General features: G+C 72.6%; 39 protein-coding genes (1 of these 39 only partly in view). 21 read left to right on the top strand and 18 right to left on the bottom strand.

Going from position 1 to position 57,671, the window contains the following annotated elements:
- The first annotated feature begins 134 nt into the window (after nucleotides 1-134).
- Both OG500_RS05090 and OG500_RS05085 read left to right on the top strand, forming a co-directional pair.
- A complete protein-coding gene (locus tag OG500_RS05090; RefSeq protein ID WP_329577042.1) occupies nucleotides 135-1,886 on the top strand; it encodes a hydrogenase maturation protein in 1,752 nt (583 codons plus the stop codon).
- Nucleotides 1,883-2,050, top strand: a complete 168-nt coding sequence (locus tag OG500_RS05085; protein WP_329577040.1) for a hypothetical protein — start codon at nucleotides 1,883-1,885, stop codon at nucleotides 2,048-2,050. Before OG500_RS05090 ends, OG500_RS05085 begins: the two co-directional genes overlap by 4 nt.
- A 4-nt stretch (nucleotides 2,051-2,054) precedes the next feature.
- Here the strand turns inward: OG500_RS05085 and OG500_RS05080 are convergent, their stop codons facing one another.
- Nucleotides 2,055-2,633 carry an MgtC/SapB family protein gene (locus OG500_RS05080; RefSeq protein WP_329577037.1) on the bottom strand — a complete coding sequence of 193 codons (579 nt, stop codon included), beginning with the start codon at nucleotides 2,631-2,633 and terminating at the stop codon, nucleotides 2,055-2,057.
- A 343-nt stretch (nucleotides 2,634-2,976) separates the two neighbouring features.
- Between OG500_RS05080 and OG500_RS05075 the strand changes: the two genes are divergently transcribed.
- Nucleotides 2,977-3,180 carry a cold-shock protein gene (locus OG500_RS05075; protein WP_327065148.1) on the top strand — a complete coding sequence of 68 codons (204 nt, stop codon included), beginning with the start codon at nucleotides 2,977-2,979 and terminating at the stop codon, nucleotides 3,178-3,180.
- A 73-nt stretch (nucleotides 3,181-3,253) separates the two neighbouring features.
- Here the strand turns inward: OG500_RS05075 and OG500_RS05070 are convergent, their stop codons facing one another.
- A complete protein-coding gene (locus OG500_RS05070) occupies nucleotides 3,254-5,464 on the bottom strand; it encodes an ArnT family glycosyltransferase (RefSeq protein ID WP_329577033.1) in 2,211 nt (736 codons plus the stop codon).
- Between the two features lie 460 nt (nucleotides 5,465-5,924).
- Between OG500_RS05070 and OG500_RS05065 the strand changes: the two genes are divergently transcribed.
- The 8 genes from OG500_RS05065 (at nucleotide 5,925) to OG500_RS05030 (ending at nucleotide 24,309) form a co-directional block, all read left to right on the top strand.
- Nucleotides 5,925-10,742 (top strand): DUF6603 domain-containing protein, encoded by a 4,818-nt coding sequence (locus tag OG500_RS05065; RefSeq protein ID WP_329577030.1) that lies wholly within the window; start codon nucleotides 5,925-5,927, stop codon nucleotides 10,740-10,742.
- Nucleotides 10,743-10,747: 5 nt separating this feature from the next.
- Nucleotides 10,748-13,450, top strand: a complete 2,703-nt coding sequence (locus tag OG500_RS05060) for a CBM96 family carbohydrate-binding protein (protein WP_329577027.1) — start codon at nucleotides 10,748-10,750, stop codon at nucleotides 13,448-13,450.
- Nucleotides 13,450-17,112, top strand: a complete 3,663-nt coding sequence (locus OG500_RS05055; protein WP_329577024.1) for a hypothetical protein — start codon at nucleotides 13,450-13,452, stop codon at nucleotides 17,110-17,112. Before OG500_RS05060 ends, OG500_RS05055 begins: the two co-directional genes overlap by 1 nt.
- On the top strand, nucleotides 17,109-17,603 hold the full coding sequence (locus tag OG500_RS05050; RefSeq protein ID WP_329577021.1) for a hypothetical protein: 495 nt from the start codon (nucleotides 17,109-17,111) through the stop codon (nucleotides 17,601-17,603). Before OG500_RS05055 ends, OG500_RS05050 begins: the two co-directional genes overlap by 4 nt.
- Nucleotides 17,600-19,255 carry a hypothetical protein gene (locus OG500_RS05045; protein ID WP_329577018.1) on the top strand — a complete coding sequence of 552 codons (1,656 nt, stop codon included), beginning with the start codon at nucleotides 17,600-17,602 and terminating at the stop codon, nucleotides 19,253-19,255. Before OG500_RS05050 ends, OG500_RS05045 begins: the two co-directional genes overlap by 4 nt.
- 68 nt (nucleotides 19,256-19,323) lie before the next feature.
- The gene (locus OG500_RS05040; RefSeq protein ID WP_329577012.1) at nucleotides 19,324-20,949 is read left to right on the top strand and encodes a hypothetical protein; all 1,626 of its coding nucleotides are present in this window, start codon (nucleotides 19,324-19,326) and stop codon (nucleotides 20,947-20,949) included.
- A 34-nt stretch (nucleotides 20,950-20,983) separates the two neighbouring features.
- Nucleotides 20,984-22,705 (top strand): hypothetical protein, encoded by a 1,722-nt coding sequence (locus tag OG500_RS05035; protein ID WP_329577009.1) that lies wholly within the window; start codon nucleotides 20,984-20,986, stop codon nucleotides 22,703-22,705.
- Between the two features lie 65 nt (nucleotides 22,706-22,770).
- Nucleotides 22,771-24,309, top strand: coding sequence for a hypothetical protein (locus OG500_RS05030; protein WP_329577006.1), 1,539 nt, complete (start codon nucleotides 22,771-22,773; stop codon nucleotides 24,307-24,309).
- A 52-nt stretch (nucleotides 24,310-24,361) separates the two neighbouring features.
- Here OG500_RS05030 and OG500_RS05025 read toward each other — a convergent pair whose 3' ends face one another.
- Nucleotides 24,362-25,372 carry an alcohol dehydrogenase gene (locus tag OG500_RS05025; RefSeq protein ID WP_329577003.1) on the bottom strand — a complete coding sequence of 337 codons (1,011 nt, stop codon included), beginning with the start codon at nucleotides 25,370-25,372 and terminating at the stop codon, nucleotides 24,362-24,364.
- A 113-nt stretch (nucleotides 25,373-25,485) separates the two neighbouring features.
- Complete coding sequence (locus tag OG500_RS05020; protein ID WP_329577000.1) at nucleotides 25,486-29,565, bottom strand: trypsin-like peptidase domain-containing protein; 4,080 nt, start codon at nucleotides 29,563-29,565, stop codon at nucleotides 25,486-25,488.
- Between the two features lie 138 nt (nucleotides 29,566-29,703).
- Between OG500_RS05020 and OG500_RS05015 the strand changes: the two genes are divergently transcribed.
- The gene (locus tag OG500_RS05015; protein ID WP_327065136.1) at nucleotides 29,704-30,408 is read left to right on the top strand and encodes an NAD(P)H-binding protein; all 705 of its coding nucleotides are present in this window, start codon (nucleotides 29,704-29,706) and stop codon (nucleotides 30,406-30,408) included.
- Nucleotides 30,409-30,518: 110 nt separating this feature from the next.
- Nucleotides 30,519-30,887: a hypothetical protein gene (locus OG500_RS05010; RefSeq protein WP_327065135.1), complete on the top strand. Its 369-nt coding sequence runs from the start codon at nucleotides 30,519-30,521 to the stop codon at nucleotides 30,885-30,887.
- A gap of 24 nt (nucleotides 30,888-30,911) precedes the next feature.
- Here OG500_RS05010 and OG500_RS05005 read toward each other — a convergent pair whose 3' ends face one another.
- The gene (locus OG500_RS05005; RefSeq protein WP_327065134.1) at nucleotides 30,912-31,712 is read right to left on the bottom strand and encodes an aminotransferase class IV; all 801 of its coding nucleotides are present in this window, start codon (nucleotides 31,710-31,712) and stop codon (nucleotides 30,912-30,914) included.
- A 104-nt stretch (nucleotides 31,713-31,816) separates the two neighbouring features.
- On the opposite strand from OG500_RS05005, the gene OG500_RS05000 reads away from it, so the two are divergent.
- From OG500_RS05000 to OG500_RS04990, 3 genes are read left to right on the top strand one after another with little or no spacing between them, the layout of a single operon-like run.
- The gene (locus OG500_RS05000; RefSeq protein WP_329576996.1) at nucleotides 31,817-32,887 is read left to right on the top strand and encodes an ABC transporter substrate-binding protein; all 1,071 of its coding nucleotides are present in this window, start codon (nucleotides 31,817-31,819) and stop codon (nucleotides 32,885-32,887) included.
- A complete protein-coding gene (locus tag OG500_RS04995; RefSeq protein ID WP_329576994.1) occupies nucleotides 32,884-33,948 on the top strand; it encodes a FecCD family ABC transporter permease in 1,065 nt (354 codons plus the stop codon). Before OG500_RS05000 ends, OG500_RS04995 begins: the two co-directional genes overlap by 4 nt.
- A complete protein-coding gene (locus OG500_RS04990; RefSeq protein WP_329576991.1) occupies nucleotides 33,945-34,736 on the top strand; it encodes an ABC transporter ATP-binding protein in 792 nt (263 codons plus the stop codon). Before OG500_RS04995 ends, OG500_RS04990 begins: the two co-directional genes overlap by 4 nt.
- A gap of 18 nt (nucleotides 34,737-34,754) precedes the next feature.
- Here OG500_RS04990 and OG500_RS04985 read toward each other — a convergent pair whose 3' ends face one another.
- Nucleotides 34,755-36,362 carry a CocE/NonD family hydrolase gene (locus OG500_RS04985; RefSeq protein ID WP_329576988.1) on the bottom strand — a complete coding sequence of 536 codons (1,608 nt, stop codon included), beginning with the start codon at nucleotides 36,360-36,362 and terminating at the stop codon, nucleotides 34,755-34,757.
- Between the two features lie 159 nt (nucleotides 36,363-36,521).
- On the opposite strand from OG500_RS04985, the gene OG500_RS04980 reads away from it, so the two are divergent.
- Nucleotides 36,522-37,259: a TetR/AcrR family transcriptional regulator gene (locus OG500_RS04980; RefSeq protein WP_329576985.1), complete on the top strand. Its 738-nt coding sequence runs from the start codon at nucleotides 36,522-36,524 to the stop codon at nucleotides 37,257-37,259.
- A 58-nt stretch (nucleotides 37,260-37,317) separates the two neighbouring features.
- Here the strand turns inward: OG500_RS04980 and OG500_RS04975 are convergent, their stop codons facing one another.
- From OG500_RS04975 to OG500_RS04950, 6 genes are all read right to left on the bottom strand, one after another.
- Entirely contained in the window at nucleotides 37,318-38,262 is a 945-nt protein-coding gene (locus OG500_RS04975; protein WP_327065128.1) for an isocyanide synthase family protein, read from the bottom strand.
- 73 nt (nucleotides 38,263-38,335) lie between these two features.
- On the bottom strand, nucleotides 38,336-39,649 hold the full coding sequence (locus OG500_RS04970) for a cytochrome P450 family protein (protein ID WP_329576982.1): 1,314 nt from the start codon (nucleotides 39,647-39,649) through the stop codon (nucleotides 38,336-38,338).
- Nucleotides 39,650-39,681: 32 nt separating this feature from the next.
- A complete protein-coding gene (asnB, locus tag OG500_RS04965; RefSeq protein WP_329576979.1) occupies nucleotides 39,682-41,514 on the bottom strand; it encodes an asparagine synthase (glutamine-hydrolyzing) in 1,833 nt (610 codons plus the stop codon).
- Nucleotides 41,515-41,650: 136 nt separating this feature from the next.
- A complete protein-coding gene (locus OG500_RS04960) occupies nucleotides 41,651-43,909 on the bottom strand; it encodes a heavy metal translocating P-type ATPase (RefSeq protein WP_329576976.1) in 2,259 nt (752 codons plus the stop codon).
- On the bottom strand, nucleotides 43,906-44,148 hold the full coding sequence (locus OG500_RS04955) for a hypothetical protein (RefSeq protein WP_329576972.1): 243 nt from the start codon (nucleotides 44,146-44,148) through the stop codon (nucleotides 43,906-43,908). Before OG500_RS04955 ends, OG500_RS04960 begins: the two co-directional genes overlap by 4 nt.
- A gap of 100 nt (nucleotides 44,149-44,248) precedes the next feature.
- Entirely contained in the window at nucleotides 44,249-44,902 is a 654-nt protein-coding gene (locus OG500_RS04950; RefSeq protein ID WP_329576969.1) for a sigma-70 family RNA polymerase sigma factor, read from the bottom strand.
- A 79-nt stretch (nucleotides 44,903-44,981) separates the two neighbouring features.
- Between OG500_RS04950 and OG500_RS04945 the strand changes: the two genes are divergently transcribed.
- Nucleotides 44,982-45,230 (top strand): anti-sigma factor family protein, encoded by a 249-nt coding sequence (locus OG500_RS04945; RefSeq protein WP_327065122.1) that lies wholly within the window; start codon nucleotides 44,982-44,984, stop codon nucleotides 45,228-45,230.
- A gap of 376 nt (nucleotides 45,231-45,606) precedes the next feature.
- Here the strand turns inward: OG500_RS04945 and OG500_RS04940 are convergent, their stop codons facing one another.
- The 3 genes from OG500_RS04940 to OG500_RS04930 all read right to left on the bottom strand — a co-directional run bounded on the left by OG500_RS04940 (nucleotide 45,607) and on the right by OG500_RS04930 (nucleotide 49,584).
- Entirely contained in the window at nucleotides 45,607-46,410 is an 804-nt protein-coding gene (locus tag OG500_RS04940) for a PE-PGRS family protein (protein ID WP_329576965.1), read from the bottom strand.
- A gap of 78 nt (nucleotides 46,411-46,488) precedes the next feature.
- Nucleotides 46,489-47,826: an ABC transporter ATP-binding protein gene (locus OG500_RS04935; RefSeq protein ID WP_329576962.1), complete on the bottom strand. Its 1,338-nt coding sequence runs from the start codon at nucleotides 47,824-47,826 to the stop codon at nucleotides 46,489-46,491.
- A 21-nt stretch (nucleotides 47,827-47,847) separates the two neighbouring features.
- Nucleotides 47,848-49,584 (bottom strand): ABC transporter permease, encoded by a 1,737-nt coding sequence (locus tag OG500_RS04930; protein WP_329576959.1) that lies wholly within the window; start codon nucleotides 49,582-49,584, stop codon nucleotides 47,848-47,850.
- A 267-nt stretch (nucleotides 49,585-49,851) separates the two neighbouring features.
- Here OG500_RS04930 and OG500_RS04925 point away from each other — a divergent pair, with 267 nt between their 5' ends.
- Nucleotides 49,852-50,043, top strand: coding sequence for an antitoxin (locus OG500_RS04925; protein ID WP_327065118.1), 192 nt, complete (start codon nucleotides 49,852-49,854; stop codon nucleotides 50,041-50,043).
- A 367-nt stretch (nucleotides 50,044-50,410) separates the two neighbouring features.
- Here OG500_RS04925 and OG500_RS04920 read toward each other — a convergent pair whose 3' ends face one another.
- The gene (locus tag OG500_RS04920; RefSeq protein ID WP_329576956.1) at nucleotides 50,411-52,588 is read right to left on the bottom strand and encodes a SpoIIE family protein phosphatase; all 2,178 of its coding nucleotides are present in this window, start codon (nucleotides 52,586-52,588) and stop codon (nucleotides 50,411-50,413) included.
- 292 nt (nucleotides 52,589-52,880) lie between these two features.
- On the opposite strand from OG500_RS04920, the gene OG500_RS04915 reads away from it, so the two are divergent.
- Nucleotides 52,881-55,511, top strand: a complete 2,631-nt coding sequence (locus OG500_RS04915; RefSeq protein ID WP_327065115.1) for a SpoIIE family protein phosphatase — start codon at nucleotides 52,881-52,883, stop codon at nucleotides 55,509-55,511.
- A 191-nt stretch (nucleotides 55,512-55,702) separates the two neighbouring features.
- Here OG500_RS04915 and OG500_RS04910 read toward each other — a convergent pair whose 3' ends face one another.
- Together OG500_RS04910 and OG500_RS04905 are read right to left on the bottom strand one after the other, a co-directional pair.
- The gene (locus OG500_RS04910; protein ID WP_442789107.1) at nucleotides 55,703-56,098 is read right to left on the bottom strand and encodes a transglycosylase SLT domain-containing protein; all 396 of its coding nucleotides are present in this window, start codon (nucleotides 56,096-56,098) and stop codon (nucleotides 55,703-55,705) included.
- Nucleotides 56,099-56,469: 371 nt separating this feature from the next.
- On the bottom strand, nucleotides 56,470-57,336 hold the full coding sequence (locus OG500_RS04905) for an alpha/beta hydrolase family protein (RefSeq protein ID WP_329576952.1): 867 nt from the start codon (nucleotides 57,334-57,336) through the stop codon (nucleotides 56,470-56,472).
- Between the two features lie 57 nt (nucleotides 57,337-57,393).
- Here OG500_RS04905 and OG500_RS04900 point away from each other — a divergent pair, with 57 nt between their 5' ends.
- Nucleotides 57,394-57,671, top strand: partial view of a GNAT family N-acetyltransferase gene (locus OG500_RS04900; protein ID WP_329576949.1) — the 5' portion only. The gene runs 127 nt beyond the window's last position; 278 of the gene's 405 nt are visible here — the first part of the coding sequence; the start codon lies at nucleotides 57,394-57,396; the stop codon falls past the right edge of the window.

The following is a 57,671-nucleotide window of genomic DNA, read 5'->3' as shown; positions in this document are numbered from 1 at the left end:
GCGGGCCCGGGTGGCGTCGGCCGGTCGGGTGACGTTCCGGCGGGTTTGCGGCGGGGGCCGTGCCGTGGTGCGGGAAGCTCGCAGCTGGCCGGGCCACCTCCCTCGAACCGGGCCCGGTGGGCTCGGAGGCCATCATGCGGATCCTGCTCGTCGCGAGCGCGTTCAACAGCCTCACCCAGCGGGTCTTCGTCGAACTGCGCGATCGCGGGCACCGTCCGGCCGTCCATCTGATGGTGGGCGACGACCCGCTGCGCGAGGCCGTGCGGGAGTACCGGCCCGAGCTGATCGTGGCCCCGATGCTCAAGACCGCCGTTCCGCGGGACGTCTGGACCGCGCACACCTGCCTGATCGTGCACCCCGGGCCGCTCGGTGACCGGGGGCCGTCCGCGCTGGACTGGGCGATCCACGAGGGCGCCGAGCGCTGGGGGGTGACCGTGCTCCAGGCGGACGAGCTGATGGATGCCGGCGACGTCTGGGCGCACGCCGAGTGCGAGCTGCCGCCGGTGGGCAAGAGCGACCTGTACCGGGGCGAGATCGCGGACGCGGCGCTGCGCGCGGTGCTGCTCGCCGTGCGGCGCTTCGCCTCGGGGACGTACCTCCCGCGGCCCCAGCGCGGTCCCGGCTGGGCCGTCCCCGACCACACCCGGCCCTACCTGGATCAGCGGCTGCGGCGGATCGACTGGGCGGGCGATCCGACGGCGACCGTGCTGCGCAAGCTGCGCGCCGCCGACTCCCAGCCCGGCGTGCTGGACGAGCTGCTGGGTGCCGAGTGGTATCTGCACGGCGGTCATCCGGAGCGTGAACTGCGCGGCAAGCCAGGCGAGTTGCTGGCAACCCGGGCGGGCGCGCTGTGCCGGGCGACGGTGGACGGCGCGGTCTGGATCCCCCAACTGCGCCCGCGCCGACGGCCCGGCGGTCCGGCGACCTTCAAGCTGCCCGCGACGCTGGCGCTCGGCGACCGGCTCCCCGTGCTGCCGGAGCTGCCCCCACTGCCCTCGCTCTTTTCGCCGTCCGCTGCGCAGCGTCGGTCGGGGGTGCCGGACTCGCCCCAGGGGAAGGGTAGTTGGACGGACATCGACTACCACGAGGACGGGCCGGTCGGGTTCCTGCGGTTCTCCTTCCCCGGCGGTGCGATGAGCACCGAACAGTGCCGGCGGCTGCTGGCGGCCTACCGGCACGCCCTCGCCCGACCCACCTCGGTCCTGGTACTGGGCGGCGGCCGGGACTTCTTCTCCAACGGCATCCATCTCAACGTGATCGAGGCGGCGGCCGATCCGGCCGCGGAGTCCTGGGCGAACATCAACGCGATCGACGACCTGGTGGCCGAACTCATCACCACCACCGACCGGTTGGTGGTGGCCGCGGTCGGCGGCAACGCGGCGGCGGGCGGTGCGATGCTGGCCCTGGCGGCGGACGAGGTCTGGTGCCGCGAGGGCGTGGTGCTCAATCCGCACTACCGCCTGATGGGCCTGCACGGCTCGGAGTACTGGACCTACACGCTGCCGAGCCGGGTCGGCGCGGCAGCGGCCGATCGCCTCACCCGGCGCGCGCTGCCGGTGAGCGCGGCGAGCGCGCAGCAACTCGGCCTGGTGGACCGGGTGATCCCGGCGACCCCGGGGGAGTTCGGGCGCGAGGTCGCCCGGTTCGCGGCGCTGCTCGCGGCGGGGCCCGGGTTGCAGGAGCGGATCGCCGCGAAGAAGCTCGGCCGTGAGCGCGACGAGGCGATCAAGCCGCTCGACGCCTACCGGGAGGAGGAGTTGGCGCTGATGCGTCGCACTTTCTTCGATCTGGACGAGCCGTACCATGCGCTGCGCACCGCCTTCGTCCGCAAGCACCCGGTGCACAGCACGCCGCCGCACCTCGCCGGGGTCGGGGAGCCGAGTTGACGCCACGTCAGGTGAGTCGGCCGACCGGGTGGCGGGCGATCGAGGTGTTCGACGGCGACCGGGGCTACGCGGCGTACCTGGCGTCCCTGAGCTACTACGCGCTCTGCCTCGCACTGACCTGGTGGGCCGGCCTGCGGGGCCAGGCGGGGGAGCAGGAGGGCTGACGGCTCACGGACGGGCGGCGGCGACCGCGCGGCCCTCGGTGCGGGCCGCCTCGGCCCGTGAGGCCTCGGTGCGGGCCGCCTCGTCCAGCAGCTGCTCGTCGGCGGGGTCGAGCGCGGCGGGGGAGCAGTCGTCGTCCAGGTCCTCGTCCTCGGCGTAGGGACGCGCCCACCGCCGGCCGTCCAGCAAGCGCAGCCCGGGGATGTGCCGGATCTCCAGCGAAAGCAACGTCAGGAGCGTCCCGGTGCAGGCGAACAGCAGCAGCCCCTCCCCGGCCGCCGCGCCGATCGCCGCCGCGGCGAAGATGGTGGCGGCCGTGGTGATGCCGCGCACCACCTCCCCGTTCGCCCGGCTCTCCCGGAACGTCAGGCCGCCGCCGATGAAGCCGACACCGGTGATCACCCCGGTCAGCGCATTGGGCGCACCGTTCTGCGCCAGCACGGCCACCAGCGCGGCACCCACCCCGATCAGCGAGAACGTCCGGTCCCCGGCAGCGGCTCCGCGCAGGTTGCGCTCGAAGCCGATGGTGTAGGTCAGCGCGAACGCGGCCAGCAGGTGTCCGGTCATCGGGATCTCGTGCATCATGCCCGCATTCAATCCCAGCCCCTCGAACCCCCGAGCACGGACTCCCCCCCGGCCTGTCCCGGCCCCCGGCCGACCGGTGCGGGCCGGGTCGGACGGGCGGTTCGGCGACGCTGTCGGGCGGGCGGGATGACGGAATCCGGCGCGTCTTTGGACGGAACGGTGGCGCCGGGGTGGTTAAGGTGTAACGTTTGAATTAAGCAGTCGTGGTTCCGAAGTTCTCGCCCGCGGTGACATGCCGCGGGCGGTTTTGCTGTCCAGCAGCGCTTCTCCGGACCTAGGCGATTACCTCCAGGCCCTCGCACCTCGCGAGGCCTGACCGACGTCCGTTGAGAAGGAGAACAACATGGCCACCGGTACCGTGAAGTGGTTCAACGCGGAAAAGGGCTTCGGCTTCATCGAGCAGGAGGGTGGCGGTCCTGACGTGTTCGCCCACTACTCGAACATCGACGCCCAGGGCTTCCGTGAGCTCCAGGAGGGCCAGAAGGTCACCTTCGACGTGACCCAGGGCCAGAAGGGCCCGCAGGCGGAGCACATCCGCCCGGCCTGACCCCCGGCGCTGCGGCGCACTCGGGCGCCCCGCACCTTCTGGTGCGGGGCGCCCTGCTGTCCGCCTCCGTGACTCAGGCGGACGGCCGCGTGCAGTTGTAGAGGGTGCCGCCGACGCCGGTGGCGTCACCGAAGAGCCCGGCCGGCCTCTGCTCGGCCACCCCGAAGGCGGTGTCGGGGACCTCGGCGCAGTTCTGCGCCACCCAGCCGTCGATCCGGCCGACCGCCGTGCCGCTGCTGTTTCCGCCGAAGAAGGAGCTTATTCCGCCGGCGCCCTGGACCAGGACGAACCGGACGGCGCCGCCGCGCACCAGGGAGTCGAAGCTGCCGGCCGACGGCGCGGGCACCGTGCCGCTGAACCCGCCCATCGGCAGCACGGTGTCGCCGGTGGCCAGGACGTAGGGCGAGGCCGACATCCAGTTGTCGACGGCGAGGACGTACTTCGCGCCGTCCTGGCGGGCCTTGACGTAGTCGTACAGCTTGCGCTGGTCGCCGGAGAGGCTGCTGCTGATGTCGCCGCCGGGCCCGCCGAAGCCCGCCGGGGCGGGGGCGCCGCCCGGTCCGCCCGCGGCGATCATCTTGGTCAGCATCGCGCCGAGCCCGCCGTCGGAGGGCCCGGCGAGGGCATCGAAGGAGCTGCCCGCGTACTTCGGGTCGAGCACCGAGGCCGACCAGGCGACCGGCGTCACGGCGGCACCCGCCAGGCCGGTGAGCAGGCCGACCAGCAGCAGGCGGGAGGGCGAGCGGCGGCTGAGCCGGCCCCACACCATGGCCGCGACGCCGAGCACGGTGGCGGCCAGGACCAGCCACTTCAGCCAGGGCAGGAAGCCGGGGGTGAAGTGGCCGAGGTACCAGGCCCAGCCGGCCTCGGCGGCCACGGCGACGGGCAGCAGCCAGGCGCCGCGCTCGTTCTTGCGGTAGGCGTCCCACATCAGCACGCCGCCGGCGCCGGCCAGGGCCGCCAAGGCGGGGGCCAGGGTGGCCATGTAGGCGGTGTGCGGGATCGAACTCATCTTGCTGAAGACCAGGCCGACGACCAGCAGCCAGCTGCCCCACATCACGAAGCCGCCGAGCAGCCGGTCGGTGCGCCCGGCACGGCGGCGCGACCACAGGCCGAACGCCAGAGCGAGGAAGGCGAACGGGTAGAGCCAGCCGATCTGCGGGCCGAAGCGGCCCTGGAAGAGTTTCAGCCAGCTTGAACCGCCGTCCAGGCTCGCGGGAGCTCCGGCCGGCGCCGCGCTCGGGGCGCCGCCGGGGTGTGCTCTGACGGCCGGTGCCCCAGCAGCGGGTGCCCCGGTGACGGGTACTCCGATGCTCGGTGCCCCGGCCGTGGGGCCGCCGCCGCCCGGGGCGGCGTGCGGTGCGCCCCCGCCGCCGAAGTCCAGGTTGGGCACCGACCCCGGCACGTGGATGCCGAACCGCTCCAGGCCGTTGTAGCCGAAGACCATGGCGACCGCGCTGTTGTTGGTGCTGCCGTCCACGTACGGGCGGTCGTTGGCGGGGGTGACCGTCATCAGCAGGATCCAGGAGAGCGACACCCCGAGACACACCAGGCCGGCCAGCAGCAGGTGACCGACCCGCTTGCGGAGCCCGGTCGGTGCCGCCACCAGGTACCCGATGGCCAGCGCCGGCAGGATCATCCAGGCCTGCAGCATCTTGGCCTGGAACCCGAGGCCCACCCAGGCCCCGGCGAACAGCAGCGAACGCAGGCGCGCGTCGAGTACCGCGCGCTGGTAGCAGTCGGCCGCCATGACCAGGCAGAAGGTCAGGCCGCCGTCCTCCATCGAGTGCCCGAACATGGACGCGGCCACCGGCGTGAAGGTGAGCGCCGCCGCCGCGGCGAGCCCGGCCCGCGGCCCGGCCCAGCGGCGCACCATGCGGTACATCACCAGCACGCAGACCACGCCCTCGATGCACTGAGGGAGCGTCACCGACCAGACGTGGAAGCCGAACAGCCTCGCGAAGAGTGCCTGCGGGACGAACGAACCGGCGAGCTTGTCGGGCGTGACGGTGGCTCCGGGGTCCCAGGCGCCGTAGAACAGCGCCTTCCAGCTGACGGACATGCTCTTCGCGGAGTCGGAGTAGAAGAGCGCGTAGCCCGCGGTGGTGATGTGCCAGGCGTAGAGGACGGCGGCGACGGCGGCCGTCAGCAGCAGTGCCGGTCTGGCCCAGCCGGGCTGGTCGGCGGGGGAGCGCCAGAACTCCCAGGGCCTGCGGGTGCTTCCGGAGCCCCGTCCGAGGTCCTGCTCGGAGTTGGGGGGATGACCGACGACGGTCGCGGACAAGGGGGAACCTCCTGCTGGACGGAGCATCGATGCTGGGAGCCGGGTGTGAGGGTCCTGAGAGGCTGTCAGCTCATCCTGCGAACTACCCCTGCCGTGGCCCGCTGATGCGTCCGAACTGATGGCGCGTCAGGAAGGGTCGGCCGCCGGGCCGGACGCGGGCCGGGCGGGCGGAGCGGGCGGCGCGGAAAGCCAGGAGCGCAGCTCAGGCCGGTGTGGCGTCCGAGTGAAATGCCATCCGTATGCGATCGTTGGCACAGGGCGACCGCCGGTGGGGTGCGTTCCACATGTTTGGCGGATTCTGGCTGGCGTCCCGTCGTCGGGGTGTCGGTCGGACACTGTGTCGTGCTCCCATCACTGGGTGTACTGGTTGGCGCCGGTGGCACGGTGGCCTTGGCGCGCCGGCGCGGATGCCCCCGGCACATGCCTCCCGCCACTGCGCACGAGAGGATCTTCCGTTCCCATGGCTCTCGAAGTCGCCGACCTGCTCAACTCCTTCCCGGCCCCGGGCGAGGACTTCGTCCTTCCGCTGGATTCGATCGAACTGCCGGAGCTCTACCAACTGTTCGGCGCGGGCAAAGAGTTCGTGCTTCGGGTGACGGAAGCCGTCCGGGACGAGCTGACCGTGACCGGCACGGCCGCACTGCTGAACGGCCGCGAGGCCCTGCTGCGCTTCGAGTTCCTCGCCGACGCGGCGCGGAAGTACGTCACGGGGCTCAAGGCCGGCATCGACGTGACCGTGGGCCTGGTCGAACTCGCCGCCGCCTGGGAGCTGGATCTCGGCGAGGTGCCCGAGGCGTTCCTGGCCGAGGTGCGGCAACTGCTGGCGACGTACGATCTGACGAACAGTCAGGTGGTCATCGGCGCGGAGACCGAGCACCTGCGGCTGGTGTTCGCCGCGCCCTCGATCGGCGGCCCGCTGGTGGCGCTGCTCGGCGTCAAGGAGAGCGGCGCGCTGCTCTCCGAACTTCCGCACATCGGGGGCGAGATCCCCGACGGCGAGCTGGTCGGGGTGCACGGCGTCGAGGCGATCGTGGCGGCCGGGACGCTCAGCGCGGTGCAGAGCACGGCGGTGAACCAGGCGGTGGCCGCGGCCGTCGAGGGCCAGGGCTGGTGGCCGCTGCTGCCGGAGCGGGAGCTGGCGGCGGGCGTCTGGGTGGGCGCGGCCTACCAGCTGCCCGAGCAGGACCCGCAGGTCTGGGCCGTGCGGCTGAAGATGCCGGAGATCGGCTGGGTGCCGGGGTTCCCGTCCCTGACGCTCGGGCGCTTCACGCTCTCGGGCTTCGGTCTGCGCTGGCCGCCGACGGGCTCCGGCGCCGGAAGCGGACTGGGAGCGTACTTCCGCCTGTCGATCGGCCTGGGCTGGCTCGACCTGCAACTCCCCGATGTCGGATTCGACTTCTCGCTCCCGGACCTCCCCGACGCGGGTGACTTCTCGGTCATCCCGCGCCTGCCCTCGATCAGCCTCTCGCTGGGCGGCGTGGACTTGACCTTCGCGGTGCCCCAGGGCCCCGAACTGCCGCAGCTGCCGGGCTTCCCCGGGCTGCCGGGGCTCGGAGTGCTGACCGGCTGGTGGGACGGCTCCGGCGGCGGGGGAGACAAGCGGCTGCTCGACCTGCTCGCGCTCTTCGACGTCTCACTGCCGTCGCTGCCGGACCTCTTCAATCCGCAACTGCCCGCCCTCGGAATGCGGTTCGACCTGAGCGTGGGCGACTTCGAGCTGACCGGCGAATCATCGTGGCTGCGTTTCGTGCTGGCCGGCCTGCCGTCGCTGTCGGGCCCCGAGGGCTGGGGCAAGGTCGCGCTGCTGGGGATCAAGGGGCTCGAAGCCTGGCTCGCCGACCTGCCGTTCATCGGTACCCTGCTGCCGGAGCTGCCCGACTTCCTGCTCAACGGGATCAGCCTGGCGGCCATCGGCTCCGGGCTCAGCCGGCCGCAACTGGATCTGCTGAACAACTGGATCGGCTCGTTCCCGGGCGGGCTGGACGGCTGGTGGCCCACCCTGAACTGGGACTCCTCCGGCGGCGGCACGGGCCGTCCCGGCTGGTCGCTGGACGTGAACTGGCGCCTGCCCGACCGTCCCGCCCTCTCCTGGGGCATGCCCTGGCCGCCACCGCTCACGCCCCCGGACCTGTCCTGGGTGGAGTTCCCGGAGCTCACGATCGGGCCGCTGAAGCTCTCGGGCATCGGCCTGACCTGGCCGGCCGTGGACGAGCCGGACTGGAACTTCGGCAGCGACTGGGTGCTGCGCATCGCCTTCGACGTCAGGCTGACGCTCGGCGGTGGGATCTCGCTGGGCCTGCCCGGCCTCGGGTTCGACATCGACCTCGAACAGTTCAAGGTGCACCCCCGGTTCCCGCACCTGTCGTTGACCCTGCCCGGTGGCTTCGACATGGAGTTCGCCGTCCCGATGCCGACCGGCCCCACGCCGCCGATCGCGCTGATCGCCCGCTGGCACGACGAGGCGGGCGTCCCGGCCTCCGACCTCATGCTCGGCCTGGGCGCGGACCTGGTGACCGGGGTGATCCCCGACCAGCTGATGCCGCGCCTGTACTCGGCCGCGCTGCGCTTCGACTTCCGGACCTACGAGATCCTGGTGGCCGCGACCTCGTCGTTCTTCGGCTGGATGCTGGTCGTCCAGCCCGCCAACGACCCCAAGCTCCGCCGCTACCTGGTGGCGGTCCGGGGCACCGTCCAGGCGAAGGCCTCGGACCTGCCGATCGTCGACGAGACCGACCCGGACCGCGACGTCACCGTGAGCGACATCCAGCTCGCGTGGGCCGGCGTGACCGAAGGCGCGACCCGGCGGGGGTGGACGGCCGCCGAGGTGCTCGTACTGAACAAGTTGCTGGCCGAGTTCGCCGTCGACCCCGCCGTCGCCGGCGCGGACCCGACGGCCGCCGGCCTGCTCCCCGTCCTGCTCCCCGGCGACTTCGAGCCCGGGACGGCCGTGATCTGGGCCAAGCTCGGTTTCGAGGGCGGCAAGCTCGACCTGGTCCACCCCGCCGACCGGGAGTTCCCGGTGCTCAGCCAGGGCGGCACCGTGGTGCTGGGCCGCGAGCGGGCCGAGGAGGAGGCGCGCCGCTTCGACGGGTACGCGCTCGGCCCGGTGCGGTTCAGCCACGCCGCCCTGGGCTACGCCCACGGGCAGCTGTTCATCGCCTTCGACGCCACCATGGCGGTCGGCCCGCTGACCATCGAGCTGCTGGGCCTGGGCCTCGGCGTGGACAAGGACTGGAACGTCGGGCCGGTGCTGCGCGGCGCCAGCCTGGCGCTGGAGCGCCCCGGGCCGCCCAAGGTGGTGATCTCCGGCGCGTTCAGCCGGCTGGACCTCGGCCCCGACTACGAGTTGGCGTTCGGCGCCGCGGGCAAGATCGAGCTGCTCGACCTCTTCGCCATGCAGCTGACCGGCAGCTGGGCCAAGCACAAGGACGGCTGGGACTCGATCTTCGCCTACGCCGAGCTCGTGGCCGGCAAGCACATGGTCAACGGCCTGTTCAGCATCGGCCCGGTCACCTTCACCGGCGTCGTGCTCGGCTTCGGCATCAACAGCACCGTGCGCATCCCCACCACCGCCGACCTCGGCACCTTCCCGCTCATCAAGCGCCTGGGGGCGACGGCCGACGAGCCGAAGATGACCCCGGGGCAGGCGCTGAACGACCTGGTCGGCGCGGGCGGCTGGGTGACCCCGGCGCGGGGCCAGTACTGGGTGGCCGGCGGCATGGAGTTCACCGTCTACCGCTTCATCCAGGCGCGGGCACTGGCGCTGGTCGAGTGGGGCGAGGCGGGCTGGAAGGTGATGCTGGCGGGCAGCACGACGCTGCTGCTGCCGCCTGTGGTGCCCACCTCCAGCGATGCCTTCGCGGCGGCGCCGCTGGCCGTCAACAAGCTCTGCCTCGGCAAGGTCGTCGTCGACTTCGTCTTCGCCTACGACTCCGCGCTCGGCCGCTTCTCGATGGACACCGTGATCGCCAAGGGCTCCTACATCCTCGACCCGGACGCCCAGCTCACCGGCGGCATCTCGCTCTACGTCTGGGGCAAGGACCTGCCCGACGGGACCAAGAAGGGCTTCGTGCTCTCCGCCGGCGGCTACCACCCGCAGTTCGAGGTCCCCGCGTACTACCCGAAGCCGCCGCGGATCGGCTGGCTCTGGGAGCGCGGCCCGATCACCATCAAGGCCCAGGCCTACGCGGCGCTCACCGACGGCGCGTTCATGATCGGCGGCGCGCTGGCGGCCGTCTTCGACGCGGGCGGCAACATCCGTCTGCAGGCGTGGTTCACCGCCCACGTCGACGCGCTGGTGCAGTGGAAGCCGTTCTACGCCGACCTCGCCCTGGGCCTGAGCATCGGTGTCGCCGCCACCGTGAAGGTGCTCTTCGTGCGTGTGCGGGTCTCGCTGGAGGTCAGCGTCAGCCTGCAGCTGTGGCTGCCGCCGATCGGCGGGCGGGCGAAGGTGAAGGTCTGGTTCGTCTCCTTCACCATCGGCTTCGGCGCCGACCGCAAGGGCGCGCCGCCGGTGCCCTGGGAGGACTTCCAGCTCCAGCTGCCCGCGCCTTCGCGCACCGCGCTGAAGCAGGGCTGCGAGCTGCCGGACGTCACCAAGGACGAGTCCGAGGCCCGCATCGCGGCCGAACTGCCCGAGCTGGTGCGGATCGACGGCTTCACCGTGTCGGTGGAGTCGGCGCTGCCCGCCTCGCAGATCACCCTCAACGGTCGGCTGTTCGCGGGCAGCGAGGACGACCGGATCGACATCCGCCCGATGCGGCTGGACGACGTGGTCTGCGAGCAGGTCGTCGAGATCCTCGACCAGCGGGGCGATCGGTACGACTGGAAGGAGGAGGGCTGGACGATCACGCCCACCGTCGAGGGCATGCCGCAGGCCCTGTGGGGTGAACCGCTGGACGACCCCGACCAGGCCCTCAAGCAGCCCGGGCTGGTGGACGACTGCCTGACCGGGCTGACCATCGTCGTCCCCGGGCCGACGAAGCAGCTGGGCGTCGGGGACGTCCCGTCCAAGGCGCTGGACGTGGAGGGCCTGCCGTCCAGCCGGATGCCGCTGCGCGACGGCGCCGTCGCCGGTGAGTCCCCGGTGCACGACGAGGAGAGCGTCGGCGTGATCACCGGCACCCTGGTGCCCACCGCCGCCAAGCGCACCCTGCTGCACCAGGCGCTCGCCGGGCTCGGCGTCGCGCCGGGCAGCGACGGCCCGCTGACCCAGTCCGCGAAGAAGGCCGGCAAGACCCTGACCGACCCCCCGCTCCTGACCGCAGCCGCGAGGTGACCGCGATGCCCACCCGACCCGACCTCAACGTCTCGTTCTACGATCACCTCGATCCCAAGGCCACCGCCGGCGTCTACACCATCACCGTCGAGCACCGGCTGTCCAAGGACGGCCAGGCGATCGACGCCGACGTCAAACTGCCCAAGGCATCGGACAGTTACGAGATCCGTGCCGCGCAGTTCGTGCTGGACCCCTCCTCGGTGCACGCCACCTTCCCGCCGACCGGCGCGGTCGGGCGGTACACCCACGTGCTGCCGCACATCACCCTCAGCCGGGCCATCCTGCCCTGGGAGCGGCAGCTGCTGGGTCGGATGGCCGCCAAGGAGCCGTGGCTGGCACTGCTGGTCCTCGCCGCCGGTGAGGTCGACGACGACCCGGACGCCCAGGGCGAGTTCACCACCCGGCCGATCAGCGAGCTGCGCGAGCCCGGCGACGGTATCCACGGGCCGAAGCTCACCGGAACGATCGACGGCAGCAACCCGTGCCGCACCATCGACCTGCCGGTCAGCGTCTTCCACGCGGTCGTGGCGCGCCAGGACGAACTGTTCCACCTCACCCACATGCGCGACGTGCACACCGCCGCGCAGCGCCTCGACAACGGGGAGATCCTGACCGAGGGCGAGTACGCGGTACTGGCCGCCAACCGGTTCCCGCGCTCCCCGGGCAGCTACGCGGTGCACCTGGTCTCGCTGGAGGGCTGGCTCGGCCGCCTGGCGCCCGACAGCCTGCCCGCCACCGAGAAGGTGCGACTGTGCAGCCTGTGGTCCTGGAACTTCACCAACGACCCCGAAGGCACGCTCGACCCGGCCGGCCTGCTGCGCAACCTGGTCGCCCCTGGGCACACCGATCCGGAGAACCTCGCGCTGCGGCTGGCGCCCACCGGCGAGCCGTCGCCGAGCCCCGAGGTGGAGCAGGCGCGGACGAGGCTGCACCGCGGCTACACCGCCGTCGCCTACCGCACCCTGGCGGGGGAGGACACCTACGCCTGGTACCGCGGCCCGTGCACCCCGCTGACCGCCCCGGAGCTGCCCGTCGAAGCCACCCAGGGCCCGCACACCACCGCCGACCACGCGCTGATCTACGACCGCGAGTACGGCCTCTTCGACGTCAGCTACGCCGCCGCCTGGACGCTGGGCCGCGCCATCGCGCTGGCCGACCCCGACTACAGCAGCGAAGTCGTCGAAGCCCGACGTGAGTTGGCCAACCGTGCCGCCACCCTGCTGGCCCTCTCCGCCGACCCGGCCCGCGCCATGGTCGACCCGGACGAGCCGGCCGGTTCTGCCGCGCTGCGCGAGCTGGCCGCGCCCGGCTTCGGCCGCGGCCTGTTGGAGGCCTTGCGGGCCCCTGCCGTCCAAGGCCCGCCCCCGGTCAGGGTGCTGCGCCGGACCAGGCTGGAGACGCCCGCGCTGCTCGCCGAACCGCGCGCCCGGCAGTCGCTTCTGACGCTTGCTCAGGACACCACGCCGACCATGCCCGACTGGCTGGAGCGCCTGGGCCTGCTCAACGGCGTGCCCTTCGCCCATCTGGTGCCCGACCCGCGGATGCTGCCGCCGGAGAGCCTGCGCGCCTTCCGGATCGACCCGGCCTGGATCCACGCGCTGGTCGCCGGCGCCGCCGACGTCGCCGCGCACACCACGATCGACCACGACCTCCACCCGGTGCTCACCGAGCGGCTGAGCCGGGCCGGCACCGCGCTGCCGGTGGCGGGCCTGCTGATGAACTCCGAACTCGTGCGCGCCTGGCCCGTCTTCGACATCCTCGCCACCACCGCCGACGGCGAACCGGTGGGCGAGCTGCGCCGCGACCACCTCGCGCCGGACGTGCTGCTGGTGCTCTGGGACGCCGTCCCGGACCAGATCGCCATCCGCGAGCCCGGCCAGGGCATCCACTTCGGCATCAACTCCGTGGAGCGGATCAGCCTGCGCCACCTGACGGGCAGCCGGGTCGGCTACCCGACCGACACCGAGTTTCCCGACCCCGGCGCCCCGGGCTCCGGCACCGTCTTCGACTACCTGCGCCCGGGCCGGGGCGGCGCTCTGCCGGACGTGCTGGACCTGGGCGGAGCCGGCGGGCTGGTGCGGGCGCTGTCCGCCGCGTGCCTGCCGAGCGGTGAGCTGTCGCCCGGCCAGTTCGCGCTGGAGCTGGTCAACGCGCCGCTGGAGCAGTTGCTGCTGCCGCCCACGGTGCGCCGCGACTGCGTGGCCGACACCATCGCGCAGTACGGCCAGGGGGCGGAGTTCGGCGCCACGGACCCGCTGCTGGTCAAGAACGAGGGCCCGAGCAGCACCGTCACCCGGATCGCGTACCTGCGCTTCGACACCACGCAGCTGCCGCCGCCCGAGCAGATCGGCAAGGCCCTGCTGCGGGTGTACGCCGCCGCCCAGGACGAGGGGGCCTTCGACCTCAAGGCGTACGCCACCGGCAACGACTGGGACGAGTCCACCCTCGCCTGGGCCAACAAGCCCGCCCTGTCGGCCAGTCCGGTCGCCACCGCGCGAGTCGGTGCCGTCGACGCCTGGGCCTGGCTGGAGTTCGACATCACCGCGCACCTGCGCCAGCACAGCGGCGACGAGCTCTCGGTGGCGCTCAGCAAGGACCAGGCCGCCCGCCAGCTCGCCCGGATCATCTCCCGGGAGGCCGCCGCCGACCAGCCGCACCTCAGCATCACCATCACGCAGCCGACACTGAACTCCGGGGAAGAGCGCTGATGACCGACACCGACCTGATCGTGCCCGTCGAGCTGCACGCACTGGTGGCCAACCGCGCGGTCCGCGCCGACAAGGACCGGTTCAAGCGCTGGTCGCCGATGTTCACCATGATGCTCAACGAGGAGTTCAAGACCAGCGGCGAACCCGAGCCGTACGAGAACCTTCAGGACTACTGGACCGGCACCGACTTCGAGGGCGTCCACCTGCAGTGGCAGCTCCCCGAGGCGCTGACCACCGGCTACATCGACCCCGAGAGCGGCGAGAGCACCTTCCCGCTGGTGCCCAACCGCTGGCTGGTGGTCCGCTACGCCACCGTGCGCGGCAGGACCACGGCGGCCGGCTGGGTGGTGCACAGCGACTACCTCTCCTCGGAGCGCCCCAGCTCCGACCCGATCTGGGACGGCAGCAACTCCTACCTGAACCCGGACGCCGGCAAGGCCGCCACCGACCGGATCGGCCGCGCCCACGACCTGGCCACCGGGCCCTGGACGGAGCCTGCACCGCGGCGGCTCTTCCTGACCGCGATCGGCTCCGGGCTGCCGGCCTTCGCCGCGTTCGCGCCCTACCACCGCAACGTCTTCCTCTTCCAGGACACCCTGAAGGACCTGCGCGACCCGCAGTACGGCGACAACTACCCGCCGGACGCGGAGCTCAGCTACGCGGTCGTCGGCTGGTACTCCAAGGACGACGCCGACATCCTGCGCACCGCCGCCGGAATCCCCGGCCTGCTGCCGCCCGGTGCCGCCCCCGGCAACCTGGTCGACGTCCTGGATGCCCTGGGCTGGGGCGCTCCTGACGGCATGCCGGATTCCATCGTGCGCACCCGCTACGCCGGCACCGCCCTCGGCATCGACTGGCAGCGCGAGGGCATCGTCCCCGACTCCGACCGGCCCGACGGGACGTCGACCAAGGTCGCGCTCGGCCACAGCACCGCGGACGCCGCCGCCGCGCTGGTGGCCCAGCAGACGCAGTCGGCCCGGGACGGCGACCTGATCAAGGCGCTGTTCCACGGCGAACTCGGGGCGATGGACAGCGCCGACGGACCGATCGAGCTGGACGAGGTGATGCGCCGCTCGTGGTTCAGCGGCAGCGACGGCGGCTACCTCTGGCAGGTCGTCAACCGGCCCGCCGATGAGGGCACGGACGAACCGGCCCCCGAACTCCCGCAGCCCGCCTGGCTGGACGAACTCAACGGCCACCAGGCCGCGTACGACCAGGGCACGGCCGAACTCGCCCGACTCCAGTGGCGGTTGTGGTCGCTCTGGTGGCTGCGCGAACTGCCCGAGAAGCGGCGGCCCAAGCCGTTCGAGTTCGACCTGGCGGCCTGGAACGCCGAGATCACCGCCGTCGGCCAGCAGATCAGCACCCTGCAGGCGAAGCTGGAGGAGCTGCGGGACGAGATCCCGTACGCCGAGGACCCCGAGGAACTGCCGGCGGCGATCGAGGAGTTCGCCGCCGACCGGGAGCTGCCCGCCACCCAGGAGCTCAAGCGCGCCCCGCAACCGTCCTTCTACCGGCTGGCCGACCCGGTCCTGGTGATGGAGGGCACCGGCACCACCCAGCCGCTGGGCCGCGCTGACGACCAGCCGCTGCCCTGCCGGCTGCCCTCGGCGTTGCTGACCAAGGTGAAGATCGGCAGTGAGGAGGTTGTCCCGAGTCCGAACCCGGCGACCCCGGACCTGACCGGTCTGCCCGGGCTGTGCAAGTCGCTGATCGCCGAACTGGCCGTGCTGGACCGCGCCGCCCGCACCGGCAGCGCCCTCAAGGACATCGTCGAGCGGCCGACGGAGCTGACCGACGGCCCGTTCCCCGAGTACACCCGGGTCTGGCGCCAGCCCTGGACGCCGATGTACCTGCAGTGGCGGATCAAGTACTGCGCCACCCCGTTCCGCAGCGGCGGCACCGGCACGGGCGGCAGCGACAACTGGACCTTCGACGGCGACGGCTACCACTGGAACGGCACCGGCGTGCCGCAGGGCGACGGCGAGGGCGGCGTGCGCTGGACGACCTTCGCCGGGCGCTCCTTCCTCACCCCTGCCCTGTCCTACGTGCTGCGGGAACAGACCAAGCGCAAGCTGGCCGGGGCGCCGGACGGCCTGCTGGGTCAACTGCAAGCACTCCAGGACGACTTCGACAAGCTCGACATCCTCTCCCAGACCCTGGACGGCTTCAACGACTGGCTGGTCCAGCAGGACGGCGCCGCCCAGGTCACCACCGACCCGGGCATCCTGGCCCTGGCCGGGCAGAGCAGCCACGTGCCGGACGGGGCGGGGGACCGCCGCGAGCAGCGGTTCCAGCCGGTGCGTGCCGGGCAGTTCTACTTCACCGAGCTGCACATCGTCGACCGCTTCGGCCAGGCCCTGCGGCTGGTCACGGCCCAGCAGGGGCAGCCCGGCCAGTTCGACCCGGTCCGCGCGGCCAGCGTCGCCCCGGACCCCGAGAAGCCGCTCTACCCCGGAACCAGCACGGACCGCTTCATCCAGCTGCCGCCCCGCCTGCTCCAGGAGACCCGGATCCGGTTCGAGCCCGTGCACCACAGCGACGACCGACCGCTCGCGGCCGTGAGCAGCGCGCCGGACCCGGTCGGCGACACGCCGGTGGCCGGCTGGCTGCTGGTCAACCACCTCGACCAGACACTGCTGGTCTACGCCCCCGACGGCAGCCCGCTGGGTGAACTGCGGGTGATCCACACGGCGCAGGCCCAGCGGGAGATCGCCTGGAACTCACTGCCGCACGCACGTTACGACGAGCCCGAGGACTTCACGGGCGTCTACCCGCACGTGGCCGGTTTCGCCGGTGAGCTGGTCGGCCGCGACGCCGAGACCTTCGACGCGCTGATGGCCACGATCGACCGGGCGCTGAGCCGGATCACCGACCCCGCACCCGGGGAGGACCGCACCCCGGCCCGGCTGATCGGGCGGCCGGTCGCCCTGATCCGGGCCCGGCTCGGCCTGGAGCTGCAGGGCCCGCCGCTGACCGACCCGGCCTGGGACGAGGCGCTGCGGCCGACCGCCCAGGAGTACCCGGACTACCGGTGGCCGGTGCGGCTGGGCGAGTACGAGCAGTTGGCCGACGGGCTGATCGGCTACTACACCTCCGAGCCCGACGAGCAGACCTCGTACCGTCGGCTGTACCTGCCCAAGCAGCCCCGGGGCGCCGCCGCAACGGCCGACGACTCGTACTTCGCGCCGATCGGAACCGGCGCCGGGACCGCGATGCCCGCCCGCTCCGTCGACCGTCCCGTCACCCGGTACCTGACCCTGCTCGCCTGCCCGCACACGGCCGTGCACGCCACCACCGACGTCCTGCCCGTCACCTCGCTCACCGTGGACGCCGACATCACCCACCGGGCGCTGGCCGCGATCCGCGCCTCGTTCCGCCTCAACCCGCTGCTCGCGCCGGTCCGTACGGCGGAGCCGACGCGGCGCTCGGCCGAGCCCGAGCCCGCGGACCACGGCATCTTCATGCCGCGCCCCAGCGCCCTGTACGGCGCGTGGAGCTGGGCTGAGCCGCTGGTCTCGGGGGACGGGCCGCCGCTCTGGACCGACCTGCCGATCCTGCCCGCTGACGACCTGTCACATCCGGACGACCCGGTCCCGGCCGCCCGGGCCGGCTACCTGCAACTGCACCCGGGCGCGGGTGGCGAAGGAGAGACCCGATGAGCCTGCTGCTGCCCTACCGCGTGGACATCACCCCCGGACCGGCCAGCACGGACGACGCGCCGCCGCGCTACCACCAACTCCGGTTGACGGTGGGCGAGGAGGGCGTGGCCCGCGCCGAGCAGCCGGTGCGCTGCACCCGGATCGCGGTGCGGGTACCGGCCGCGACCAGCGACCCGCGGCTCGCGCGCCAGCCGTTGGCCGTCTCCACCACGGTGCCGTCGGTGCGCAGCAGCGCGCAGGGGCAGGAGTGGTGGATCGTGCCGGACACCACCGACCCGGCCGTGACCGTCTTCGCGTGCGTGCCGGACCAGCCGGCGCAGTTCGACGGGACCTGGGCCATCTCCTTCCTGATCGAGATGGATCCGGGCTTCGAGAGCACCGACGTCGAGATCACCGAGGAGACCGCGGCCGACGGCGGCCCGGTCAGCAGGCGCAGCAGCCGGGTGATGGCGAGCGTGCTGGCCGCAGGCGATTCGGAAGGACAGCGGTGACCGGTATGGAGCCCACGGCGGACACGAACCTGGTCAAGCCCGCGCGGGGGACGGTGCCGTCGCCGTTGCGGGTGAGCACGATGCATGAGTTGGAGTACGGGACGGTGGTGTTGCGCTTCGGGCGGGATCTGCCGTCGGGGACGTCGAAGGTGTATTGCAAGGGGATCACGTTGACGGTGCCGACCGGGGTGTCGGGTGCGGATCTGACCCGCGAGCCGTCGTTGATCACGACGGCGGTGAGCAGGGTGGAGGGGGAGGCGCAGGGGACGGAGTGGTGGGTCGATCGGGACACGACGGATCCGAACAAGGCGGTGTTCTCGTTCGTGCCGGACACGACGGCGGTCTTCGACGGGACGTGGGCGGTCAGCCTCACGCTGTCGGGGATCGAGGTGAACCCGTCGATCGGGACGGTGACCCTGGCTGTCGAGGAGACGACGTCCACGACGGGTGCGGAGGACAGTTACCAGAAGCGGAACGGGGAGGTGGAGGTGAAGAAGGGGAACGACGAGTTCTTCTTCCGCAGCCTGCACCCTCGGACGACCGTCATCGGGCGGGGCGTGACCGTCGACCTGTTGTGGGACGCGCCTGCCGACACCCGGATCCAGTACACGATGTACTACCGGGGCGCCAATGGGCAGGAGACGTACGACAACAACCAGGCCAAGTTCGCGAACCGGAAGTGGACGTCGCCGGCGCTGAACGACAACGCCAACTTCACGCTCAAGGCGACTCTGGACGGGCAGGACTACTTCCTGACCACCTACCTGACGGTCAACGACCCCAACATCGTGGTCAACACGCTGAACGCCAACAGCAACGTCACGGTGGCGGCTGCGGGGACGCTGACGGCGAATGGGAATGTCACGGTGGCGGCGGGCAAGACGCTGACGGCGAATGGCCCCATCCAGGCGAACGGCAATGTGACGGTGGCGGCTGCGGGGACGCTGACGGCGAATGGGAATGTCACGGTGGCGGCGGGCAAGACGCTGACGGCGAATGGCCCCATCCAGGCGAACGGCAATGTGACGGTGGCGGCTGCGGGGACGCTGACGGCGAATGGGAACGTGACGGTGGCGGCGGGCAAGACGCTGACGGCGAATGGCCCCATCCAGGCGAACGGCAATGTGACGGTGGCGGCTGCGGGGACGCTGACGGCGAATGGGAACGTGACGGTGGCGGCGGGCAAGACGCTGACGGCGAACGGTCCCATCCAGGCCAACGGCAACCTCATCGTCGATCCCGGGGCCAATGGGTACATCTGGCTGAAGACGGGCCGCTTCGACACCGCGGCTGCGTCCGAACTCAACGTCTACGGGCCGGCCAATATGCTCGGCCAACCGCGAACCCTGGACGTTCCGCTGAACACCTCGCGGGGCTTCAGGGCGACGACGTCCGGCATTGTGGTGGCAGTGGTCTATGGCAATGGCAGCGGCGAATTCCCACGTGTCGTGATGCAATCGCCGAACTTCACAGCGGAGATGTCGGCTCACTACAACGGTCAGACGGATCAGAGCACCGCGACGCTTCCCGTGGCCAAGGGAGCCCACTTCACTCTCACCCTGACCGCCAGGGGCGGCTCCACAAGCGGCAGCTGGCAAGGGGCGCGGTTCATCTTCATCCCCCTGGGCGTCGGAACGGCCAATCCGGAATGAACGGGTGCAGGACACGGCCCTGAGCGAGCAACAGGTGGACCCCCGTCGCTACTTAGAAAGGCACCATCATGACCGTCAGTGGACCAAATGCGGACACGAACTTGGTCAAGCCGGCGCGGGGGACGGTGCCGTCGCCGTTGCGGGTGAGCACGATGCATGAGTTGGAGTACGGGACGGTGGTGTTGCGGTTTGGGCGGGATCTGCCGTCGGGGACGTCGAAGGTGTATTGCAAGGGGATCACGTTGACGGTGCCGACCGGGGTGTCGGGTGCGGATCTGACCCGCGAGCCGTCATTGATCACGACGGCGGTGAGCATCGTGGAGGGGGAGGCGCAGGGGACGGAGTGGTGGGTCGATCGGGACACGACGGATCCGAACAAGGCGGTGTTCTCGTTCGTGCCGGACACGACAGCGGTCTTTGACGGGACGTGGGCGGTCAGCCTCACGTTGTCGGGGATCGAGGTGAATCCGTCGATCGGGACGGTGACCCTGGCTGTCGAGGAGACGACGTCCACGACGGGTGCGGAGGACAGTTACCAGAAGCGGAACGGGGAGGTGGAGGTGAAGAAGGGGAACGACGAGTTCTTTTTCCGCAGCCTGCACCCTCGTTCGGTCGTCATCAATCGCGGCAGCACGGTGGACCTGCTGTGGGAGGCGCCGGCCGACAACCGGATCACGTACACGATGTACTACCGGAAGGCGGACGGGACCGAGACGAGTGACAACGTCCAGGCCAACTTCGCGAACCGGGTCTGGAAGTCGCCGGTGCTGGACGACAACGCCAACTTCACGCTGAAGGCGACCCTGGACGGGCAGGACTACTTCCTGACCACCTCGCTGACTGTCAACAACCCCAACGTCGTGGTCAACACGCTGAACGCCAACAGCAACGTCACGGTGGCGGCTGCAGGGACGCTCACCACGCACGGTCCTGTCCAGGCCAACAATGACGTCACCATCAAGTCGGACAAGGCGCTCAAGGTCACCTTGGTGGATCCGGTGGTCGCCAACGGCACAGTCACCGTTCGGGGAAACCTGACGGTTTCCGCCGACAAGAAGCTGACCGCAGGCCCGCTGAGCGCGGGTGCCGTGACGACAGGTGCCGTGACTGCCGGCGGCCTGGTGACGGCGAACGGCGGTCTCACGGTGAAGTCCGACAAGACGCTGTCCGCCGGTGAGGTGACGATCGCGAACGGAAAGGTCCTGAGCGTCAGCAAGATCAAGTCCCCGGTGAACAGTGCGATCGAGCTTCAGAACAGCATCAACCAGACGGCGGGTGGCATCACCACTGGAAGCCTCACCGTCAATGTGAACGGAACCCTCACCGTCAATGGCACGCTCGCGGCCAAGGGAGCGACCGACCTGCTCGGCGCCCCGCAGAGCTGGTCGCTGACGTGGAACAGCTCCAAGACTTTCACTGCTCCGACCTCGGGTCTCGCGATCGCGCTTGTCCACAGTGATGGTGGCAACCGCAATCCGATGGTGACGATCACCTCCGAGGGAAGGACCACGCGGGCATCCGCCCTGAAGTTCAACTCCCCGCCGCGCGACGGGCGCGAGACGACCATGCTCGGTATCCGGAAGGGCAAGTCGTGCACTGTCTGGTTCGGCGACTCCGGCGGGGACAGCGGAAGCGACTACAAGTCAGCGTGGTTGATCTGGATCCCGTTCGGAGCAGGCAGCATCTCCCTGTGACCGCTACGCCCCTCCCCGCTTCGGAAGGACAGCCATGACAGCCAACACGCCCACGGCGGACACGAACCTGGTCAAGCCGGCGCGGGGGACGGTGCCGTCGCCGTTGCGGGTGAGCACGATGCATGAGTTGGAGTACGGGACGGTGGTGTTGCGCTTCGGGCGGGATCTGCCGTCGGGGACGTCGAAGGTGTATTGCAAGGGGATCACGTTGACGGTGCCGACCGGGGTGTCGGGTGCGGATCTGACCCGCGAGCCGTCGCTGATCACGACGGCGGTGAGCATCGTGGAGGGGGAGGCGCAGGGGACGGAGTGGTGGGTCGATCGGGACACGACGGATCCGAACAAGGCGGTGTTCTCGTTCGTGCCGGACACGACGGCGGTCTTCGACGGGACGTGGGCGGTGAGTTTCACGTTGTCGGGGATCGAGGTGAATCCGTCGATCGGGACGGTGGATCTGAAGGTCGAGGAGACGACGTCCACGACGGGTGCGGACGGTAGTTACCAGAAGCGCACCGGTCAGGTGGAGGTGAAGAAGGGGAACGATGAGTTCTTCTTCCGCAGCCTGCGTCCTCGGACGACCGTCATCGGGAGGGGCGTGACCGTCGACCTGTTGTGGGATGCGCCGGCCGACACCCGGATCCAGTACACGATGTACTACCGGGGCGCCAATGGGCAGGAGACGTACGACAACAACCAGGCCAAGTTCGCGAACCGGAAGTGGACGTCGCCGGTGCTGAACGACAACGCCAACTTCACGCTCAAGGCGACGCTTGACGGGCAGGACTACTACCTGACCACCTACCTGACGGTCAACGATCCCAACATCGTGGTCAATTCACTGAGTGCCAGTGGGAACGTGACGGTGGACCCCGGGGCCAACGGGTACATCTGGCTGAAGACGGGCCGGTTCGACACCACGGCGGAGGCCACCGTCAACCTCTACGGTGTCCTCAACGCCAACGGCAATGTCACGGTGGCGGCGAACAAGACGCTCACGGCGAACGGCCCGGTCCAGGCGAACGGCAATGTCACGATCAAGGCGGACAAGACCCTCAGTGCTGGGGACGTCACGATCGACAAGGACAGGACCCTCAGCGCTGGGGACGTCACGATCGACAAGGACAGGACCCTCAAGGTCACTTGGGTGGATCCGACGGTCGCCAACGGCACGATCAATGTGCGCGGAAGCCTCACCGTTGCGACCGGCAAGACCCTCACCACGAATGGGCCGATCCAGGCGAACAGCAACGTCACTGTGGATCCTGGGGCCACTGGGTACATCTGGCTGAAGACGGGCCGGTTCGACACCGCGGCGGAGGCCACCGTCAATCTCCACGGTGCCCTCAATTCTCATGGCCACTTGACCATGGCCGCGGGAAAGAACATCACCATCCCCCTGGGCGGCGGCCAACTCGCGGTGGCCGACGCGTTCGTCGCCAAGTCCCACCATCCGAACTGGACATACCCCAAGGTCGAGATCGGCCCGGCGGCGAATGTTCCCACCGAAGGGAACATCGTCGTCGGTGGGAAGAGGGTTCTGCGGGACGGCGACAGTGTCACTCTCAAAGCGGGGTGGGCACAGAACGGCTACCTCTGGGACAACGACGGCAGCTCGACCAAGGACCAGGGCAATGTCGTGCGCAAGATCAACGACGCCCCCGTCAACAACCTGCGGTCCAGGTGGACACTGGGATACCGGTCATCGAACAATCCCACCGTCGTTGATCCCGACGGAGATGCCGATGCCCAGGAGTGAATGCAACCTGACCATCCACAAGCGTTGATCAGTGCGATCGTGCCACTGCTTCGGAAGGGACACTCGTGAACGCCGCTGCATCGCCTGCGGAGACGAATCTGCTCAAGCCCGCTCGCGGCACCGTCCCCAGCCCGTTGCGGGTGAGCACGATGGACGAGTTGGAGTACGGGACGGTGGTGCTGCGCTTCGGGCGGGACCTGCCGGCCGGAACGTCGAAGGTGTACTGCCGGGGGATCACGCTGAAGGTGCCGACCGGGGTCTCGGGGGCCGATCTGACGGTCGAACCGTCGTTGATCGCAACCGCTGTGAGCAAGGTGCACGGCGAGGCGCAGGGGACGGAGTGGTGGGTCGACGCGGATACGACGGATCCGAATGAGGCGGTGTTCTCGTTCGTGCCGGACACGACGGCGGTGTTCGACGGGACGTGGGCGGTGAGTTTCACGTTGTCGGGGATCGAGGTGAACCCGTCGATCGGGACGGTGGACCTCGACATCGAGGAGACGACCTCCACGACGGGGGCGGACGACAGTTACCAGAAGCGCACCGGGCAGGTGAAGGTCAAGAAGGGGAACGACGAGTTCTTCTTCCGCAGCCTGCATCCCCGGTCGGTGGTCATCAACCGGGGCCTGGCCGTGGACCTGTTGTGGGACGCGCCCTCCGACAACCGCATCGTGTACACGATGTACTACCGGAAGGCGGACGGGACCGAGACGAGCGACAGCAACCAGGCCAACTTCGCGAACCGGAAGTGGACGACGCCGCAACTGGACGACAACGCCAACTTCACGCTCAAGGCGACCCTCGACGGGCAGGACTACTTCCTGACCGCCTCGCTGACCGTCAACACCCCCAACGTCGTGGTCAACACGCTGACCGCCAACAGCGCTCTGACCGCCAAGAGCACCCTGACCGCGGAGAGCACGCTCACCGCAACCGGGCTGCTGTCGGCGAATGGTGGGGTGACGGTGCCGTCGGGGAAGTCGGTGACGGCCAATGGTGGTGTGTCGGCGACGACGGTGACGGCGTCGGGGTTGGTGTCGGCGAATGGTGGGGTGACGGTGCCGTCGGGGAAGTCGGTGACGGCGAACGGTGGTGTGTCGGCGACGACGGTGACGGCGTCGGGGTTGGTGTCGGCGAATGGTGGGGTGACGGTGCCGTCGGGGAAGTCGGTGACGGCGAACGGTGGTGTGTCGGCGACGACGGTGACGGCGTCCGGGTTGGTGACGGCGAACGGCGGCTTGACGGTGAAGTCGGACCAGACACTGTCCGCCGGTGACGTCACGCTCGCGAGCGGAAAGGTCCTGAGCGTCACCAAGATCAAGTCCACCGTCAACAGTGCGATCGAGCTGCTGAACAGCATCAACCAGACCGCGGGCGGCCTCACGACTGCCGGCGCGGTCACCGCAACGGGTGCCATCAAGAGCGGCAACCGGGCGGTGATCCTCGCCGGCGACAGCGTTTCGCTCGAATCGCTCTACTTCACGGGGAAGTTCCTCAACGGCTCAGGGAAGCAGAGCCACTCCGACAACTCCAACGTCAGTGGCCCCGCGGCCTTCTACCGGAGCTACGACGGCGCTTCCAAGTTCAAGATCGCCCACCGCTAGCCCGACCTGGACCGGGTCGGCCCAGGTCGGCCCAGGCCTGCCCGAGCCCGTACTACGGGATCAGCACCGCCCGGTACTTGGCCTTGTTCATGTTCTGGAAGGTGTTCTCCGCCGTCTCCAGCGGATGCGTCTCCACCATGGGTCGCACGCCCTTGAGGGCGGCGAAGGCCATCGCCTCCTCGCTGTCCTTGGCGTGACCGCTGTACCAGCCGGTCACGCCGCGGCGGCCGAAGACGAGCAGGTCGGGGTTGACCGCGATCGGCGCGCGGTCGCTGGCGAGGACGATCAGACGGCCGTTGGGGGCCAGGCCCTGGATCAGGTCGGCCTGGGCGGGGCTGCTCCCGACCGTCGAGATGACGGCAACCGCGCCGCCGAGCTTGGCCAGCGCCTCGCCGGTGCTGCCCTCCTCGCTGTCGAGGTACTCGTCGGCACCCAGGCGGCGGGAGATCTCCTCCTTGCCCCGGCCGCGGTTGATCGCCACCGTGCGGAAGCCCATCTTGTCGGCGAACTGCACCGCCAGGTGGCCCAGGCCCCCGATGCCCTGGATCGCGACGGTGTCGCCCGGGCGGGCGCCGCTGTTGCGCAGCGAGTTGAAGGTGGTGATGCCCGCGCACATCAGCGGCCCGGCCTCCTCGAAGGAGAGCACCTCGGGGATCCGCGCGAGGGCGTCCTGCGGCGCGACCATGTACTCGGCGTAGCCGCCGTCGTAGGTCACGCCGACGATCCGACCCGCCGCGCAGTTGGCGAAGTCGCCCCGGCGGCACGGGTCGCAGGTGAAGCAACTGCCGCCGTGCCAGCCGACGCCGGCCCGGTCGCCGGGCTGCCAGGCGGTGACCCCGGCACCGACCGCGTCGACCTCGCCGGCGATCTCGTGTCCGGGCACCCGGGGCAGCCGCACGCCGAGCAGGCCGAGCCGCGCGATGTTCTCACCGCCGCAGACCCCGCAGGCGCGCACCCGCAGGCGGACCTGGCCGGGGCCCGGCTCGGGGACCGGGAGTTCGACGAGCGTGAACGGCTTTCCTGCCTCGATGACCTGCACGGCCTTCATGGTGGACAGGCTCATGACTGCTCTCCCTCGGGTGGCGACGGCGGCGCGGACTCAGGCGGCGTGATCATAGCCGCTGGGGTTGCCGAGCTGCGGGATTTCGCGTGCCGACGAGGAGATATGACGGACCGTCATGCAGGTGGATCGCCCAGCACGCCCGGATCGGGCCGCAGCGCGAGCAGGCCGTCGGCCAGACCGACCACGAGGTTGCCCGCGGCGGTGGTGAGGGCGTGAGCGGGGGAGTAGACGGGGATCTCGGCGAGGCAGACCGGGGCGAGCGGGTCCCAGAGGCGCACGGTCCGGTCGATGCTCGCACTGGCGAGCAGCAGGCGGTCGCCGAGCCGGACGGGATGCACGGCCGTGACGGGGGCGCTGTGGCCGTGCAGGGTGTGCAGCTCGTCGCCGCGCAGCGGGTCCCAGAGGCGGACGGTGTGATCGGCGGACCCGCTGGCGAGGAGGGGCGGGCCATCGCCGGGCAGCAGGCAGAGTGCCTGGACCGGGCCGGCGTGACCGGTGAGCGGGTCCAGCGGAGCGACGTCGTCCAGCCGCCACCGCAGGATCGTGCCGTTCTCCGTGCCGGCGGCGAGCAGCAACTGGTCCGGGAGGTCCACCGTACACAGGGCCAGGACGGCGGTCGGCTGCTGCTTGAGCTGGTGCAGCGTCCTGCTGTTCTGCGGATCCCAGATCCGCACGGTGCCGTCGAGGTGGCCGGTGGCGAGTCTCCGGCGGATCGGGTGGATGCTCCGGATCGGGTCCATCACGCCCATCAGCAGGCGCTCGCGGCCCGACATCGGATGCCAGAGCCAGGCGCCGCGGTCCTTGCGCCCGGAACCGGCCAGGACCGGGCGGGTGTCGACCCGGCTCTGACAGAGCATCAGCAGATTGGGCGGACCGGCGTGCGGGACCTGCACCGGCTCGCCGTCGGAGGCCGAGAGGTACCGGACCTCCTGGTCGCCTCCGGCAGAGACCAGAACGGTCCTGCCGCGGATCTCGACGCCGGCCAGGGCTGCCGCCTGGACGGGCTGTTCAAGGCGGTTCCCGGAGCGCCTTCGGACGTCGGGGTGCCAGATCCGCACCGTGCGGTCCGCGCCGCCGCTGACCACCATCGCCCGGCCGTTGACCCGGACGGTGCAGACGCTCTTCACCGCGGAGAGGTGGCCGTGCAGAGCGCCGATCGGCTCGCCGCCGTCCGCCTGCCAGAACACCAGGTTGCCACGCGCGGTGCCGGCGACGACGACCGCGTTGAACGCCGGAACCGGAACGGCACAGAGCGCCGTGAGCCCGCCGGTCGCACCGACCAGGGTCCGCAGGATCGCTCCCGTGCGGTGGTCCCAGATCCTCACCGCCGTGTCCCGGCCGCCGGCGATGAGTCCCCTGTCGTGGGCGGGCACGTCACACATGACGTCCGTGGACCTGCGCCCGGTGACGAAGTGCCGGACCGAGCCTGTGCCGGCCTGCCAGACCCCCGCCGCCCGGTCCTCGGTGCGTGTCACCAGGACCTCGTCCGCCGCCGCCCCGTAGACCTCGCCCAGCGGCACCAGCGGCCCGACGTACCCCTCCAGCAGTTCGACCTGGTGCCCCGTCACCGGGTCCCAGAGCCGCACTGTCCGGTCCTCGCCCGCGCTGGCCAGCAGCTCGCGCCCGTCCGCCCGCACGGCGCACAGGTGGCGGACCTCGCCGGTGTGCCCGTGCAGCGCGTGCAGGCGGTGGCCGGTGAGCGGGTCCCAGAGCCGCACCGTGCCGTCCGCGTTGGCGGTGGCGAGCCAGGGGCCGGCGGCGGTCGGCACGGTGCAGAGGGCGTTCATCCGGCTCTCCTGGCCGGGGAGGATGCTGAGCAGTTCGCCGGAGGCGGGGTCCCAGATCCGGACCGCCGACTCGTCCAGGCTGGCCAGCAGTGAGCGGCCCTCGGTGGGGATCTCGCAGACCGCGATGACCTCGCCCTGGTGGCCCTCCAGCACGGCTTCGGCCTGCTGGGTCGTCACCGAGGCCCACTGCGCCGCGTAGGGGACGCCGGCGACCTCACCCGCGTAGTCGCCCCGCGGCAGCCCCTCGCGGACCTCGGTGACGGTGAACATCGCGGCCCGCTCCGCCGGGCCGGCGGCGATGGCGCGCGGCGTGCGGCGCAGCAGGGTGGCCCGGTGGCGGGCGGCCGGCCGGCCGGCGAGGTAGGCCTGTGGGATCAGCCGGGTGAGGTCGACGTGCAGCAGGTAGGCGTCGTCGGTGAGCAGGTCGTCGATGAGGCCGCCGCGCGCGGCGTGGCCCGGTAGCGCGCGGCGCAGGTAGGCCGGTGCCCGGTCCCAGCCGAGCGAGCGGCCCAGGCCCAGCAGGGTGCGGGTGAGGGCGCGCTCGTCGCCCTGGGTGGCGTCCAGGTCGGCGCGGGCGCCGAGCAGCGCGTCGTTCAGGGCTTGGTGGAAGAGCCGGAAGAGGCGGTCGCTGCCGGTGTCGCTGGCCTCCACCAGGAAGTTGGCCGCCGAGGAGCGGGCAAAGGCCCGCAGCGCCTCCTCACCGGGGGCGATGCCGTAGAGCGCGCCGATGGTGGCCTGCCACACCGTCAGCGGCATGCCGGGCGGCTCGGCGTAGGCGAGCGCGGTCAGCGCGTCCCAGGCCGGGCAGCCGGCGACCGGTGGCAGCAGCTTGAGGTACTCGCGCAGCGCCGCGTCCACGGTCGGGGTGAACGCCACCGCGGCGGGGGCCACCGGTTCCCGGTCGGCCATGCCGTGGGTGCGCGCGACCAGGCCGGCGATCAGGAAGTTCTGTTCGGCCAGTGCGGCGATCCGGGCGGCCACCGGGGCGGCCACCCGCTCGTCCTGGTAGGGGTTGCCGGGGCGCTCGTCGCCGACCAGTTGCAGGGTGGCCAGCGCGTAGGCGGCCAGGTCGGCCTCGGCGAAGTAGGCGGCGTCGTCCAGGTCGATCTCGTGCCTGGCCGTCCCGAAGACGGTCAGCAGCCCGCCGCCGTTGTCCCGGCGCCGGCTGCCGAGTACGACCCGCACGCCCAGGTCGGAGCAGGTCTCGACGAGCGGTTGCACGACGGCGGTGATCACCGCGCGGGCTTCCAGCGGGCTCGCGGCCTCGTCCAGGGCGTCGATCACCACGTTGAAGTCGCGGTGCCGACGGCCGCTCAGCGCGTCGCGCAGGGCCGGGGCGAGGTCCTGGGCGACGGCGGGCAGCGCCGCCGAGGCGGCCCGGGCGATCTCCTCGGCCACCGCCAGCGCGGTCTTGCCCTTGGCGTGCACGGCGCAGGCGATCGAACCCAGCGGGGCCCGCACGGCGTCGTCCTGCGGCGGGAGGGCGGCGGCGATGGCGGCGTCCGCGGTGGTGACGATCCGGCCGAGCACGGCCGACTTGCCCACGCCGGGCGAGCCGGTCACCACCAGGGCCTGCCGCTCGGCGCCGCGGTCCAGCCAGCGCACGATCTCGCCCAGCGCGGCGGTGCGCCCGCGGAACCGGAAGCCGCGCTCGGCGTCGGTGCTCACCCCGCGGGCGCGCGGGCGCCAGTGCCGGCGGGCCTCCGGGTCGCTGTCCAGCCGCCACCCCCAGGCGGCCAGCGCGCCCTCGCCGGCGGCCTCCGCCGACCACTCGGTGAGCCGGGCCAGCTTCTGTTCGGGCAGGCAGAGGTCGGCCATCCACAGGGTGATCGCCTGGGCGTCGCCGTGCTCCCCGTTCGCCTGTCCGAGCACCCCCACCACGGCGTCGTACTCAGGTGACCAGAGCGCCGCCCCGCTGAAGCCCGGCCGGACGGGGTACCGGGAGCCGGTGTCCAGGCGCACCCAGCCGAAGCCGAGCGACTCGCCGACGCCGCCGTCGGCCGAGTTGCCGAGCAGGCGGCCGTTCGGGAAGCCGAAGGACCACCAGGTCCTGCCGACCAGGTCGTCGGGGGTCGGCCGGCGCAGCCGGGCCGCGGCGTGCGGGGGAGCGGGTTCGGCGAGCACCAGGACCGCCAGATCGGGCTGGACGGCCTGGAACCGCGCCTCGGGCAGCACGACCTGCTCGACCTGGATCCGCCGGGTCATCAGCTCGGGCAGCTTGGGGAAGGCGACCCAGAGCTCGCCCTCGGGGCGCCCGGCCGGACGGGCGACATGGGCGCAGGTCAGCACCCGGCGCTCGTCGATCAGGAAACCCGAGCCGAGGGCGTCGCCGGCAGCCGAGGCGTGGATCGAGGTCACCCAGCCGTCCGAGGCGGGGCGTCGGACGGCGCGCTGCTCGCCACTCACTCCGCAACCGGCGCAGAGGTCATCTCGGCCCTCCCCCTCCGTCGGCCGTGGGAGGACAGCGTACAACTCGTCAACGGCCCGGGACCCGGCGGCGGACGGTACGCCCGAACCGCACCGGGCAGCCCTAAGGTGGGGCGGGTGAACGTCATTCTCTTCGGGGCGACCGGCATGATCGGTCAGGGTGTGCTGCGCGAGTGCCTGCGGGACGACGCGGTCGAGCGGGTGCTGGTGATCGGCCGCAGCCCGGTGCAGCAGGAGCACCCCAAGCTGGTCGAGGTGCTCCGCTCCGACCCGTCCGACCTGTCCGGGCTGGAGGCCGAACTGGCCGGCTACGACGCCTGCTTCTTCTGCCTGGGGGTCTCCGCGGTCGGGATGCCGGAGGCGGAGTACCGGCGGATCACCCACGACCTGACCCTCGCGGTGGCCCGTACCCTGGCCGCCGCCAATCCCGGGCTGACCTTCGTCTACCTCTCCGGGGAGGGCGCGGACAGCACCGAGCAGGGCCGGGTCATGTGGGCCCGGGTGCGGGGCCGCACGGAGAACGAGCTGCTGCGGCTGCCGTTCCGGGCCTTCGCGTTCCGCCCGGGCGTCGTGCTGCCGCAGCACGGGGTGGTCTCCAAGACCCGCCTCTACCGCGTCGGCTACTCGGTGCTCGGACCGCTCATCCCGCTGCTGCGCAAGGTCGCACCGAACCTCGTCACCACCAGCGAGCAGATGGGCCGCGCGATGATCGCGGTGGCCACGCCCGGCGTCGTCCCGCCCGGGGCCGATGCGACGCGCCGGATCCTGCGCACCAAGGACATCAACCGCCTGACGGAGCATACGGAGCGTACGAACTCCTGATCGCCCAGGGGATCTTTGTGCGTGAAATTCTCTGCCCGAACTGCTTCTCGCCGCGTAGGAATGGCTTCTCGGCCTGACCGGCCGCCCGCGATCACGAGGAGCCAACGCCCATGACCCGCCTCCGCACCACCTGCATGACCCTCGCCGGCGCCGCAGCGATGTTCGCCCTGGCCGCTGCACCCGCCCACGCCGCCCCCGGTGACGTCACCACCGTCTGCGGGAGCGTCCTCACCCCGAGCGGCTACGTCGACGTCAGCTGGGGCTACAGCAGCAGCTGCGGCACGCAGAGCTTCAGCCCGAACATCAAGCAGATCAAGCAGCTCACCGGGCTGCCCGTCGGCACCGTGGTCCAGGCCTGCGGAACCACCTACCCGCCGGCGGGCTGGGTGCAGACCAGCTCGTACTACACCAACAGCTGCGTCGCGTGGTCGAACCCCAGCTTCAACAACAACGCCTGGACACTGAAGCGCGTCTCCTGACCCAGTAGTACCGCGTCGGCGGCCCTACAGCGGCTCGCCGGGCAGCTGGGCGTAGGTCCGGCGCAGCTCGTCGAGCACCGGGTCGTCGGTGGCGAACGCCAGGTCGTCGATCGCGGCGACGGTGCGCACACCGATCGCGGCGTTGGTCGCGAAGGCGGCCCGCATCGCGGGCAGCGCCGCGGCCGTCACCGGGGCGGTCGCGGTGGGCCGGTGGGCGGCCTGGAGCAGCCGCATGGTGACCCCGGGCAGCACCTCGGCCCGCGGCCACACCACCGTGCCCGCCGCGTCCACGAAACCGATGTTCCAGGTGCCGCCCTCGGCGATCCGGCCGTCGGCCGCCACGAACAACGCGTCGTCGAACCCGGCCAGTTGGGCCTGGCGACGGAGCCTGAGCTGGTTGAACAGGCCGACGTGCTTGACCGCCGCCGCCTCCCGGGCCACCGTGAACCGCTTGGCCCGCAGCGGCGGCGGTGGCGCGTCGCCGGCCGCCCTGGTCGTCACCAGGATCGCCGGCTCGGCGCCCGCTCCCGGGTGGGCCAGGTCGAGCGCCGGATCGAAGACCGTCACCCGTACGGTGACCGGTGCACCGTGGGTGCCGTGGGCGCCGTGGGCGCCCACCTCCTGGCGCACGAAGGCGCGCACCCGGTCCGGGTCCAGCGCGGTGCCGAACACCGCCCGGCAGTCGTCGACCAGCCGCGCCAGGTGCAGCGACAGGCCGCGCACCGCGCCGTCGGCCACCCGCATGGTGGTGAAGTGCCCGTAGTTGGTCAGAGCCAGGCTCTGCAGCGCCTCGGGTGACGCCGGTGCTCCGTTGACGGTGGCCATGGGACAAGTCTGGCAGCTCCCGGAACTCACCCGCCCTCGCGGCCGACTACCTGGGCGGGCCCGCAGTGGCGGTCCCGATGATTCCGGATCACCAGGAGAGTTCCATGCGTTCTCGTGTGCTGTGCGGCATGGCGGCCGCGGTCGCCCTGCTCGTCACGGGCTGCGGCAGCGGCGCCAAGCAGGTCGGCGCGGCGGCCCCGGCCCCGGCGGGCAGCGCTGCGACGGCCTATCCCGTCACGGCGAGCGACTGCGCGGGGGCCACGACCACGTTCACCGCCGCGCCGAAGAAGATCGTCACCAGCAACGCGGCCGGCTTGGAGCTGCTCCTCTGGCTCGGCGCGGGGGACAAGGTGATCGGCACCGGGTTCCCGCCCGGCGCGGGCACCATGCCGAGCACCTTCGCCGACCAGGCGGCGAAGGTGCCGGTCCTGGGGCAGAGCGTGATCCCGAAGGAGAAGCTGCTCGGCTCCGGCGCCGACCTCTACCTCGACACCTTCGCCGACATGGGCTCGATGGGCGGGGCGATGGGGGCGGCACCCACCGAGCAGGAGTTCGCCGCCGCCGGGATCAAACACCTCTACCTGCGCTCCACGGCCTGCGCCGCGATGCTGAAGGGCCCCCAGCAGGACCTGTCCCGGGTCGAGGAGGACGTCAGGACCCTGGGCGCGGTCACCGGCACCTCGGTCAGGGCGGCTGAGCTGGTGGCGGGCATGGAGCAGAAGGTCCAAGCGGTGCGCAAGGCGCTGGCCGGGCTGCGGGCGGACCAGGAGCCCTCGTACTTCTTCTTCGACTACGACGCCGGGACCAAGCAGCCGATGGCCGAGTGCGGCCGGCAGATCGCCAACGCGGTGATCACTCTGGCCGGGGCGCGCAACGTCTTCGCCGACTGCGACGGTGACTTCAAGGCGGCCTCCTGGGAGGATGTGGTGGCCAAGGACCCCGACTGGATCCAGCTCGGCGTGCGCGACCAGGGCAGTGACGCGGCGAACCGGAAGGCGTTCGACGCGGCCGAGCAGTTCCTGCGGACCTTCCCGGCCACCAAGGGACTCAAGGCCGTCCAGGCGGGCCACTTCGTACGGATCGGCTCGGAGGTGACCACCATCGCGGGCGTCCGCAACGCCGACACCGTGCAGCAGATCGCCCACATCATCCACCCGGACCTGGTGACCTCGTGACCGGACCCGGACCGGTCCTGGCCGCCCGCCGGCCCGTGCGCACCGCACGGGCCGGCCTGGTCGCCGCCGTGCTGGCCCTGGCCCTGCTCGCCGCGCTCACCGCCGCCGTCTCGCTGGGCGCGGTCGACATCCCGGTCGGCGAGGTGTGGACGGTGGTCGGCCGCCGGCTGCTCGGGCAGGCCCCGGCGCCGGGCACCCGTGACCTGATCGTCTGGCAACTGCGCGCGCCACGAGCCCTGTTGGCGGCGGTGGTGGGGGCCGGGCTGGGCCTGGTGGGCAGCGCCGTCCAGGCGCTGGTGCGCAATCCGCTGGCCGATCCCTATCTGCTCGGCATCTCCTCGGGCGCCTCGCTGGGCGCGGTCGCGGTGATCGTACTCGGCGCGGGGGCGGGCTCGGCCGTCGGGTTCGGCGTCCCGGCAGCCGCCTTCGCCGGGGCGCTGGGCGCCTTCGCGCTGGTGTGGCTGCTGGCCCGGCGCGGTGGTGCCTTCGCGGCGATGCGTCTGGTGCTGGCCGGGGTGGGGATCGGGCAGTTCCTCTCCGGCTTCACCAGCTTCCTGGTCCTGCAGGTGGGGGACGACCAGCAGACCCGGGGCGTGCTGTTCTGGCTGATGGGCAGCCTCGGCGGGGCCACCTGGAGCCAACTCCCTTTGCCCGCGGCGGCCGTGGCGCTCGGACTGGTGCTGCTCCAGGCCCGCGCCCGCGGCCTCAACGCGCTGCTGATGGGCGACGAGACGGCCGCCGGCCTCGGTGTGGACGTGGGCCGGCTGCGGCGCGAGCTGTTCGCGGTGACCAGCCTGCTGACCGGTGTGCTGGTGGCCGTCTCCGGGGCGATCGGCTTCGTCGGCCTGCTGGTGCCGCACGTCTGCCGCCTGCTGGTCGGCGGCGACCACCGCCGGCTGCTGCCGCTGTCGGCGCTGGCCGGGGCGGTCCTGCTGGTCACGGTGGACACGCTCGCGCGCACCGCGCTCGCCACCCAGGAGGTGCCGATCGGCGTGGTGACCGCGCTGATCGGGGCGCCCGTGCTGCTCTTCCTGCTGGACCGACGTCTGGAGCACCGGTGAGAATCTCCGTCGAGGACCTGAGCGTCACGCTGGCCGGGCGCACCGTGCTCAGCGGCGTGCACCTGCTGGCTGCCGAAGGGGAGATCGCGGGCCTGGTCGGCCCCAACGGCAGTGGCAAGTCGACCCTGCTGCGGACCGTCTACCGGCACCTGAGCCCCTCGGCGGGCCGAGTGCTGCTGGCCGGCCGGGACCTGCGGTCGTTGACGCCGGCCCAGCGCGCGCGGCACATCGCCGCGCTGCCCCAGGAGCGCGGCGACGACTTCGAGTTCACCGTCCGGGAGATCGTCGCGATGGGACGCGCGCCCTACCAGCGGGCCTTCGCGGGCGAGGACGCCACCGACCGCGCGATCGTGGCCGCGGCTCTCGACGAGGTCGGGCTGGCCGGCCACGGCGAGCGCCGGTTCGGTGCACTCTCCGGTGGCGAGCGGCAACGCGTCCTGCTGGCAAGGGCGTTCGCGCAGCAGCCGGACGTACTGGTGCTGGACGAGCCGACCAACCACCTCGACGTGCGCCACCAGGTGGAGCTGCTCGCGCTGCTGCGGGCCCGGCGCCGCACCACGCTGATCTCGCTGCACGACCTGAACGCCGCCGCCTCGCTCTGCGACCGGCTGCACGTGCTGCACGAGGGCGCGGTGGTGGCCTCCGGGCCGCCGCGCGAGGTGCTCACCCCCGCCCTGCTGGCGGCGGTCTTCGGGGTGCGCGCGGCGGTGGTGCCGCACCCGCTCACCGGGGACCCGCTGATCGCCTTCGACCACCACACGCCCGTCGCTGCCGACCCACGGGACTGAGTGGCCTGCGAGCCCCGGTCAGTCAGCCACGGCCCCGTCCGCGATGGGAAGCACCAGGGCCGACGGGTGGTGGAGCGAGATCCGGGCCGGTGCGAGGCGGGTGGTCGTCGCCGGCGGCTCGCCGGTTCCGGTGTTGCGTGCGAAGCGCGGGTGGGCGCCACCGCTGATCTGCAGGCGGATCCGGTGACCGGCGGGAAAGCGATAGGCGGTGGAGCTCATTCCCACGGTGATGGTGGCAGGGGCCTCGGCATGCCGGAGCCTGTGCAGTCCGTCGCAGACGTTGGTCGAGCGGTTCTGCGGGTCGACGTCGCAGAGCCGGGCGAACACGTCGGCGTGGCCGGTGTCCGTACCGATCCGCAGTACCGCGCTGACCGGCCCGAGGACGTCGACCGGCGCCGGAAGCGGTGCCGTGGTGAAGGTCAGCACGTCATCGCGCGCCTCCAACGGCCTGTTGTCCTTCTGCGTGGTCGTGGCGCCGGCGAGGGCGCCGCCGAGGGAGGGAGTCGGATCGGCGGGGTCGTACCGGAAGGACAGCGGCTCCGTCGTGGCCTCGGGCGCCCGGGGGACCAGGGCGGCGCCGGTGTCGACGTACCAGTGCTGGTCCCTATGGGCCGGCGGCCAGTCGGGTAGGTCCTGCCAGGCCCGACGGCCTCCGAGGTGGACCCGGACTCCGGTCGGCCGCAGGCCGGACGGGTCACCGCACAGGTGGGCCCGCAGCCAGGCAAGGCTCTCGGTGAAGATCTCGGGCCAGCCTTGCTGGAGTGCCGACTGGTGCGACCAGGGGCCGACGAGCAGGGACGTTTCGCAGCCCGTCCGCTGCAGCCGCCCGTACTGCTGCAGAGTCTGGTCGAGATTTACGTCGTGCCAGCCGCCGATCAGGGCGGTCGGTACGGTCAGTGCTTCGGCCGCGGCTCCCATGTCCGCCCCGTGCCAGTGGACATCCTCGGGATCGGGGTGCGCGATCGCCTCTTCGAGGAAGGGCACCGGGCCGCCCAGCGCGGGCCGGTACGCCTCGGTGAGGGGAAGGCCTTCCGCGGCCTTCCGCAGGTGGCGCCGCAGCCGCAGGCTCGCCCGCAGAAAGCTCGGTATGCCCCGGTGCTGACTGGTGAGGCCGAGCGCGGCGACGAGCGCGTTCTCCAAGGAGAACGCGCCGCCGCGGTAGAAGAAGCCGTAGGGATCGTGCATGCCGATCTGGACCACCATCGCGCGCAGCTCCGGCGGCGGGTCCAAGGCGAGCGCCCACTGGACGTAACCGAGGTAGCTGGCGCCGACGGTCCCCAGTACTCCGCAGAACCAGGGCTGTTGGCGCAACCAGACGACGGTGGCCTGACCGTCGGCGGCCTCGTTGCGCCACAGGTCGAACCCGCCGCCGGAGCCGCCGGTGCCGCGGCAGCTCTGGAGGACGACGTGGAAGCCCTGCTCGGCCAGGAGCACGCCGTACATCGGTGCCCAGGGGAAGCCTCGGCCGTAGGGCGAGCGGACCAGGAGCGTGGGGAAGTCGCCATCGGTCAGGGGGAAGTAGTGGTCGGTCAGCAGCGGGCTGCCGTCGGCTGCGGGCACGACGAGGCCGGGCTCGTAGGCGATGTCATGCAGTTTGGGCGGCAGCCCCCGTATGGACCGTCTCATGACCCTGGCGCTCAGGGGCGGCTTCTTCGCGGGCGGGCGGTGCGTCGGCGTCACAGCGGTGCCTCGATTCCTGGACGTGGGCGAGTCCCTCACTTCTCGTACAATGTACGAGAATAGCCCATGCTTGGATGGGCCCGACAGGAGGAGGGAGGTGTCCCCATGGGCCGCGCAGACTCATCGGGCACGCAGACCGGGGTGGATCCGGAATCGCTCTGGTCACCGGCGGAGCGCCCGCGCCGAGGCAGGCCGCCTGCTCGCAGTCGCGCCGCGATCACTGCGTCCGCGGTCGCCATCGCGGACGCCGAAGGGCTTGCCGCCGTCACGATGCGCGCGGTCGCGACCCGGCTCGGAGCCGGAACGATGTCCCTGTACAGCTATGTCCCCAACAAGGAGACGCTGCTGGAGCTGATGATCGACGAGGTGAGCGGCGACCACCGGCTACCGGCCGAGCCCTCGGGCGACTGGCGCTGCGACCTTCGGGAGATCGCCCATGAGCAGCGCGCCATCATGCGGCGCCATCCCTGGCTGCCCGCCGCACTGCCGGCCCGCCAGACGCTTGGCCCGAACACCCTCGCCGTCCTGGACTACGCGCTCGCCGCACTCGCTCCCACCGGCTTGGATGCCCAGGCGCGACTGGAGACCTTCAGTCTCCTCACCGGATTCGTGGCCAGTCACATGTCGTACGAACTCGCCCGGGAACACGCCGTCGAAGCCGCAGGCCGGACCCCCGGCGAGCTCCTCGACGCCCAGGCCCGCTACCTTCGCTCCGCCGTCGCCCATGGCAGCTATCCCCATCTCGCCCAAGCCCTGGCCGAACCGGGCGGCAGCCAGAACCCGCAGGCGGTCTTCGATCGCCTCCTCGATCGGGTGATCAACGGGATCGCGCCGGGAGCATGACATCAGCTCAGCGGGTCGACCATCGCGCTGGGCGTTCGACAACCCGGGGGTACCTGCCTCACGCCGCCTCGAAGTGGCTCGGCCGGCCGTCGCGCAGCACCAGCCGGCCGAACCGCTCGGCGTCGCTGCGGTGCATCAACTCCCATCGGCCGCCCGCGCGGTGGACGGCGGCGGCATGCCACGGGGTGGTCCAGGTGTCGGTGGTGTCCAGCAGGCGCAGGCCGAACTTGGCGGCGCCGGGCGGCTGCGGGTGGATGGACAGCCGGACCGCGCGCGGGTGGTGCTCGGCGATCAGGGCGCCCCAGGCCCGGCTGCGCTGCAGGACGCCGTAGGCGCGGCGGCGGCAGTCGCGTTGCAGGGCCGACCTGGTGCCCTCGAAGCCCACGGTGTCCTCGGTCAGGAACCGGGTGATGCCGCGGTAGAGGGCGAGGGTGGCCTCGTCGGTCCGCAGCTCGGCGCGCAACTCCTCGACGGTGGGCGCGTACCGGGCGTGGACGGCGGCGCGCTTCTCGTCGTGGGAGAGGTCGCCGAGCACGTCGCGCAGGTCGAACACCGAGAGGCGGTCGAGGCGTTCGCGCCGGATCATGGCGGCCAGCTCGTCGGCGTAGGCGTCGATGTGCCGGTCGGGGACCTGGATCAGGTCGCCGAAGATGTGCCCGTCCGAGCAGATCACCGTCCGGGCGCCCGGCGGGTAGGCCCGCTGGACGGCGGCGCACAGCTCGTCGAGGAAGCCGAGCGAGCGGCGTTCGCCCTCGTCCGGCAGGTGGCCGAGGACCTTGGCGGGGCTGGGCGACTTGCAGGGGAAGCCGGGCAGCGTGAAGACGATCGGTTCACCGCGGGCCACGAAGCCCGCGAGCTGGTCGAGTTGCCGGGGGAACGCCTCGACCGGTGCCGGGGTGTGCGGCGCGGCGGCGCGCCGGTGGGGCAGCAGCAGGGCCAGGACGTCGGCACAGGTGCGGGCAACGGCCGGCGCGGGTGCCAGGCAGCTGGCGAGGGACGGCATGCGGTTTCTCCAGGAGGGCATGACGGGATGGCGCCCCGGCCCTGCGAGGGGCCGGAGCGGATGGTGGCGGGGATCAGGCGCGGCGCTCGTCGTAGGCGACCGGCAGTTCGTTGACGCCCCGGGCCAGGACGGCCGGGATCCAGGCGAGTTCGTCGAGGTCGCCGGCGGGGCGCAGGCCGGGCAGCCGGGTGAGCAAGGTGCCGAGCGCGATCTGGAGTTCGGCGCGGGCCAGCGCGGCGCCGGGGCAGAAGTGGATGCCGTGGCCGAACGCGAGATGGGAGTTGGGCGTGCGGGCCAGGTCCAGGGTGTCCGCGTCGGGGAACCGTGCGGGGTCGCGGTTGGCGGCGCAGAGCGAGACGATGACGGAGTCGCCGGCCGGCACCCGGGTGCCGTGCAGATCACTGTCGGCGGCGAGGAACCGCCAGGTGGTGAGTTCGAACGCGCTGTCGTAGCGCAGGAGTTCCTCGATCGCGCGGGGCATCAGCGCGGGCTCCTCGCGCAGCTTGGCCAACTGGCCGGGGTGGCGCAGCAGGGTGACCAGCATGGTGGTGAGCTGGTTGGTGACCGGTTCCTGGCCGGCCACCAGGAGCTGGAAGACCATCGAATCCAGCTCCTCCTTGGTCAGTTCCCCCTGCTGCTGGGCGAGCACCAGCCGGCCGAGCAGGTCCGCCGACCGGTGCTCGCGCTTGTCGGCGACGACGTCGGCGATGTACGCCTGCAGCCCGCGCAGCCGTCCCTCGTAGGCGGGACGGCCGGGGTCGTCCGGACCGACCGGCTGGACGACCTTGCCCCAGTCGCGGTCGAAGCGCGCCGCGAGCCTGGGCGGCAGGCCGATCACCTCGGCCAGCACCTGGAACGGGTAGTGCGCGGCGAAGCCCGCGACCAGGTCGGCGCCGCCCGCGCTCGGCAGGGCGTCCACCAGGGTGTCGGCCAACTCCTGGAAGCGTGGCCGGAGTTCCTCGACGCGCCGGGGCGCGAAGGCGTCCAGGACCAGGCGGCGCAGCGCGGTGTGCCGGGGCGGGTCCTGGTGCAGCAGGTGGACCTGGAGCTGGGAGTGCTGGGGCTCGGGCATGATCGAGGCCAGGCTGCGCCAGTAGTCGTTGCCCAGCGCGTGGTTCTTGCCCAGGCGCGGGTCGCTCAGCGTCTGCTGGGCGGCTTCGTGACCGGTGACCAGCCAGGCGGCGATGCCGCTGGGGAAGCGGACCCGGTGGACGGGACCGGCCTCGCGCATGGTGCGGTACAGGTCGTAGGGATCGCGCTTGTAGGCGGCGCCGAGCAGCGGGGTCGGCTCCGGCGGGGTCGACTGGGACGGGACCGCCCCGGACGGGGTGGCGCCGGTGACGGGACAGCGGGGTGCGGCGGCCGGGTCGGCTTCGGCTGGGGTCATGTCGGCTTTCCTTCGGCGGAGTTCGGCGGCGGTCACAGCGAGATCGTCGGGCGGTACTGGTCGAGCCACAGGGCAAGGTCCACGACCCGTTCCAGCCGCAGCCGTTGCCCCCACGGCAGCCGCTCCTCGGGGGAGTCGAGGGTGGCCCGCAGGGCACCCTCGTCGGCGATGTCGCGCACCTGCGGCAGGTCGAGCGCCTGGCGGGCCAACTGCCGCAGGCCGTGGTCGTAGTCCGGGTGGTGGGTGGCCGGGTAGTGGTTCTTGGGCCGCCGCAGTACCGACCCGGGAGCCAGCCCCTGCCCGGCGGCGCGCAGCAGGCTCTTCTCCCGCCCGTCGTCGCTCTTCAGCGACCACGGTGTGTTGAAGGCGTACTCGACCAGGCGGTGGTCACAGTAGGGCACCCGGACCTCCAGCCCCTGCGCCATCGAGAGCCGGTCCTTGCGGTGCAGCAGCTGGCGCAGCCAGCGGGTCAGCGACAGGTGCTGCAGCTCGCGCTGCCGGTGCTCGACCGGGCTCTCGTCGTCCAGGTGGGGGACGGCCGCGAGCGCGTCGCGGTAGCTGTCGGCGCGGAACTCGCCGATCCGCAGGGTCGCCGCGAGGTCGGGGTGCAGCGGCATCGCGGCCTCGTCGCCGGTGACCAGCAGCCAGGGGAAGGTGCGGGCGGCCAGCGCCTCGGGCCGGTGGAACCAGGGGTAGCCGCCGAAGACCTCGTCGGCGGCCTCGCCGGACAGGGCGACGGTGGCGTGCGCGCGGATCTCGCCGAAGAGCAGGTAGAGGGAGGTGTCCATGTCGCCCACACCGATGGGGGAGTCCCGGGCGGCGACGACGGCCCGGCGGTGCTCGGGGTCGAGCAGGGCACGCGGGTCCAGCACGACGGTGGCGTGCTCGGTGCCGATGAACGCGCCGGCCTCGATGGCGAAGGGCGTGTCGTGCCCGGTGCGCAGCACGTCGCCGGTGAACTTCTCGGCCTGGTCGCTGTAGTCGACGGCGAAGGAGCGCAACCGGCGTGCCGAGCCCTCCCGTCGGCGCAGCTCGTCGGCGGCCAGGGCGGTGATCACGGTGGAGTCCAGACCGCCGGAGAGCAGGCTGCACAGCGGGACGTCCGCCTCCAGCCGGGTGCGGGCGGCCTGGTCGACCAGGTGGCGGACCCGTTCGACGGTGGTGGCCGGGTCGTCGCGGTGCGGGTGCGCCGTCAGCTGCCAGTAGCGGTGCTCCCGCAGCCCGGAGCGGTCGAAGGTCACCAGGCCGCCGGGCTGGACCTCCTGGACGCCGGCCCACAGCGTCGCGCCGGTGCCGAACAGCAGGCTGTACGCCTCGCGCAGCCCGGCCGCGTCCACCCGGGGGTCGAGCTCGGGGTGGGCGAAGAGCGCCTTGGGCTCGGAGGCGAACGCGAGGCCGCCCTCGATCCTGGCCCAGTGGAGCGGTTTGACGCCGAGCCGGTCGCGCACCAGGAGCAGCCGCTCGTGGCGCTCGTCCCAGATCGCGAAGGCGTACATGCCCTCCAGCCGGTCGACCACCGCCTCGCCCCACTGCCGGTAGCCGCGCAGCACCGTCTCGGTGTCGCTGCGGGTGTCGAACTCATGTCCGAGGGAGCGGAGTTCGGCGCGCAGCTGATGGTGGTTGTAGACCTCGCCGCTGTAGCTGAGCACCACCGCCCGGTCCGCGTGGCGGTCGGTCATCGGCTGGGCGCCGCCGACCGGGTCCAGCACGGACAGGCGGCGGTGGCCCAGCGCGGCGCCCGCACCGAGCCAGACGCCGCCCGCGTCGGGGCCGCGCCGGGCCAGCGTGGCGGTCATCGCCTCGATGACCGGCCGCCTGTCGCGGGCGTTGTGCCGGAACGAGGCCCAGCCGGTGATTCCGCACATCGATGGATGCCCCTTCGCTGTCACGGGCACCGTCGGGTGACGGCGCCCGTGACAGCAGTCGGCCACCGGCCACCGGAAGTTCCGAACAGCCGACGGGTTTTCACGCCCGACGGCCGTCCGCCGGTGCGCAGCTGCCTCAGCCGGCCAGGGGAGCACGGCCCCGGCCGCGCCGGGCCGGCTGCCAGGTGCGCAGCCGCAGGCTGTTGGCCACCACCAGCAGGGAGCTGGCCGACATGGCGAGCGCGGCGATCATCGGATTGAGCAGCCCCGCCGCCGCCAGCGGAATCAGCACCGCGTTGTAGCCGAACGCCCAGACCAGGTTGGCCCGGATGGTGGCCAGGGTGCGCCGGGCCAGCTCGACCGCCGTCACCAGCGCCTCGATGTCACCGCGCACCAGCGTCAGCCCGGCCGCCCCGATCGCCGCGTCCGTGCCCGTGCCCAGCGCGATGCCGAGGTCGGCGCCGGCCAGTGCGACGGTGTCGTTCACCCCGTCCCCCACCACCGCCACGCTGCGCCCGGCCGCGCGCAGTTCGGCGACCAGTTCGGCCTTGCGCTCGGGCGAGGCGCCCGCGTGCACCTCGCTGATGCCCAGCTCCTCGGCCACCGCGCGGGCCGGCCCGGGCCGGTCACCGGTGGCCAGCACGGTCGTCAGGCCCATGCCGCGCAGCCGGTGCACGGCACGGTAGCTGCCGGGGTGCAGGGTGTCGCCGACCGCGAGGACCGCAGCCGCCCGGCCGTCCAGCTCGGCGACCACCACCGTCTGCCCGGCGGCCTCGGCGCCCGCCAGCGCCGCACGCAGCGCCGGTGGCAGGTCGGCGACCTCGGGCCGCACCACCCGCACCCGCACGCCCTCCACCGTACCCGCCACCCCCAGCCCCGGCGTCGCCCGGAACTCCGTCACGGCGGGCAGCGGCCGGGGCGCCGCCGCGGTCAGCGCCCGCGCCAGCGGGTGCTCGGAGCGCTGCTCGACCGCGCCGGCCAGACGCAGCACCGCGCCGATCTCGAACCCGTCCGCCACCGTGCTGGTCACCAGCGTCATCCGGCCGGCCGTCAGGGTGCCGGTCTTGTCCAGCACCACGGTGTCGATCCGGCGCAGACTCTCCAGCACCTCCGGCCCGCGCACCAGGACACCCAGCTCCGCGCCGCGCCCGGTGGCGGCGAGCAACGCGGTGGGCGTGGCCAGCCCCAGCGCGCAGGGGCAGGCGACCACCAGGACCGCGACGGCGGCCGTCAGGGACCGGGACCAGTCGGCCCCGGTGCCCAGCCAGAACCCGAGCACGCAGACCGCGATGCCGAGCACGACGGGGACGAACACCCCGGCCACCGTGTCGGCCAGCCGCTGCGCGCGGGCCTTGCCGGCCTGGGCCTCGGTGACCAGCGCGGTGATCCGGGCGAGCTGGGTGTCGGCGCCCACCGCGGTGGCCCGCACCAGCAGCGTGCCGCCGACGTTGAGGGTGCCGCCGGTCACCTGCGCCCCGGGGCCGACCTCCACCGGGACGCTCTCGCCGGTCAGCAGGCTCAGGTCGAGCGCGGAGCCGCCCTCGACCACCACTCCGTCGGTGGCCACCCGCTCACCGGGCCGGACCACGAACTGCCGCCCCGGCAGCAGCTGTTCGATCGGGGCCAGCCGCTCGCCGCCGTCCTCGCGCAGGCAGACCTCCTTCGCCCCCAGCTCGGCCAGCGAGCGCAGCGCCGAGCCGGTGCGGGCCCGCGCCCGGCCCTCCAGGAGCCTGCCGCACAGCACGAACAGCGGCACCCCGACCGCGGCCTCCAGGTAGATGTGCGAGCCGCCGCCCGGGTCGGCGCCCGGCGAGAACGGCATCCGCATGCCGAGCGTGCCCGCGCCACCGAACAGCAGCGCGTACGCCGACCAGCCGAAGGAGGCCAGGACGCCGAGGCTGACCAGGGTGTCCATGGTCGCGGTGGCGTGCCGCAGCGCCCGCCAGGCCCGCGCGTGGAAGACCGAGGAACCGATCGTCACCACGAAGGAGGCCGACGCGAAGCAGGCCCACTGCCAGCCGCGCAGCTGCAGCGCGGGCACCATCGACACCACGATCACCGGCACGGCGAAGAGCGCGACCAGGAGCAGCCGCAGCCGCTCGTCGGGGTCCTCGGCGGCCGCGACCACGGCAGCCTGCTCGGCCACCGGCTCGGCGGTGCACCCCGCCCGCTCCACCGCCGCCACCAGCTCCGCCAGCGGGACGTCCGCGGGGTGCAGCACCCGGGCCCGCCCGGTGGCCAGGTTCACCCCGGCGCTGACCCCGTCGAGGCGGGCCAGCTTCTTCTCCACCCGCGAGACGCAGGCGGCGCAGGTCATCCCGCCCACGGCCAGATCGGTCGTGACCAGGCCCGGCGCACTCGTCGCCGGTGCGGGGTCCGCGGCAGCGGCGCTCATCGCGGCACCGCCGCGGTGCCCGGGCCGGACTGCGGCGCGGACAGCCCGGCCATCCGCATGCCGGACATGTCGTCGCCCATCGGGCCCCGGGCGGGTCCGGCAGGAGGGGAGGAGGGCGGTCCCACCCACCGTCCCACCGCGAACGAGGCGGCGAAGAGCAGCACGAGCAGCAGGGCGAAGCCGAGCAGGACCCGGCCGGGCCGTGCCGCGGCACGCCCGCCTGGTACGGCTGTGGTCATCAATCGCAAAGAGGTTCTCCAGATTCGGGGTCCGCCGGCAGTGCGCCGACGGACGGGTGTCAGATGTCTTTCGAGCCAGGGCAGGCGGGAGCGGGGGCCGTCAGGCCGCCAGGCCCGCGTCCGCCCGTTCGGCGTCGGGCGTCGGGCGGCCGCAGCCCACGGCTCGGCGCTCGCCGCCCCCGCGCTCGCCGCCTCCGCCTTCCCCGCCGCGGGCCTCGTCCTCGGCCGAGCGCAGCAGCGTGACGAGCTGGTCCCGCGCGCGGGCGACCCGCGAGCGCACCGTGCCCACCGCGCAGCCGGCCACGTCGGCCACCTCCGCGTAGCTCAGCCCGACCACCTGGGTCAGCACGAACGCCTCCCGCCGCTCGTCGGGGAGACGGCTCAGCAGGTCGGCCAGCGCCACCTGGTCCTCGAACCGCGCGACCGGGCCCGGCTGGAGCTGCGCCGCCTCCTCCGCGTCGGGCAGGGCCGAGCAGCGCGGCCGGGCCGCCGCGCTGCGGTAGCGGTCCACCACCGTGCGCCGGGCTATCGAGAGCAGCCAGGTGCGCGCCGAGGAGCGCCCGGCGAAGGAGGGCAGGCCCCGCAGCGCCCGCAGGAAGGTCTCCTGGGCCAGGTCGTCGGCGGACTCGACGTCCGTGAGGTGCGCGACGAAGCGCCACACGTCCCGCTGGGTGGCCCGGACGAACGCCTCGACGTCCAGCGGACGGCCCTCCCGCGCCGCCAGGGCCAGTGCGGTCACCTGCTGGTCATCCACGGTCCGCCTCCGGCCTGCGGGCCCGGGCACCGGTGCCGGGCGTTACCGCCCGGGTCGACCGGTGCGGGAGCATGAGGGCATGACCTGTGCCGACTACCGCCTCGCGATATCCGCCCGGCTCGACGGTGAACTCGGGGCGCACGACGCCCTGCCGTGCGCCGCGCACGCGCGCGGGTGCACCGACTGCGCCCAGTGGCTGGCGGGCGCCCGCCGGCTGCGCGAGCTGACGCGGGCCGCGGCCGGGCCGTCCGAGCAGCGGTCGCAGCTGCTCGTCAACGCGGTGCTCGATGCGCTTGGCGGTACTTCTGTTGCTCATGAGGGGTCCTGACAGCGGGAACGAGGACGGCACCGCGAACCGGCGGAGCCGTCGATCGGCAAGACGGCCCACCCACCGCTCCGGCCCGCGCAGGCCGATTCCGGCCGATTCAGGCCTGCTCGGGCCCGTTTCAGGCGCGAGCGGGCCCGCGAAGGCAGCGCGCAGCGCAGCGCAGCGCAGCGCGGCGCGGCCGGGGGCCGGGCGCCGTGCTCGGGAGGGTGTGGTGGCCGGACCCGTGCGTCCCTGGGCGGCGTGGGCCGGACGGGCGCAGGGGTGACCTGCCCGCGGGCACACCGGGCAGCGCCCTCCGGGCGCCCCGAGGGGGCGCGCTGGACGCGGCGGATCCAGGGCTTGCCTGCCTGCGGCAAGCCTCAGGTGTGACGGGCGCTCAGAAGGCCAGGGCGGGGCTGGGCGGGCCGCGCCGTACCACGGCGTGCGAGAGCGCCACCAGGCGCGGCAGCCGGGTGCGCGCGGGCCTGCGGCGCGGCGGGGCCGGCGGTTCGTCCCCGTGCGGGGTGAAGGCGAGGGCGAGCAGCGCCAGCACCGGCAGGAAGACCCCGGCCAGCGTGCGCAGCGTCTCGAACAGGCCGACGATCGCCCGCTCGCCGCGCCAGAGCAGCAGCGCGCAGGCGAGCGCGGCCAGCAGGTGGGCGGCCAGCATCCCGGCGGACAGGCCGTCCACCAGAGGCGTCCCCATCCCGCTCATGCCGGTGCCGCTCGTACCGTTGCCGGGCATGCCGCTCATCCCGGCCATCCCGCTCATCCCGGGCATCGACGGCATGGCAGCTGCTTGGCTGCCCACCGGCGTGCCCGGCGCCAGGCCCGCCAGCGCGGCCAGCCCCTGGGGGGTCAGCGCGGTCGGGTTCGACCCACCACGCGTGCACAGCAGCAGGTTCACCCAGTCGGGTGCACCGCGGCCCGCCCGGACGGGTGAGGCCTGCACCGTCGCGGTGGCCTCGAAGAGCGTGTGCAGCGCGGCCTGGACGGTCACCATCCACCCGCTGATCGCGACCGGCCCGCGCCGGCGCCCGGCCAGCAGCCAGCTGCCGCCCACCGTCCCGGCGAACGCTCCGGCCAGCACCGGCACCGGCAGCACGGCCTCGGCCATGCTGACGTGCGCGGTGGCGGCCAACGCCACGCACAGGGTGGCGAAGACCACGGCGCGGAGCATGCGAATCTGCCGGATCGTCACAGTGCGCACCATCCTCGCACCTGCTTACGCCGACGCTGCGACCGACTCCCCGGCCGCCGGCGCACCACGGCGACATCGCTACAGCGCCGCGACCGTGTCCGGCTCCAACTCCAGGCGTCCCTCGGCCTTGTCGTACTCGAAGAGCTCGCCGTAGCGGCCCCAGTCGATCGCGGTGTCCAGTTGGCGGCGGGCGTCCTCGTCGGAGAAGCCGCGGCGCAGCAGGTCCAGGAAGAGGCCCTCGCGCAGCACGTGGTCGGCGGCGGTGGTGAGCGCCTGGACGATGGCCCGCACCAGAGGGGCGTGGGCCACGGCGTGCCGGGCGAAGAGCTGCTTGCTGGTCAGGATGTCGGCGTCGGCGAACTCGCGGCCCGCCCCGGTCAGGGCGATCCGCGGGCCCTCGGTGCGGGCCAGGTCGAGCAGGACGGCGGCGTCCACCAGCGGCAGCAGGTCGTCGACCTCGAAGCTGAGTTCACCGGCGAGTTCGGCCATGCCGTCCTCGCCGCCGCGGGCGGCCAGGATCTCCAGCAGCCCGGCGAGCCCGCCGGGGCTGACCAGCGGCAGCGGTGCGCCGGTGGGGGTGGCGGGCAGCGCGGTCCGGGCGGCGGGTACCGCGGCGCCGCTCTGCGCGCGGTCGGTGAGGATGCCGTAGACGGTGTCGACCAGGGCCTCGAACTGCGGGGTGCGCCGGTCACGCGGGCGGGGCAGGTCGACGCTCAGTTCGGCCTTGATCCGCCCCGGGTTGGCGGAGAGCACCAGGATCCGGTCCGCCAGCAGCACCGCCTCCTCGATGTTGTGGGTGACGATCAGCACCGATTTCACCGGCGCCTCCTTGCCCTCCCACAGGCCCACCAGTTCGTTGCGCAGGTTCTCCGCGGTCAGCACGTCGAGCGCGGAGAACGGCTCGTCCATGAAGAGCGCGTCCGGCTCCACCACCAAGGCCCGGGCGAAGCCCACCCGTTGGCGCATGCCGCCGGACAACTCCTTGGGGTAGGCGCCCTCGAAGCCGTCCAGGCCGATCAGGTCGATCGCCCCGAGCGCCCGGCGGCGGCGCTCCGCCTCGCCCACGCCCTGGGCCTGGAGCCCGAGTTCCACGTTCTGCTGGACGGTGAGCCAGGGCAGCAGGGCGAAGGACTGGAAGACCATCGCCACCCCCGGGTTGGCACCGTTCAGCGGTGTGCCGCGGTAGCTGACGCTGCCGGTGGAGGGGGCGATCAGCCCGGCGGCGCAGCGCAGCAGGGTGGACTTGCCCGAGCCCGACTTGCCCAGCAGGGCCACGATCTCGCCCTCGTGCAGCGTGAAGCCGACCGAGTCGAGCACCGGCAGCGCGTTGCCGTCCGGGGTGGTGAAGGTCTTGGTGACGTCCGTGACGGTGATGACGGCCTCGCCGGCGCCGTGCTGGTCCGCGCGGGTGTTCATGGGGGGTCTCCTGCCTCGGGCTCAGAGGGCGTAGCGGGTCTGGGCGATGCGGTACAGGCGCCGCCACAGCAGGCGGTTGAGGGTGACCACGTAGACGATCATCACGATCACCCCGACCAGGATCCGCGGGTGGTCGCCGACCCGGGTGGCCTGCGCGATGTAGGCGCCCAGGCCGTAGCCGGTCAGGTGCTGGTGCCCGTAGTCGACGACCTCCGCGACGATGGAGGCGTTCCAGGCCCCGCCCGCGGCGGTGATGCCACCGGTGACGTAGTAGGGGAAGACCGCCGGCACGATCAGCCGGCGCCAGCGCAGCCGTCCCCGCACGCCCAGGTCGTCCATCGCCTCGCGCAGGTCGCCGGGTATCGCGGAGGCGCCCGCGATGACGTTGAACAGGATGTACCACTGGGCCCCGAGCGCCATCAGCAGCATGCTGCCCCAGCTGAGCGGGATCCCGAGCGCGAGGAAGGCGGCGATGGCGAACGGGAACAGGAAGTTGGCGGGGAAGCTGGCCAGGACCTGGACGACCGGCTGCGCGTAGCGGGTGATGCGCGGGTTCATCCCGATCCACACCCCGATCGGCACCCAGACGGCGGTGGCCACCGCCAGCAGTGCCAGCACCCGCCCGAAGGTGGCCGCGCCCAGCTCGAAGGCGTGGCCGAACTCGCCGAGCCCGACCGTGCCGCGGATGCCGGTGAAGGACTGCCAGCCGCCGTACAGCACCACGCCGCCCACCGCCACGGCGAACGCCGCGTCCCCGGCCCGGCGGCGCAACACCGGTGACTCCAGCGGGTGTTCGGCCAGGCCGAACGGCCGCGTCCCGGTGTCCAGCAGTCGTCCGAGCGGGCGCAGCGCACGGCCCAGCAGGCCCGGCACCACCGAGCGGCGCAGCACGTCGAGGACCAGGCTGCGCGGCTTCTCGGCCGTCTGTGACTCCTCCACCCGGAACCGCTCGGCCCAGGCCGTCATCGGGCGCCAGAACAGGACGTTGACGCCGATCACCATGGTCACCATGACGGCGGTGGCGATGCCGATCCCGCCCAGGTCGCCCTTGGCCGCGGCTGCCGCCGCGTAGGAGCCGATGCCCGGCAGCGCGTACTGCTGGTTGAGCACGCTGATGCTCTCGGAGGCGGCCAGGAAGAACCAGGCACCGCCGAAGCTCATCATGCCGTTCCAGACCAGCGGGATCATGCCGCTGGGCACGTCGATCTTCCAGAAGCGCTGCCACTTGGTCAGGCGCATGATCCGGGACGCCTCGTCGAGGTCCCGGGGCTGGCTGACCAGCGAGTAGTAGAAGGCGAAGGTCATGTTCCAGGCCATCGCGGTGAAGATGGCGAACACCGAGGCGCACTCCAGGCCGAGTTCGGAGCCGGGGAAGAGTGCGATGAAGGCGGTGACCGTGACGGACAGGAACGCCAGCACCGGGACGGACTGCAGGATGTCCAGGACCGGCAGCAGCACCTTCTCCGCGCGCCGCAGCCGGGCGGCGGCGCTGGCGTAGGCGAAGGTGAACAGCACCGAGGCGACCAGCGCCGTGAACATCCGCAGCAGCGACCGCACGGCGTAGAACGGCAGCTCGTCCGGGTCGGTGGAGACCGCGGCCGGGGCGGTGCCGGGCAGGAACGGCGCGCCCAGCGAGGGGGCCAGCCGCAGCAGCCCGTAGAGCAGGCCGATCAGGGCCAGCGCCACCACGATGTCGACCGCGCGCAGGCCGGGCCGCCGGAGCACGCCCCGGGTGGGGACCCGGTCCTCAGCTGCCACTGCTCGCCTCCATGGACAGGCCGCCGCGGCGCCAGGCGGCGCGACGGTGACGGGAGTTGGGGGTTGACGGGCGCGGCGACGGTGCCGGCGCCCCGACGACCATACTGGTGTTCCGGGGGCCCGAAACCCGCCGTCGGCCCGCTCAGCAGGGCTTTTAACAGCTTCCCTACGGCGCGGGCCGGATCCGGCCCGCCCGACCGCTGGAGATGTGAACCCGGCCGGGCTCGGCGACCATGGGTGGAGCGGCACGCGAAGGGAGCCACTCACATGTCGATGCTCGACAAGCTCAAGGGCCTGCTCAAGGGCCACGAGGACACGGCGCGGCAGGGGGTCGAGAAGGCCGGCGACGCGTTCGACGCGAAGACCGGCAACAAGTACCAGAGCCAGGTCGACGCGGTGCAGCGGAAGGCCGATGAGCAGTTGGCTCCCGAGGACCCGGACGGCAGCCAGCCGCAGTGAGACGGAGGCCCTGCGCGGCCCTTCACCGGTCGGTTCGGACTCCGGCCGGTGAAGGGCCGCCCCGCCGGAGTTCGTCTCGCAACTCCTCGAAACCCTGCCGTAGTTGGGCCGGAGTCAGGGGGGCGTAGCACTCGATCCGCCCGTCGAACGGGCGGCGGAACCTCGCGCAGTGGCCGTCGTCCGGAGCTGTTCCTGGTGCCGGCGGGGGTCGAGCACGCGGTGGGCCCGGGCAGTCGGGGCACCCTGGTGATCGTCGAGGTGCCGCAGGACGGGGTCCCGCGGGGGAGGTGCCGCAGGACGAGGTACTGCGGGACGAGGTGCCGCCGGGGGAGGAGCCGCAGGAGGCCGGGGCCGGTGCAGGAGTGCGTCACGGCGTGATGGGCGTGCTGCGCAGCAGCAGGAGGGCGATGTCGTCGGTGCGGCGCTTGGAGCGCTCGGCGTGCTGGATCAGCGTGTCGGCCAGCTCCTCCAGCGAGCCGCCGTCGTACCGGGCGAGCTGGTCGCCGATCCCGGTCAGCGCGGCGTCCAGGTCCACGCCCGGGGCCTCGATCAGGCCGTCGGTGTACAGCGCCACCACGCTGCCCACCGGCAGCGCGATGCGGGTGAGGGTGTACGCCGGGGCGGGTTCGACGCCCAGCAGCAGCCCGGCCGGCGCCTCGACCACGCGCACCCGGCCGCCCGGGTCGCGCACCAGCGGCATGGGGTGGCCGGCACTGGCCAGCCAGCCCTGGCGGCCGCGCAGGTCCAGGCGCAGATAGGCGCAGCTGGTGAGCAGGCCGGAGCCCAGACCGGCCATCAGGCGGTTGGTCCGGGCCAGGATCGTGGCGGGGTCGTTGCCCGCCGTAGCGTAGGCGCGCACCGCGGTGCGGACCTGGCCCATCAGGACGGCCGCCGCCACGTTGTGTCCCTGGACGTCGCCGATCACCGCCCCGGCGCTGTCGTCGTCCAGGCGCACCACGTCGAAGAAGTCGCCGCCCACCTCCATGCCGTCGGTGCTGGGCAGGTAGCGGGCTGCCGTCTGCAGGCCGGGCACCGGCGGCAGCGCGTGCGGGAGCAGGCTCTCCTGCAGGCCGCGGGCGAGTTCGAGCTTGGTGTCGTACAGCCGCGCGCGGTCCAGCGCCTGGGCGATCAGGCCGCCCACCGAGGTGAGCACGGCGCGGTCGTCGGTGGTGAAGCGGTGCGGCTGGGCGAAGGCCAGCACGCAGGTCCCGACCAGCCGCCCGGAGGCCACCAGCGGCAGGTAGGCCCAGGCGGACATCGAGTCCTGCAGCTCCGGGCGCTGCGGGTAGAGCCGCTCCAGCTCCTCACGGGACTCGATGAAGCTGGGCACCCCGGTCATCAACGCCCGCACGCCCGGGGTCGGCGCGGTGAGCGAGGTGCCGTCGAAGCCGTCCACCACGCCGGCCGGGTAGCCGTGGTGGCCCACGATCCGCAGCCGCCCGCCGTCGACGGCCAGGATCGCCACGCTCTGGCCGCCGAAGGCGGGCACGATCTGCTCGGCGACCAGCCGCACCACGTCCTGCACGCCGACCGCCTCGGTCAGCGCGCTGGCCAGGTGCAGGATGTGGTAGATCCCGCCGGTGCGGGTGGGCAGCACGGCACGGTCCGCCGACGCCGGGCGGGCGGCCGTCGTCGTCGCCGGGGCGTCCTGCGGGGCGACCTCGGCCGCCGTGATCCGCACGGTGAGCCCGACGGCGTCCGGATACAGCTCGAAGGAGAGCCAGCGGTCGGGCGGGCGCAGTGCCACGAACGAGGTCGGCAACTGGCTGACCACCGCCGCCCGGTACCGGTCCTCGTAGACGGGGTCGTGCAGCCACGGCAGCGCGCTCCACGGCTGGGCGCCGATCAGGCGGTCGATCGGCGCGCCCAGCAGGTCGAGGGCCGCAGGTGTCACCCAGCTGATCCGGCCGGCGTGGTCGAGCGCGCAGACGCCCTCCGGCAGCCGCGCCACCATCGCGGACAGCACGTCGGTCGGGCCGCCGCGACCGCGCCGCGCGGAGATCACCACCGGCCGGGCCCCGGGCCGCATCGGGCACCCCGCCGCGGCTGCGCCGGCCACCAGGCGGGCCAGCTCGTCGGCGAGCGCCGTGAGCCCGTCCCGCTCCTGGCCGGACAGCTCCGCGGGGTGCGAGGCCGGCCAGGCCACGAAGAGCGAGCCGTAGCTGCTCCCGGCCACGGTCAGCGGCAGCGCCGCCAGGCAGAACGCGTAGGGCATGGCGAGCGCGATCCGCGGGTAGCGGCGTGCCATCTGCGCCTCGCCGCCCACCCACACCAGGCGCTGTTCGCGGACCGCCTCCGCCACCGGGATCGGCGCCGCGGGCGCCACCCCCTCCCAGGGCGCGACGAACTCCCGCGGCATGCCCATCAGCAGGGTCAGTTCGAGCACGCCCCCGTCCTCGTTCAGCAGGTAGAGCCCGCCCACGTGCGCGCCCAGCCCACCGACCCCGGCGGCCAGGCGACGGGCCAGCACCTCGAACTCCGCGTCGGTGCCCGGCTCGCCTGCCCCGGGCTGCTGGCGCGGGACCTGGGACTCTGAGCTGTGCACGGTCACCACCCTCGTCAGCGCCTGGCAGTTGAGAAGACGCTCATTAGGGACGGTACGCCCCCTGCGCCGGGTTTTCCTTACCCGCCCGGGTACCCCGCGAGACCCGCCCGGATACCCCGCGAGGGGCCCGTGGCCGCCCGCCCGGTGGCCTGGTCAGGTGAATCGGGGGTAGACCAAAAGCATGGCCCGGTTGAAGGTCACTTCCTCGGACGCCTCGCCCACCGGCCGGTTCCGGCGGAGCCGGCGGGCGCCGCCGCCTGCCGACCCGACGTCCTCCAAGCCCCGTTCACGGTTGTTCCGGGGCTTTCGCAGCGTCGCCGGGCAGGTCTTCGCACTCCAGGTGCTGGTGGTCCTGCTGCTGGTCGTCGCGGCGGTGCTGGCGCTGGTCCTGGAAGGGCAGCGGGACAGCACCCGGGAGGCCCGCAACCGCTCGGTCGCCGTCGCCCAGACCTTCGCGAACTCGCCCGGGATGGTGGCCGCGCTCGCCTCCCCGGACCCGACGGCGATCCTGCAGCCACGCGCGCTGGCGGCCCAGCAGGGCTCCGGCGTGGACTTCATCGTGGTGCTGAACACCGACGGCATCCGCTACACCCACCCCGACCCGGCCCGGATCGGGCAGAAGTTCGTCGGCACCTACGAGCCGGCCCTGCAGGGCCAGGTGGTCGTCCAGCAGCTCACCGGCACCCTCGGACCGCTGGTGCAGGCCGTGGTCCCGGTCCACGACGCCAACGGCAAGGTGGTCGGCCTGGTCTCGGCCGGGATCACCATCAGCAAGGTCAGCGGGGTCGTCGAGAACCAGCTGCCGCTGGTCTTCGGCGCCGCGGGCGTCGCCCTGGCGCTGGCCACCGTCGGCACCGCACTGGCCAGCCGACGGCTGCTGCACCAGACGCACGGGCTGGGCCCGGCCGAGATGACCCGGATGTACGAACACCACGACGCGGTGCTGCACGCGGTCCGCGAGGGCGTGCTCATCATCGGCGGCAACGGGCGCCTGCTGCTGGCCAACGACGAGGCGCGCCGGCTGCTCGACCTGCCGGCCGACGCCGAGGGCCGCCCGGTCACCGAGCTCGGCCTGGACCGCGAGGCGGCCGAACAACTGGCCTCCGGCCAGGTGGTCACCGACGAGGTGCTGCTGACCGGCGAACGGCTGCTGGTGGTGAACACCCGGCCCACCGACCGTGACGGCGGCCCCGACGGCATCGTGGCCACCCTGCGCGACTCCACCGAGCTGCACGCCGTCTCGGACAAGGCGCAGGCGGCCCGCAAGCGCCTGAAGCTGCTCTACGACGCGACGATCGCCATCGGCACCACCTTCGACGTGACCCGCACCGCCGAGGAGCTCGCCTCCTTCGCCGTCCCGCGCTTCGCCGACTACGTCACCGTCGACCTCGCACCCGCCGTGCTGCGCGGGGAGGAGCCGGCGCCGGGCGAGGGCGGGCCGATGCTCCGGGTGGCGGTCAGCGGCGTGCGGGAGGACGCGCCGTTCCATCTGGTGGGCGAGGAGATCACCGTCACGCCCGCCACCCCGCTGGCCTGGAGCATGGACACCGGGCACGCGATGCTCGACCCCGACCTGCGCTCCTCCACCGGCTGGCTGGCCCAGGATCCGCAGACGGCCGGCAGGCTGCTGGCGCACGGCGTCCACTCGGTGGTCCGGGTGCCGCTGCGGGCCCGCGGCGTCCTGCTGGGCATGGTCCGGTTCTGGCGGGCCGACCCCTCGGTCCGCTTCGACGAGGACGACCTGTCGATCGGCGAGGAGGTCGCCGCCCGCGCGGCGCTGAGCATCGACAACGCCCGCCGCTACACCCGCGAGCACGCCATGGCCGTCGCCCTGCAGCGCAGCCTGCTGCCGCACGGCCTGCCCGAGCAGAGCGCCCTGGAGGTCGCCTCCCGCTACCTGCCCGCGCAGGCGGACGTCAGCGGCGACTGGTTCGACGTGATCCCGCTGCCGGGCGCCCGGGTGGCCCTGGTGGTGGGCGACGTGGTCGGCCACGGCCTGCACGCCGCCGCCACCATGGGGCGGCTGCGCACCGCGGTGCTCAACTTCGCCACCCTGGACCTGCCGCCGGACGAGCTGCTGGGCCACCTCGACGAGCTGGTCAGCCGCCTCGACCAGGACCAGACGGCCAGCGCCGACGGCGACGCCGTCACCGGGGCGAGCTGCCTCTACGCGATCTACGACCCGGTCTCCCGGCTGTGCACCGTGGCCCGGGCCGGCCACCCGCCGCCCGCGCTGGTCCACCCCGACGGCACGGTGGAGTTCCCCGACGTGCCCGCCGGGCCGCCGCTGGGCCTGGGCGGCCTGCCGTTCTCGGCGGCCGAACTGCTGCTGCCCGAGGACAGCACCCTGGTGCTCTACACCGACGGCCTGGTGGAGGACCGGGAACGGGACATCGACGAGGGCCTGACGCTGCTGGGCCGCGCACTGCGGCAGGCGGGACGGAGCCCGGAGGAGATCTGCGACGCCGTGTTCGACGCGCTGCTGCCGCCGCGCCCCACCGACGACATCGCCCTGCTGGTGGCCCGCACCCGGGTCCTGGGGGCGGAGGACGTGGCGCAGTGGGACGTGCCGTCCGACTCGGCGGCCGTGGGCGAGGTCCGGGCGGCGGTCAGCCGGCAGCTGGCCCAGTGGGGTCTGGACGAGATGGCCTTCGTCACCGAGCTGATCCTCAGCGAACTGGTCACCAACGCGATCCGCTACGCCACCGAGCCGATCCAGGTGCGGCTGCTGCGCGACCGCACGCTGATCTGCGAGGTCTCCGACAGCAGCAGCACCTCCCCGCACCTGCGCTACGCGGCCAGCATGGACGAGGGCGGGCGCGGCCTGTTCCTCGTCGCCCAGTTCGCGCTGCGGTGGGGGACGCGGCACACGGCGACCGGGAAGGTGATCTGGGCGGAGCAGGTGCTGGAGTATCCGCAGTAGCCGGTGCTGCCGGTGCTGGCGGGGAGCCGGTGACGCCGGGGGAGCGCCGGACAACGCCCTGGCGGACAACGCACCGCCGGACAACGCACTGCGGACGAGCCCGGCCGCCGCCGGCTCCGGGGGAGCAGGGCGCGGGGACTCGTCCGCAGGGAAAGTCTTCGGTGACCAGTGGTACCCGGCAGTGGGCCGGCTTAGTACCAGTGGTGGCTCTGCCAGAACGACCACGCGGCGTTCGGGCTGCCGTAGCGGCTGTTCATGTAGTCGTAGGCCCAGACGATCTGGGTCTTCGGGTTGGTCCGCCAGTCGGCGCCGGCCGAGGCCATCTTGGAGCCCGGCAGGGCCTGGCCCAGGCCGTAGGCGCCCGAAGAGGCGTTGGTGGCGGTCACGTTCCAGCTGGACTCGTGGGAGATGATCTGGCTGAAGGAGGCCAGCTGGTTGGCGGGCACGACCTGGGCCGCGATCGCCTGCGGGGACAGGGTCGCCGCGGAGGCGGTGGCCGGCATCAGGCCGGTGGCCAGCGCGGTCAGACCGGCGGCGCCGGCAAGAACCGCGGCGGAAGTGCGCATACGAAGCTTGAAATTGGGCATGGGGTAAAAGACCTCATCCGGGGTTGGGCCGCGCCCCGCGCGTCTGACACCACAGGCCGGGCAGGGCCACAGGAGACGCGCGGGACGCGGCAGCAAGCAGAGCCGGCTGGGCAGGTAGCCGGCTCGTGCTGACGACTGAGCCATTGTTAGCGGGCCGCCCACCGGTGGCCAAGAGGTGTGACCTACGACGCCGCGTCGTAGGTCGATGGGTCGTGCTCGCGGGCTCGTCCGCGGTCGCGCTGGCCGGGCTCGTCTCCTACGCATCGTCGTAGAGGCCCCGACCGTGTGAGTACCCTCACCGTGCCCCGTTGCTGCACGTCCGGTTACTGGTACTCCGGGTAGTCGTGATCATGGCCTGAAAGAGGCCTGGGTCACAGTCCCGGGGTGAGATGCTGCCGGAACCACGCGCTCACTGTCTCGTCCACGGCCTTGGCCACCGGGAGCTGCGGCGCCGGCTCCAGACCGGGGCGCTCGGCCAGCGGGTGGGCGAGGCCGGCCACGGTGGTCAGCCGGACCCGTTCCGGCTCGGCGTACCGCTCGCGCAGCGCGGCGACCAGCTCGGCGGCGTCCGTCCGCAGACCGGGGAAGTCCAGCTCGCCGCTGACCAGCAGCAGCGCCGGCTGCGACACCGGCTGCGACGGGCCGCCCGCGAGGTCACCGGCCCGGGCCACGAAGTCGAGGCGGCCGGCCGCCGCACGCGAGGCCGCGGTCCACCCGTAGGGCCGGTCGCTCGCCTGCTCCACGAGCTCGACCACCGATCGCGCCCTGACCGCCGGATTGACCAGCGCGGCCGCGGCCACCGCGACCTCCTGCCGCGCCAGCACCTGCAGGGCCACGGCCCCGCCCAGCGAGCCGCCCACCACGCCGATCGGCCCCTCGGCCGGCGCGAACCGCTCGCGCAGCGCGGCCAGCGCCGCCGGGAACTCCTCGGTGGCCTGCCGCACCATCGGCTCCACGTACGCCAGCATCGTGTCCTGCCGGGAGAGCGCGAGTACCGCCGCCATCCCGTCCGCCGACATCCGGCGCCCGCACAGCGGCATCCCCAGGTGCACCCGCCAGGCCGGCACCCCGGCCATCGGGAGCGCCGCGGCGAACGCGGCGTCGCTGCAGGGCGCGTCCATCATGTGCCAGGTGACGATCAGCGGCGCGGGGCGCCGGCGCGGGCCGGCCGGCGCCAGCGCGGTGAACGGCACACCGGCGGCGGTGCCGGTGATCACTCCGGTGGGCTGCTCGGTCATCGGCTGCTCCCTGGGCCGCTCGAGCTGATGGTGTGTCACCACGGTAGCCTGCACGCCATGGTGCCGAGCGACCCTCCCCCTGAGCTGCTGGCAGTGTGCCCGGCCCTGACGGACGCCGAACTGAACGAGCTCTTCGGCGCCTCCTGGCCGGGCCACCGGCCGACCTCCTTCGCCCCCGTGCTCTCCCGCAGCCTCGCGTGGATCGCGGCGCGTCGCGCCGACCGGCTGGTCGGCTTCGTCAACGTGGTCGGCGACGGCAGCGTGCACGCCTTCATCCTCGACACCACCGTGCACCCCGACGAACGCCGCAACGGCCTCGGCACACGACTGGTGCG

This window comes from Kitasatospora sp. NBC_01250 (assembly GCF_036226465.1).
In the GTDB taxonomy this organism is placed as follows: Bacteria; Actinomycetota; Actinomycetes; order Streptomycetales; family Streptomycetaceae; genus Kitasatospora.
This window is presented reverse-complemented; position numbering and strand designations above follow the sequence as displayed.

Coding starts and splice junctions, on each gene's coding strand:
- OG500_RS05005 (WP_327065134.1), bottom strand. CDS start 31,712: ATGGCCACCGTCAACGGAGCACCGGCGTCACCCGAGGCGCTGCAGAGC.
- OG500_RS05075 (WP_327065148.1), top strand. CDS start 2,977: ATGGCCACCGGTACCGTGAAGTGGTTCAACGCGGAAAAGGGCTTCGGC.
- OG500_RS05050 (WP_329577021.1), top strand. CDS start 17,109: ATGAGCCTGCTGCTGCCCTACCGCGTGGACATCACCCCCGGACCGGCC.
- OG500_RS04905 (WP_329576952.1), bottom strand. CDS start 57,336: ATGACCGAGCAGCCCACCGGAGTGATCACCGGCACCGCCGCCGGTGTG.
- OG500_RS05010 (WP_327065135.1), top strand. CDS start 30,519: ATGACCCGCCTCCGCACCACCTGCATGACCCTCGCCGGCGCCGCAGCG.
- OG500_RS04985 (WP_329576988.1), bottom strand. CDS start 36,362: ATGAGACGGTCCATACGGGGGCTGCCGCCCAAACTGCATGACATCGCC.
- OG500_RS04955 (WP_329576972.1), bottom strand. CDS start 44,148: ATGACCACAGCCGTACCAGGCGGGCGTGCCGCGGCACGGCCCGGCCGG.
- OG500_RS05090 (WP_329577042.1), top strand. CDS start 135: ATGCGGATCCTGCTCGTCGCGAGCGCGTTCAACAGCCTCACCCAGCGG.
- OG500_RS05000 (WP_329576996.1), top strand. CDS start 31,817: ATGCGTTCTCGTGTGCTGTGCGGCATGGCGGCCGCGGTCGCCCTGCTC.
- OG500_RS05065 (WP_329577030.1), top strand. CDS start 5,925: ATGGCTCTCGAAGTCGCCGACCTGCTCAACTCCTTCCCGGCCCCGGGC.
- OG500_RS04925 (WP_327065118.1), top strand. CDS start 49,852: ATGTCGATGCTCGACAAGCTCAAGGGCCTGCTCAAGGGCCACGAGGAC.
- OG500_RS05025 (WP_329577003.1), bottom strand. CDS start 25,372: ATGAGCCTGTCCACCATGAAGGCCGTGCAGGTCATCGAGGCAGGAAAG.
- OG500_RS05035 (WP_329577009.1), top strand. CDS start 20,984: ATGACAGCCAACACGCCCACGGCGGACACGAACCTGGTCAAGCCGGCG.
- OG500_RS04910 (WP_442789107.1), bottom strand. CDS start 56,098: ATGCCCAATTTCAAGCTTCGTATGCGCACTTCCGCCGCGGTTCTTGCC.
- OG500_RS05040 (WP_329577012.1), top strand. CDS start 19,324: ATGACCGTCAGTGGACCAAATGCGGACACGAACTTGGTCAAGCCGGCG.
- OG500_RS04980 (WP_329576985.1), top strand. CDS start 36,522: ATGGGCCGCGCAGACTCATCGGGCACGCAGACCGGGGTGGATCCGGAA.
- OG500_RS05055 (WP_329577024.1), top strand. CDS start 13,450: ATGACCGACACCGACCTGATCGTGCCCGTCGAGCTGCACGCACTGGTG.
- OG500_RS04960 (WP_329576976.1), bottom strand. CDS start 43,909: ATGAGCGCCGCTGCCGCGGACCCCGCACCGGCGACGAGTGCGCCGGGC.
- OG500_RS04975 (WP_327065128.1), bottom strand. CDS start 38,262: ATGCCGTCCCTCGCCAGCTGCCTGGCACCCGCGCCGGCCGTTGCCCGC.
- OG500_RS04935 (WP_329576962.1), bottom strand. CDS start 47,826: ATGAACACCCGCGCGGACCAGCACGGCGCCGGCGAGGCCGTCATCACC.
- OG500_RS04970 (WP_329576982.1), bottom strand. CDS start 39,649: ATGACCCCAGCCGAAGCCGACCCGGCCGCCGCACCCCGCTGTCCCGTC.
- OG500_RS05060 (WP_329577027.1), top strand. CDS start 10,748: ATGCCCACCCGACCCGACCTCAACGTCTCGTTCTACGATCACCTCGAT.
- OG500_RS05080 (WP_329577037.1), bottom strand. CDS start 2,633: ATGATGCACGAGATCCCGATGACCGGACACCTGCTGGCCGCGTTCGCG.
- asnB (WP_329576979.1), bottom strand. CDS start 41,514: ATGTGCGGAATCACCGGCTGGGCCTCGTTCCGGCACAACGCCCGCGAC.
- OG500_RS04945 (WP_327065122.1), top strand. CDS start 44,982: ATGACCTGTGCCGACTACCGCCTCGCGATATCCGCCCGGCTCGACGGT.